Here is a 47,103-nt window from a genome sequence, read left to right as displayed (position 1 = left end):
CGTGGTGTCCCAATCGGAAATTACGTCAGACCAATCACCTTCATCATAAAGAAAGAGCAGGGACTGTAAAAGCCTCTACTCATATATTAAGAATCAATATTTGTAGGAGGAAGATATGTATTCAAAGGATGATTTCGGAAAAGATCTTATAAAAGAGGTTCGAGATCGCACCATTAGACAGTATCATAAAAAAATAAGTGGTTTGATGAAATCAGAGGATAATCAGGCTCTTTTTAGAAGATATGAATCATTGGATGAAAGCGCTAAGGAATTTATTAAGGACCTAATCCCTATGATTGTGGACACAAGCCTTCATAATACTTTGTGTATGATTGAAGATAGCGATAATTTTATACTTACAGTCGGTGAAGATGATATTCGAGATGTTTCAGATGGATTAGCTGGCGAGTTATACACTGAAGATGGCTGGATTGCAAAATATTCATCAGAGCGTTAAATTCAAGTTTGTCGGGATGAACGTTGGAACATAAAATCGCAATATAATTTGCTAAAATAACTTGGTTAAAAAACCTTCAGAGCATCTCAAGTCTAAAGGGTAACTTCTTTTGATACTGTTGTAAAACCAAAGTCGACCCTCAGTTTTGGGACAATCCCCGGAACTGAGGGTTTTGCTTGTGAATAGGAAATTATCAGCGTTTATTTTTCCGTGTTTTGAATTGTGGATGCATGCCCTGATGGTATAATGTCATAAAAGTACGAAAAATAGTTGTGTTAACGTAATGAAGGAATGGTTTCGTTCGAATTGGAATATGAATGGAGAAAATATGGAAAACTATGATTTTTGTTTAAGGCCTAGAGGAAGGTATTTGGCGTTGCTTTCTTTGGCGGTGTCAATAGCCATGTTCGCATTTTCGGGGATATATCTGCCACACGAAGCTTTTGCTATTGAGCGGGACAAGACAGAAGTAGTTATAATTATTGCAGTAGTAGTTTTCTTTGTTTCCATATCGGTATGGTTCTTTATAAAGTACCTTGGAATGTTCCTTGAAAAGATATACGTTAAGGGAGACAAGATTACTATATGCGTCTATCGCAAAAGGCAGTATTCAGTTAGTGAAATTACTGAAGCACGCATTGAATACATTGGTGGCGGCAATAGGCAGCTTGAGTGTTTAACACACTATTTTAACGGAAAAAAGTGCTGGTTATTTCTGGAGATTGGTGAGCACATGCATAATTATGATCTGTGGTATAAATACATACAGGATGCCGGAGTAAAGATAACATCAGAGGAAGACAATGGATAATAAGATAGTACTAAAAGGAAATAGAAGTGCTGGAATGAGAACCGCAATAGGCGCGGTAAGTACCTCAACAATAGCTTGCGCGGCAGTACTTGCAAAAGGTTTTATTGGTAATTCTCTTGCAGAAACAGTGATTCTTTGCATCCTCTATGTTTTAGCGGGAACAATCATTGTATTTCTGGTTTATTTTTTGACAATTAGCAAAATAGTAATATATGATGAATATTTCGTTATCTATAGAGGGTTACTTCGAAGGAAGGTATTATTTTCACAAATTTCCAGATGCTTTTTGAGAGGCAGTGTCCTTACGATTTATGGAGGACCATCTGAAGCTGTCATTAATCTTGGGGATTATGATAACGCTTATAAGTTGATTGAGCTGTTAGAAGCGAATAATTTTGTGATTGAATATATTAACCGAGGCTAACAAATACGATAGTCATTATGGAGATGGAACTAGTTTATATGGATATGATGAATATTATCATGGTAAGAATAAGGGTGGATATGAATGAATGTATTCAATCTGATAAATAAAAAGTATAAAGAGAAGATAAGTTTACAGGAACCTTTAAACTGTGATGATACTCTTCCTAAAGAGTTGATAGCAATACTTGGGCATTCAAACGGGATAATGGAAATTATGATTCATCCTAAGACCGGAGAAATGATGGAAATTGGATGGATCATCTATCCCTATGATGAAATCAAAAAGTGGAGTTCTTTTTATCAGAATGAGTACGGATTGTCAGGCGTGGTGTTCTCGGATGATGGTGCAGGCAATCCATTTTATTTGTTTGATGGTAAGGTTTATGAATTTGATCCTATAGATAACGAATCAGAACTAATTGCAGATTCACTTGAGGAATTTTTACGGAATTAAATGATATATTAAATTGGAAGATAATTGATCAAAAATCATGGCTCAAATCGTAGAATTCTTCATATGAGATCCTGAAAACGCAATACAGAGCATTTAGAACACCCAGAATCTTTGACAAAAGACCCTCTGGGTGTTATTATAAAAGAAAACGCTTTAACACGTTAATACTGCACTTCGTAAAACTAAGGTTATATATACTTCCCCAAAACCGTACAGATGGTACAGAAATGTATCTAATGTACGGCTTTTTCTTGCCTTTTTTTAGGATAATATTACTTAGTTAACATCGTTCACATCGAACAGAAAGAACAGTCAACCTATACATGAAAATTGCATTAGGATTTCTGAAAACCCTGTATCTTCTTGGTATAGAGACAGAAGATAAAACAATCGGTGTATATGCTGAGTATTATTCCAAGTGCTAGCATGAACACTGATGAAATGATGGACATGGCAGAAGAATGGTTTATGGACATTTAAGATTTTTTGCGTCCCGTTCATGTTACAATTAAATGGTAATATTATGCCTAAATATCGTTGGTGTCATGCAAAAAGTTTACTAAAGAAAGGAGGCTGCCATGAAGAATGATTATTTTTGTAGGATATTCCTATGCGTTCTGCTGACAGCTTCGATTTTCGTAGATACTTCGTGTGGATCGCAGACATCAACAAGCAAAACGCTCCAACAATTTGAGCCCAAGAAATATGAAACATCACATTTTCTGGTGGCGGTGGAAGACGAGCCTGACACAGTAGATTTCCAATGCACATCTATCCATTACACCATTGCTCAGAATGTATTCAACCGTCTCGTAGAAATGGAGAACGATGAGGCGGGAAATATGCAGATACTTCCTTCCCTGGCCAAGTCCTGGGAGATTTCCGATGACGGAAGGAAATATACTTTCCACCTACAGGAAGCTGTAGAATTCAGTAATGGAAAGCCGCTTACAGCGTCTGATGTACAATTTACATTTGAAAGGCTTTTAACGCACCCGGATTCCTGTAATAGCGATATAGTCGATATAATCGTCGGTGCTGGTGAACTGGAAAGTGGGGAGACAGACCATCTGGAAGGCTTCAGGATTCTTGATGACCTGAACTTTGTCATAACAATAGAGCAGCCATTTGAGGCTTTTTTAGCCTGTCTCTCAATGCCCGGAGCCTCAATCCTTGACCAGGAATCGACTATGGCGGCAGGAGATCTCTTTGGGAAAGATCCAAAATGGACGATAGGGACAGGCTCTTTTGTCCTAAGAACATGGACGCCCGGAGAAGGAATGCTCCTGACTGCAAATCAGCACTGCTGGATGGGCATTCCTAAATGCGAAGGACTTGATCTTCGCTTTGTAAATGATGCCCGTGAGATCCGAAGAATGTTTGAAAATGGAGAGATTGACGTGCTTGATCTCGATGAGCTTGGCAACGCTGCAGAGTTCTTTTTACATGGAAGTGAGTATCAGGACAGGCTGTTCAGCGTTCCACGTATTGGAATAACGTATATTGCGATAAATGAGAGCATAGAACCTCTGAGTGATGTGCGAGTGCGTAAGGCCATGCAGATGGCAATAAACCGTCCGGTTCTGTTGGCTGCGGTTTATGGCGGTCGTGGACAGATTGAGAATGGAATATTCCCGCATGGGCTTTATGGCTATAACCCTGATCTTCCGGAAATCCCTTATGATCCGGAGGCGGCAAAAGAGCTTTTGGCAAAGGCCGGCCTCGAAGACGGTTTTGACCTTACTGTCAGTGTGAACTCTGCTTCGACACGATGGGAATTACAGGTCCTTGAGATGGCAAAATCCATGTGGGACGAAGTAGGTATAAGGGCAAAAATAAAAGTTATAGACGAAAGTGACTTTATGAGCAAGAGAAAGAATGGAGAACTTGCATGTTATACGGCTCAGTGGATGGCAGATTTTAATGATCCTGACAATTTTATCTACACATTTTTTGGGAATAGCCATAATACTACTTATCGTAGTCTGTGCTATTCGGATGAAAAGGTCATGAAACGAATTCAGCAGGCTCGTGTAATTTCAGATTCGAAGGAGCGCATCAAAGAATATCAGGATCTTGAACGCATAATTGTTCAGGAAGATGCTGCCTGGATTCCTCTTTATTCCAGAACACGTTACTACGTTACATCGGAGAGACTTCAGGGGATACAAGCGTCCTGGAATGGTTCGGTAAAAAACAAGTATTGTGAAATGTCCATAATAAGTGATGAGGAGTAGGTTTCTTGAAAAAGGAGTTAGTCAATGTATTCAATCCGCTCTAAAATCGCAATAATCACGGTTCTGGTAATCCTTACGAGTGTTCTGTCTGTCTTTGGCGCAAGTTATTTTATTATCCAAAGAGAAACAGACCAGAATTCCGTAGATATGATGAATCTGATAAATTCAGATACTGACAAAGCTCTTGAAAAGTATTTTGAGAGTATTGAGCAGTCTGCAGAAATTACGTCCAATATCGCTATTGATGATCTTGACAGCGTTGTATTGGCTAATTATGGTGCAATAAAAACCGGAACGGATATAAGCGCACAGACACCTGATCAGATCAAAGCTTTGGATGATTACTTGGAATCTTATTGCAATAAAGTTCAGGGATTATTCTCCGGAGTGGCGGAAAATACACAAGGAATAAACTCATATTACTATTGCATCAGCCCTGAGATCAGTAAAAATGTTCATGGATTCTTCTACATGAAAGAAGGAAAGACGGGCCTTATTGAAAAAGCTCCGCTTGATGCGTCAAATCTCACACCCAGTGAGCAACTCGGTGCAACCTGGTATGATACTGCCGTTGACATGGGAAGGCCCGGATGGGTTGGCCCATACATTTTCCAGAAAGAGTGGATATATTCATACTTTGTTCCCATTTATAAAGCCGGTATGCTGATCGGTGTACTTGGAATGGATATTCCCTGTGAGATTCTTATAGATCAGGTCAAAGATATCAGTATCTACGACACCGGTTTTGTTTGTCTTCTTGATAAAGACGCAAAGGTAATCTATCATCCTGATCTTCCAATCACAAGCGATCTTGATGAATTACAGCTCAGCGTTTCGTCTGAAACCCTCACAAAAGAAAATAGCGGTAATGATCTCATACGCTATGAAGCCCATGGCACAAAAAGGCAGATGTCTTTTTCCACACTGTCAAATGGTATGCACGTGGTCTGTATTGCGCCAACAGAAGAGATCAATGCTCCCTGGATCACACTTATCAGAGATATTGCACTGATTACCGTGATAGTCATCTTTGTTTTCGTTTTACTGATTCTCCTCGTGATAGAAGCACTTACCCGTCCTTTGAAACAGCTCACAAATGCTTCAAAGAGGCTTGCTGATGCTGACTATGATGTTGATCTGACATATCAGGGCAAGGATGAGATTGGCGCACTGACTAATGCTTTCATGCGAATGAGGGATCAGCTGAAGCTTTATATTGAGAATCTGAATCATCAGATCTTCTATGACACAATGACAGATATTCCTAATATGCGTCACTTTTTTAAGCTGGCGGTAGAGGAAAAGAAACGCATCCTTTCAGAAGGACTTGATCCGGTAATGGTCTATATCGATATTATAGGTATAAGATACTATAACCGACAGTATGGATTTGAAATGGGCGATAAGCTTATTATGGATTTCTCCAAAATTCTGGCCGAAAACTTTGGAGAACACCGAATTTGCCGCTTTAGCGGAGATCATTTCACTGCAGTCGCAGAAGGAGACAAGGTAGATGAGATACTCCAAAAAGTTTTGGATGAATGCAGAACAGCCGTGGATGGAAAAGAGCTGCCGATTCGCGTGGGAATCTATAACAACGCCCTTGAAGATGTAGATGTGAACGTTGCCTGCGATCGTGCAAAATTTGCAGCCGACAGGAAGAAGGGAGAGTTGTCTTCAACAATTACATATTATGATGAAGACATGCTAAAGAGGAACGAGATCAATGTTCACATCATCCAGAATCTGGACCGTGCCATTGAAGAAGGCTGGATCAAGGTGTACTATCAGCCAATCGTGCGCGCTTCCAATGGTCAGGTATGTGATGAAGAGGCTCTGGCACGCTGGATAGATCCTGAACTTGGGTTCCTTTCACCGGGATATTTTATTCCTGCTTTGGAACAGGCCAAACTGATATATAAGCTTGATCTTTATGTGCTGGAACAGGTACTTAAAAAGATGAAGAAACAGAAAGAACTGGGATACTACCTGATATCCCAATCTATCAACCTGTCCCGTATGGATTTTGAGAGCTGTGATATCGTAGAGGAAATACGAAAGAGAGTTGATGCTGAAGGCATTGACCATTCGCTTATTTCTGTGGAGATTACGGAAAGTGTAATCGGTGAAGAATTTGACTTTATGAAGGAGCAGGTTGCCAGATTCCAGAAGCTTGGATTCCCGGTTTGGATGGACGATTTTGGAAGCGGCTACTCATCTCTGGACGTACTTCATCAGTTGCACTTTGATCTAATCAAGTTTGATATGCGCTTCATGGAGCGCTTTGATGAGGGTGAAGAAGGAAAGATCATCGTAACCGAGCTTGTAAATATGGCTATAAGTCTGGGACTTGATACTCTTTGTGAAGGCGTAGAACTGGAAGAACAGGTAGAATTCCTGCGTGAGATCGGCTGTACGAGAATACAGGGCTACTACTACGGAAAACCTACTCCTTTTGAGGAAATAGTTGCCAAGATTGAAAGGGGAGAGGCGCTTACAATAGAGAACCCGGAGGAGGCAGAATATTATGCATCGATAGGACGCCTCAATCTGTATGATTTCTCAACGCTTTCTAATGGAGAAAATGATGAGATCATGACGCAGTACTTCAACTCACTGCCTATGTGCATTATAGAAGTCAATGACACAAAGTTGTGGTATAACCGTTGTAACCGTTCATACCGTGATTTCCTGAAACGGACGTTAAATATTGACTTCAATACATTAAAAAGAGATATACTCGATACTAAAGACAGAGATGAATCGACATTTCTTAAGGCTATTATGCATTGTGGCAGGAAAGGTGGACGTTTGGTTGTTGATGAAAAAATGGGTCAGGATACGTATGTCCACACATTAATCCGTCGAATTGGAGTCAATCCTGTAACAGGTACGTCAGCAATCGCTGTGGCAATCCTGACAATAGCTAACGAGTCAACATCGGGAATGGACATATCTATATATTCCTGAGGGTTTGCCCGAAGGATAAGGGCGCTGAAACAGGGATGTTTCAGGGCTCTATTATATTGCCAGATGAATTTAACATTCAAATAGGGAATTAGGAGGGTTTATTTTCTCAAGATAATGATTGTAGGTGCAATGTGAGGTAGATATAATAGGATAAATTCTTTAAATACTACTTGGGGGACAATGTAATGAGGGTTACAAAGGAATATTCTAGAAACAAATCGTGGAAAATAGCACTTATTGTTGGCATAGTTGTTTTGGCTGTAGCAGTGATTGCGGGGTATATTATTATAGAACAAGTTGATATTCTTGATCTGGTTGTTATTATCACGATTCTGATTCCGGCTTTAATTTGGGATTATCTACCATGCCTGCTTATTATTGTGGGGCTGGGTATTGCTGTGAAGCTAATTATGACCAGGAAAAAGTGAGGGAACTCTATGACTTTGGATTACCTATTGCAGAGAATGTATCATAAGAGAGTTATATCGGAAAATATATTCCAGAATTATGTACGATGACAAAGTGCGGGGCGGAATTTTAGAAATATGCCTTAACAAGATGTGTTTGTTTTCTAAAGGCATATTTTTTATATATTATTGATCTTTGATTTGCCTTTGTATGCCTTAAAAAGCCCTTTGTATCTATTAAAGGCATACATTACGTATGGAAAAACCTTCACTGGCACCAAAATGTATGCCCTATAGCTATATTTTTTCTTATATAAGGCATACATTGAAATATTTTCAATTTTTGACTAAGCCATCAATAATTCCCTGATTTAGTCATTCTTTTTGGAGCTTCTAATGATGTTTGAGTGACTCAGGTGATAGATTTCAGCAGACTTAGTCAAGTTTTCTTCAATTTGAAAGTGAAATTGTCTGATTCAAGTCACTAAGGCATGCAAAATAATATACATTAGTCAGTTTTGCAAATTTGCCAAATTATATGAATAAGAAAATCTAATTGCGGATGATAAGTTATATCAGAAGATAATGATCGATAGCTTCCTTGTGGTTTGTGCACGGACTTGTATCTGCAAGGATGAAAGACGCCGTAACCTGTATCCGTGCAGGGCGATTGTAAAGTGGAGATCGTTCTCCACCGGCGTACTAATATATAATATTCTAGAAGATAAATTGGAATACTTGATATAAATTTAATGGTCATATTTGGAGGTATGAGATGTCGATTGCAAAAACGCAGACCTCTGAGAGCTTTCGATTAAGTGCATTGCTTTCATTTTCGGGAGGACTACAGGATGCATATACTTATAACATGAGGGATGGCGTATTCGCAAATGCCCAGACCGGTAACGTGGTACTGATGAGCCAGAACTTTATGCAAGGAGAGTGGAATAAGGGATTACACTATATGCTCCCGCTCCTATCATTTGCTGCAGGTATTTTTCTGGCTGAAAGGATCGAGAGCAGGTTTAAGACTGGCAGCAAGATCCATTGGAGACAGATCATACTTTTTATAGAGATAGCAATGCTTTTGGCGGTAGGATTTATGCCGACAGGGGTAAATATGCTTGCAAATATCATGGTTTCATTTTCATGTGCCATGCAGGTGCAGACATTCAGAAAAGTTCATGGATATGGATATGCCAGTACGATGTGTATCGGCAATCTTAGGAGCGGTACGGAAAGCCTGTCACAGTATTTCAGAACAAAAGAGAAGGGATCCTTGTATAAGGCATTGCATTTCTTTGGCATTATTCTTATCTTTGCCACAGGAGCCGGCATCGGAGGGGTACTTTCCGCAAGGTTTGGTATTGGAACAATATGGATCTCACCGGCAATCCTACTGGTTGTGGTCTTGATGATGCTAAAAGAATGAAATACGTGGATACATTAAAATGAAGCTAACAGAGTCTCAAGACACAGCCGATAAAGGTATGAAGCCATGAAGAAACCTGACTTTAAGGATCTGAAAAAACTAATAAAGGCGATAAATGACACCAACGATGCGTTTAAGAGCATCTATGCAGAGAAAGACTCGCAGGAAAGCCGCATTAAAGCCATTTGCAAAAGGATGGCATCCGAAAAAGCCAGAGAATCTCTTGGCGAATTTTCCGTTGAGGAGCTTAAGAATGCCAAGGTTGGTATACGCGTGGCAGCCCTTCAGGAGGCCGGATATACCGACCTTGGGAAGATCGCAAAAGCTACTGATTACGACATCCGGAACATAGAAGGCATCGGCGATAAGCAGATAGAGGCCATAAGGCATATTATCACTGAATTTGCAAACAGCCTCTCATCAAGGGTTTCCATAGTGCTTGATGCAAATGACCCTGAGCTGATTACTGAGATGTACCGCTATCTAAAGAGTGAAGATGTGCGCAGAGATGCTCAGGAGCCGGCCAAAAACCTTGATCTGTATGCCGTGAAAGTCGCATCCTCAGGTATAATACTTGGCGGCTTTGGATGGCTCTTTTCCGGAAACGATAAGAAAACACGCACCATTAATATGGCTGCAGAGATATATGAATTCTGCAACAGCGCTTTCTTTGAAAAGCTCCTTGGCCTTATTGACAGGTATCACAGCGCCATCAATTCGCCAAGTGTAGATGCCGTGCAGGCTTTTACCCTGAACAGTGCGGATTTCTATGCCCTGCTGGAGAAGCTTGGAAGTAGCAGTGGTAACAGGCCGTTTATCTACGACAGCATACCCGGGCAGCTGGCCGAAGAAATAAGTAGCATGCAACTTTCGCAAAAGACCTTTCGAGGGAACCTGCGTGTGTATCAGGAATTCGGCGCAAAGTATATATTGCATCAAAGCAAGGTCCTCCTCGGCGATGAGATGGGCCTTGGTAAGACCATTCAGGCGATAGCTGCCATGGCTCATATTCAAGAAACCACGGATGGATTATGCCATTTTCTGGTGGTCTGCCCGGCCAGTGTCCTTGTCAACTGGTCAAAAGAGCTTTCGAAGTTCAGCAACATTGATACGTACATTTTGCATGGCCAGACTTTAGATGATGCATTTGACAGGTGGAGAGATCATGGGGGAGCCGCCATCACCAACTACGAATCTATGGGGAAAATAGTGGATCGTATCGACAATCACATGACTCTCGAGATGCTGGTAATTGATGAGGCGCATTACATCAAGAACCCCGATGCCAAGAGGACCATGTACATCAGGCGCCTTGATAATGAATCCAAGCGCATTCTTATGATGACCGGGACACCTCTGGAGAATCGTGTCGATGAAATGTGCAATCTGATAGATTTTGTAAGGCCTGACATGACCAAGGAGGTTCGAGGAATGGCGCACCTTAGCCATGTTCCGGAATTCAGAGAGGCGCTATCTCCTGTTTATCTGCGAAGGACAAGGACTCAGGTGTTAAAAGAGCTGCCTCCTATCGACGAGAAACAGGAATGGTGCGAAATGTCTTTTGACGACCAAAAAGCGTATACTGCGGCTGTCATGAACAGGAATTTCCAGGATATGCGCCGCGTGGGCTTTCTTCAGGAAGACATAAAAACTTCCGCTAAAACCTGCAGGCTCCTTGAGCTGTGCAATGAGGCAAAGGCGGAGGGAAGAAAAGTCGTTGTATATTCCTTCTTTAGAGATACCATATCCAAAGTGGCCGCGATCCTTGGCGATAAGTGCATAGGCGTTATAAGTGGAGATACACCCGTAGCTCATAGGCAGGATATAGTCGACAGATTTGGCGAGGCAAAAGATGGAAGCATCCTGCTCTGCCAGATAATAGCAGGAGGAGTTGGTCTTAACATACAGGCTGCCAGCATGGTGATATTCTGTGAGCCGCAGATAAAGCCGTCCCTTACAAGCCAGGCACTCTCCAGGGTTTACCGAATGGGCCAGGTCAGGAACGTGACGGTGTACCATCTTCTTTGCCCGGAAACCATAGACGAAGAAATGATGCTGGTGCTTGAACAGAAACAGAACGAATTCGACAATTATGCAGGCGAATCAGTACTGGCAGGTGCTTTCGACAACCTTATGGACAAGGAATGGATCAGCGATGTGATTGAAAAAGAAAGCAAGAAATATCTACCTGCAGTGCTGTAATTTAATTCAAATCGGGAGATTGGAGGGATAAACCATGTTAGAAATATTAAAAGCGAGGTTTCAGGATAATAAGAATCTTCATATGGATCTGAGTTGGCTTGACGTGGAGAAACGTTTGCTTGAGCATCCGGGCTCCATGGATGTTTTGAGAAGGATGGAGGAGAGCGGAGGAGAACCGGATACCATCGGCTATGACGAAAAGACGGGAAAGCTAATTTTCTGCGACTGCGCAAAGGAGTCCCCTTCTGGGCGCAGAAGCCTGTGCTATGACGAAAAGGCATTACAGGGGCGTGCTAAAAACCCGCCATCAGGCAGCGCCGAATGGAAAGCAAAAGAAATCGGCGTTTTGATCATGACGGAGGAACTCTATCGCCGACTGCAAAGTCTCGGGGAATTTGATTTGAAAACGTCAAGTTGGATCACTACGCCGGATGATATTCGCGACAAGGGCGGTGCATTGTTCTGCGAACGACGTTACGGAACGGTTTTCACATTCCATAACGGGGCGGATTCGTACTATTCCGTGCGCGGGTTCAGAGGCTATACGCTTATATGAATTCAAATTTGTAGAGCGATTAACTCTCAGTATTATATGCGATGACAAAGCGCGGGTAGGATTTTGGAAATATGCCTTAACAAGGCGTTTTTGTTTTTTGAAGGCATATTTTTCAAATATTATTGATCTTTTGATTTGCATTTGTATACCTTAAATGGCCCTTTGTATCTATTAAAGGCATACATTGAAATATTTTCATTTTTTGACTAAGCCATCAATAATTCCCTAATTTAGTCACTCTTTTTGGAGCTTCTGATGATGCTTGAGTGACTCAGGTGATAGATTTCAGCTGACTTAGTCAAATTTTCTTCAATTTGAAATTGAAAATTGTCTGATTCAAGTCACTAAAGCATGCAAAATAATATACATTAGTCAATTTTGCAAATTTGACAAATTATATGAATAAGAAAATCTAATTGCGGATGAGAAGTTTCCGGCAAATCGAAATTATTGAATTAATTCAGTATTCTAAAATTGATATCCCTAGTGAATTCCTAGATATTATCAAAGAAAAAACAGAAATTGAGATTTTGGTTAATAAAGAGAAGTATGTGCGATTGTGGAGTTCAAAGGTATTCACCCATCTCTTGAAAAATATGGTACTGTAGAATTCGAAATAAAGAGTATTAGAAAACAAGAAGGTTATAAGAATGGATAAAACAGGAAGATATGCTATATATGAAGGGAAGGAATATCACGCTTCTCTTGAGGATGATAAAAGGCATGTAGAAATATGGTCGAAAGATAAAGAGGATGAGGACAAGGGATTTAAGAAGCATCAATACCTTCAAGTTTATTCGAAAATTGTTGAGTTAAATGAATTAAGTGAGTTTTATGATGTTGAGGCCGTATGTGACTATATGGGAAAAACTCACAAAATATTTATTTCAGCAGATGGCGAATCATTCCGCATCAATGTTAAAGAAAGCTGGTACAAAGAATTCGGATTTACAGAAGAGTATGACCGTGGATTATTATTGGGATATTTTAAAGACTTTAAGATGTCTGAGTTAGAAGTACATTATATTAAGACCTCGATTGATCTTGGATAATTAGCACCCCATGCTTTATGATTAAAAGAGGCAGTATAGAATGGGTGATTATGTTGCAATAGATAATAATTCAAATAAGGCTTGATTATATTGGTTGCGTAAATGTCTAAATATTGACATATGATGTTTAGACCGCTATCCCGGAGTCAGGGATTTTAAGATGTGGATGGAATATGAATATTAGTGAATTTATCGAAAAATATAATATAGCAATAGTCGCAGAAGCAGATATAGAAAATAAAAGATTTGAGATTATAAAAAGAGATAAAGAGCTTGAATCCTATGATTTGTTTGAGCAACTAATTCTCTTTGGGAATGTTAAGAGTTTAGTTGCAAATGTTGAAGGGCAGATTTTACCAAGAATCTGGACACAAGGAAAATCAAAGTGCATTCTTTGCCAAAAAGCAGAAGGACAAGTGGTTGCTTTGTTTTATGACTGTGAAATGGATGCAAAAGAACACTATTTATACGCAAAAGAGTTAGATGCAATAATAAAAGATATAGTCTAGAGGAATTTTGGTGGATAAAAAAGAATAATCCAGGCATTGCCTGGATTATTTTTTGCTTATCTTAGCGGAAAGTCACTGCGCTTCCATCGATCTTTTTACTCTCATATACACCGCTGTCCGCCAGTTTATAGAGTTCTTCGAAGGATTGTTTCCCGCCTGCTTTGTAGAACGCAGCACCGGCGCTGACACAGACTTTTCTCTCTTCGAGTTCAGGAAAATCCATTTTAGCAATCTCACTAAAAAGACGCTCCAATACGACTTTTCCGGCCTCTTCATCATTCAAGTTCATAACATATGCAGCATATTCGTCACCACCCAAGCGGAAGATGATATCCTCATCCCTAAAGGTGATTTTTAAAACATCAGCGATTCCTCGAAGCACCTTATCACCGACATTATGGCCCAGTTTATCATTGAATTCTTTAAACTTGTCAATATCCAGAATGCAGAGCATTCCTGCCTTATTGTTCGCCATAGCGTCGATCACTTTACGCTCGCCGCTGCCCCTGTTTAAAATACCGGTCATTAAATCGGTGCTGGCAAGAATCTCAAGATTCTGTCGCTCCTTTGCTGAAGCCACAATGTCATCTACATTTTTGAAACCGGCAAGCAGATCACTGTTTGGCACATTGGCATTGATGAGAATATACGTAAACTGATAGTAGTGTACCTCGCCTTTATCCATAACTCGGTAACTGGACACATACTCCGAATTATCTTTAAGCTTGCTTTTAATCGTCTCAAGAGAGATGGCATCATACATCCATTCCTGATCCTCTGAATACACACGGTCCTTTACGTACTGTTTATAGAGTACATCGTAGGAATATACCTTTTCTCCGGCACCTTCCATACCTTTGGTAACATAGCCGTCCAGCTTCAGGATCACCACATCACCGGTCTTGGGATTTATTTTGAAGATATTGTAGTAATCGCGGCTTAAGGTTTCCACGATATCAAGCTGTTCCCTCAAATAACGCTTATCAGCAATATGCTTACGAATGGTTTTATCAATGTCCCTGAAAGCCAGAATGAAATTATCCGTTTCACCCGGCTGTCCGGCCAGTGCAAATGCCATCTGATGATAGGACATATTTCCGTCATCAGCCAGACGCATATAATCAAGCGTAAACAGATCTCCGTCTTTGATCCTGGAAAGTACGAAGTCCATCTTCACATCACGCTGGATGCTCTCAATGTTGGTTACCACGAAACGGTCTACGTATTCCTCAATAAAACGGTCGTATTTGTCAAATTGAAATCCCAGTGCCATCGCAGAGCGATTTGTATTCTCTCCGGTGGAGCGGTACAGATCCATGTCCATTGTTTTGGAATTGATGACCCAGATTGTATGATACTCTTTTCCAATTCCGGTAATAATACCTGTCAAGCGCTTGATACGCGCATTAAAATCCTCAACCAGACCGCGCTGGTCTTCAGGATAGATCGCCGGATCGATAAATTCATTCTCTTTTATGATTAAATCTGATTGCATATTCCCTCCTTCGACCATAAATATGCCTGATTCTTATGTATTCTCGTCATTAACAGCCTTACCCTCATGGGCCAGCTTAAACATAGATTCAGCAAAAAACCTGTGTATCACGTCAAGGATATTTTCCTTGGATGAGGTTTTCAGAAGATATCCATCCGGTTTGTACTCAAGAACGTGGAATACGATATCCTTATTGCTATTGCCTGTAAGGAGTATTATAGGAATTCTGGGATCAGTATAATCTGTGCGGATGATCTTCATAAGGTCAAAGCCATCCATTTTGGGCATCTCCAGATCAAGCAATAACAGGTCAGGAGTAACCGTGGAGAGCCCCGATAGCATCTCGCTTCCGCTGTTAAAGCACTGAACGTTGTAAAGAGAACTTAGCCAGTGATGGATAACTGACAGATACGCCGGATCATCATCAACTACAAAGATGGTCTTTTTTCTGTGGAAATCAGTTTCCAGCTCGGTAAAAAAGACCATATCATTTACAAAAGTCCCGATATCAACCGGCCTTGGATAGGTCCTTGAGACTCTGTGTGAGCCATTTGACGCCATAGCTTTGTTGATGTCGGTAAGTTCTCCTGTAAGGCACAGTATCTTGGAATCATCCTGACATATTTCTCCCAGAAGATTCATAGTTATGCTGATATTGGATGCGTCATTGGACCCGGGATTGTAGATCACAATGTCAGCTTCATTTCTGCCGGTTATGATCCTGTCTGGCTCATCAGGTATTGTAATGACATTAAACTTAGCCTCAGTAAGATTATTTACGATACCTTTCTTGACAATTCCCTCGCCGCTCTGGATATATAGAATAGAAGGGCGGTGGAAGGGGTTGTTTTCTTTAGAAATAACAGGTGATATCTGCTCAGACTCTTTTGCTTTATTGGCAAATATCTCCTCATTTTCAATAGGAGAGAGGGAATTCTTAAATTCTCTGTAGGCCTTTAGAAAGTCGCCTGTTTCTCTTTTTATGAGGCTGTAGTTTTCTTCTCTGGCAGCTGCTTCCAGCATTGCTGCGGTTTTTCCAAGTTTCTTGGCACCAACAAGTCTTGCCATGCTCTTTAAAGAGTGGACTCTTAAGGCATACATGGTCCAGTCTTCGTACTCAAGAAAGAATCCCAGCTCATCAGCTTTTTCATCCACAGAAGAGTAAAAGATATATAGGGCGTCCAGATAATCCTCATAGTCGCCACAATTGGTAATGCCTGCGCCCAGATCAAGCTGTGGAATGATCTTGAGCCAAACAGGCAGCTTTTCTATTTCTTTTTTGACATCAATTTCATAATCTCCGGACCTTTCGCCGCTTACAATCTCAGCATCAGATAAGCCGGAGTCGTAAGGAGTATCTTCTTCCGGATCAGAGGAATGCTCTTCATCCCCAAGGTACATCATGATAGCTTCGTAGAGTTCCCTTGGATCAACGGGCTTTATCAAAACATCGGCAAACCCGGCAGCTTTGTAGAGATTTACATTGCTTCGGCCTTCCTCTGTTGTGTGACAGATTATGGGAACATCTTTTCCGCGCTCTTTAAACATCTCTTTTAGCCTGACAAGAGTATCTACTCCGTCAAGCTCGGGCATGCGATGGTCTAACAGGACCAGGTCGTAGTCATTTGCCTTGCACAGATCGATACATTCTATGCCGCTTTCGGCCTGATCAGAGGTGATTCCATGTGTCGCCAGTATAGATGCCAGCACTATTCTGTTTATACGCATATCATCGACGATAAGCACGCGGGATTTTTTGTTTTCCATAAAAAGATTATAACATGATTATCGTTATTTAGTGAAAACTCTCTGTTATGAATGATTAAGAGCTCTGAGCAGAATTATATGATTCTGTTTGGAGCTCTTTTTAATAATTGTTTTATTGTTATTTAGGAATTTCGTTGTCGAAATGATGTTACAATTATTTTGGTGGATTATATGTTTCAGAATATCAAAAGCTCAAAGAGCTGAATTCTTAAGTACCTGAACCAGCGCATTCATATACTCCGGGATATCCGGTGGCCTTCTGGCAGATACCATGTTTCCATCAATAACAACCGGTTGGTCAAGCCATGTTGCTCCTGCATGGGTCAGATCATCTCTGATCCCCGGTGTACTGGTAACTTTTCTGCCCTGTAGCACCTCCGCAGACGCCAGGACCCATCCGGCATGGCAGATCTGACCTATGAGTTTATTATCACGGTCCATGTTTTTTACTATTTCAAGCACCTTGGGAAAACGACGCAGTTTATCAGGAGCCCAACCACCGGGCACCAGCACTCCGTCATAATCTGCATCATTTATGTCGTTAAAAGACATTGTGACTTCGCAGGGTACTCCGTATTTCCCGTGGTACATACCCGGTTTTTCGGCAACAAGATCTACAATGCAGCCTTCTTCCCTGAGTCTCATGACAGGGCACCAAAGCTCAAGATCTTCGAAATCATCGCTTACAAGCTGTAAAATTTTTTTCATTTTCAAATCCTCCTGAAATGGGCGGTTTAACATTTATATTTTATCATCAAGAATAGCTAAAATGATATAATTAATAACAAAGTACAACTATCTTTGCTGTAATCCGGAGGGCAGAGGTTGAAAAGAAGCCTGATAATAACAATTAATCTTCTCATAATGGGGTTCATTCTGTTCTTTATCATCAGGTATGCGAATACAAAGGCGCAGGAGAGCAACGAAAATGGCATCATCGCCTTTGAAAAGATGACCGTGACCACCAATCAGATCATCGCCAACTACCTTGAAGATGAACAACACCTTTGTGATATATGGGCCAACTATATCAATCGTTCTGCAGAAGCCGGAACCCCGATGACAGCAGAGGAAGCCATATCCTTTGTCGGGAAAACCAGGATCTTCCCGGAGGTTGTGGCTCATCTGATCTTTCTTGACAGCCCTGAGAGGACAGGTATCTCCACAACAGCCAAAGTATCTGCCCCTGATGACTATACAGTTTCCTACAAAAACATAAATATCTTTGACAATATCGACAGCGAGAGCAGCTCAGGCGAAGTTGTTCACCTTACAAGGGCCTATACAAATCCCATGAACGGTGTACAGTCCATCGCGTTCTTAAACCATGTGACTTTGCTTGATAAAGAAAGCGGAATGCAGAAAGATGGGCTTTTGATGCGAGTTGTTCCGCTCAGCCGTCTTGAACAGAAGCTTGTCTTTTTAAAAGGCGCATATGAAAATGTCGAAATAAGTATCGTAGACAAGGAAGGTAATTACGTTGTCCACGGTAAATCCTTTAAAAACAGCAATTTCTTTGAATACTTCAAGTCATATAATACGACCTCGTCAGAGGAATATGGGAATGTAATAAATGAAATAGCCGGCGGAACAGGCACTATGACCATCAAGAACTACAAGGGAGAGGACTGTGTGCTGTCTTACACGCCCCTTGAGACTATGACAACGTGGTTCTTACTGGCTTATATTCCGGCAAAAGACCTTGTGGCAAACAGGTCCATTGACTGGCTGCTCCTGGGAATAACATCCCTTGGGTTCATAGCTCTTTTGATATTCAATTCGACTGTCATGATGACCTACAATCGCAAGCTATCAGAGGCTGCGCAGCAGGCAAATCAGGCAAATGAGGCCAAGTCCTACTTCCTGTCCACCATGTCTCATGACATCCGTACGCCTATGAATGCGATACTCGGCTTAAATGAGATGGTACTCAGGGATTCAAAAGATGACAGTATCAGAATGTATTCAGAGAGCATAAGATCTGCGGGAAGTACGCTTCTTGGCATCATCAACGATATTCTGGATTTCTCCAAGATAGAAGCGGGGAAGATGGAGATCATAAATGTCGATTACAGTGTTGCTTCCCTTCTCAACGATCTTGTGAATATGGTGCAACAGAAGGCAGAAGAAAAAGGCCTTGTTTTTGACCTGGATATAGACAGGAATATTCCGACAACTCTTTGCGGCGATGAGATCAGGATAAAGCAGGTTATCACCAACATCCTCTCTAATGCCGTGAAATATACCAAGGAAGGATCTGTTACCTTCTCAGTTCATACTCATAAGCCCGAGGATAATCCGGATCGTGTCATTCTCAGAGTGAGTGTTGCAGATACCGGTATAGGAATAAAGCCCGAAGACATCGATAAGCTTTTCGTTGCCTTTGAACGAATAGAGGAAAAGAAGAACAGGAATATTGAAGGCACAGGTCTTGGTATGGCCATCACCCAGAGATTCCTTGACATGATGGGCAGTCATCTTGAGGTTGAGAGCGAATATGGTAAGGGTTCGGTATTTTCTTTTGAACTTGAGCAGAAGGTCGTTAAGTGGGATCCCATTGGCGATTTCGAGGAAGCCTTCAGACGTTCACTCAACGAGCGGGCAAATTACCGCGAGAAATTCACAGCGCCTGATGCAAGGGTACTTGTGGTTGATGATACTGCCATTAATCTCACGGTATTTGTAAATCTGCTAAAGCGCACCGAATTGCAGATAGATACGGCAGGAAGCGGCGATGAAGGAATAGCTCTTTTCACTAAGAATCACTATGATGTTATCTTCCTGGATCATATGATGCCTGAAAAAGACGGCATTGAGACCCTTAAGGAGATGAAGGGCATAGCTGACACTTCAAATAGAGAAACGCCGATAATCTGTCTTACCGCCAATGCGATATCGGGAATGCGCGAGATGTACACCAATGCCGGATTTGATGACTATCTCACCAAGCCAATTGACGCAGAGCGACTGGAAATGACGTTACTGCAATATCTTCCGAAGAACAAGGTAACAGTTGTTTCCGATAACAATACAGCGCCCGATCAGGAACTTCCGGACTTCCTAAACAGCCTCACGGAGCTGGATTTAGACTCAGGTCTTTCATATTGTGGCGATGCCGAGGATTATATCGAAACTCTTAAGATGTACTCGGGCAGTGCCCAAAAGAAGGCCGAAGAGATTGAAAAATACTGGGCTGAGAAAGATATAAAGAACACAACCATAAAGGTTCATGCGCTTAAGAGTGCATCTCGCTCAATAGGCGCGCTGGAGCTGGGCGAACTCGCCGCAAGGCTTGAAGAAGCCGGGAAAAGCGGTGATTTAGATACGCTTGATAAAGAACTTGAAGAACTACTTTCCAGATACAGGCAACTGGCGAATGACCTGGAGCCTCTAAATAAAAAGGAGGAATGATCATGAAAAAGAACTTTAGGATGGTACTTGCTTTGAGCATCGCTGTTATGCTTCTTTTACCGGGCTGTGGCAGTGGAAAAAGTGCGGATAAGGCCTTTGTCCCAAAATATGACAAAGATACCGAATTCTCCCTGACTGTTGCCGGAAGTTACGGTAACTTCGAGTCGCTGGAAGCAGAGTTTGAGCGTTTCTACGAATATTATCCCAACGCAAGCCTGCAGTATGTGACAATGGATGACTACAATAACGTAATCTCCAGTGCTCTTGTGGGCAGCGAGCCACCGGATATCTTTACGACCAACAGTGCGATGATCGGAAATGAGAAGTATGACGCCATGTTTGATGCCTGCGAGGTTTTGTCCGATTCATCGCTTGATATCGACTATTCCTGCATCAGAGATTCTCTGATACGTACTACGGATTCCGGCGATGTTCTCATGCTCCCGATATTTACCACATCCTACGGAATGCTCGTAAATATGGATATCTTTGAAAAAGAGGGATTAAAGGTTCCGACTAACTATAAAGAGCTTGTCAGCGTCTGCGAGAAGCTAAGGAGCGCAGGATATGAGTCCCCCATGATGGGAGCAGACAAGTTCAGCGGATCCGGTCTGTTTAACTGCTTTGTATATCCAATGTTTGCCTACAATGTAATACAGAACAGTGATAAGGTAGATGCTCTCAATAATTTTGAGCCGGGATCAGGAGAGCTGATGCGTCCGGCACTTGAGAGGCTTGATGAATTTATAAAATCTGACGCCATAGATATCACAAAATGCCAGGAAGAGATCACAGACGAATATGACCAGGTTATCATGAGATTCTTTGAGGGAGATGTTCCGATGATGTTTGCTACAGGCGATGTAGTATCAGGAACAGCCAAGAGAGAAAGTAAGTCGGATGCTTTTACCGCCAATCCCTTTAAATACAGATTCTTTACCGTACCTGCAGGTGACGACGGCGGATATTTCATCAATTCGATCAGTATTTGCTTCTCAGTCAACAAAAACAGCGGGAATCTCGATATGGCCAATGAATTCATGCGCTTTTTGATCACCAAGAAAGAGCTTAATAACATGGCCGGATTAAAGCGACTGATCACACCAACCGATGACTTCTCATCTGACGAACGTTATTCGGCGCTGGCAGATGTATCGGATAAACGGAGTTTCAGCGATAAGGAAACAGGTCTTTTGGACCCTGCAGTAAGACAGTTCAGAGCTGCTATCTATGCTATTGGAAACGGCAAAATGACAGTCGATGAAGCAATTGCTTCATACGGAAATATTCCGGAAGAATAGAGCGCTAACAGCGCTCTATTTTTTTCGCCAATTTCTTGAGCTCTTGACAGCTTCTTCCTTGTCGCTGGCTCTGGCGTAGATATTGGTGGCATTGATGGATCTGTGTCCCATCCGCTGCTGAAGCACCAGAATATTCTTTTCATGCTTATAAAACTCCATGGCAAAGCTGGAGCGGAGCTTGTGAACGCTGATATCACTGCGTTTCAGAGACGCATTTACATACTTTTTGAGCATCTGCTGTATTTCGCGGATGGATAGGCGCTCTCCGGCAGTAGTAGAGAAGAGGGGAGTGTCCTCCGTGAACTTTTCGCCGTGGATCTTCCTGGATTCCAGATAATCCTGAATATATTCCTTTGATTCATCGGAGAAAAAGACTTTTGACGCAACACCGGCTTTTTTCTTGCCTTTGCGCAGTGCCAAAACATAACACTCGTTTTTTTCTTCGTCAAACGAATCCTCGTAAATGACCACATCATTGACGTCAAGGGCCTGTAATTCAGAGATTCTAAGGCCTGTATCCAGGAAAAGGAAAATTATCGCAAGATCGCGTTTTTTGTATTTTTCATGGAATGCAAGCTGCCTTTTGGTAAGTCCCGTGCCATATCTGATGCAATTAAGGAGCTGTTCCTGCTCATCGAGATTAAGGTACGTAACATATTCATTTTCAGGAATTTCAACGGATTGTGAGCCGGAAACCGGATTATAATCAAGTTTTCTCTCGGTATTTATCAGGTATTCAAAGAGCCCCGATACTGAGGATCTGCGCCTTGCTCTGGTTCTTTCCGAGAGCTTTTGGTCCTCATCCATCCAGGTGAGAAAACTGTCGATATCTGTGGCTTTTATCTGCTTAATATCCGCAAGGGAAAGGTCTTTTACCTGTTTATCAGGAAAATATGGCAGGAAATTCACTGCATATTCAAGGAAATACTTTATATCAAGTGCATAAGAAAGCCTTGTAAGTATGGCTTTACTCGATGTTCCCGAATAAAAATACTGATGGGTAAATTCAGGTAAAGAATCCGTGATTTCTCTAAGTTTCTGCGTATTTGTCTTAGCGGGTGTTCTCTCAGGCATGGCATTCTCCATATCAAATATAGCTACTCTTCTGCATTTTGGCGTTGTATTTTACTACATAACTTAAATTATACGCATAGATAAATCTCATGTCAATGTGCTGCTCTGCCATTTCCCTATGCTTTTCCTTTATGTCGGTTTAAGCTAAACTTGTAATATGTTTAAAGATAGGAGTGTAAAAAGTCAAAAATACGGCTTTTTACACTTTTTAACTTAAAAAAATAAAGCTTGAAAATGTAAAAAGCCGTACTTTTAAAGAAAAATCTGTAAAAAGCCGAATGGATTAAAGCTAAAATTGTAAAAAAACGGGCACTGTAGTGTGTGCAATTTAATCATTATCCTGGTTATCATCAGTTCCATAAACGTCTACCTGGGATGCCTGTCTTTTATGTTCTTCTTCTATAGCAGCATAGTGTTTAACAGTTGTATTTACGTCTTTATGTCCCAGAACATCAGCGACCATATAAATATCACTTGTCCTGTTATAAAGCGCTGTACCATAAGTTCTACGGAGCTTATGAGGGGTGAGTTTTTGAGTAAGTCCTGTGTTTTTTCCATATTTTGAAATCATATATTGGATGCTTCTTATCGATAAACGCTTATGCTGAAGAGATATGAAGAGAGCAGGTTCTTCAGAATCATTGAGTAGGGAAGGGCGTTCATGATTGATATAATCCCTCAGCGTATTCCGGATAATCTCGTTTATGTAGAGATGATCTTCATCGCCGCCTTTTCTGACGATAGTAATTGTATTTTCATCAAAATTTATATCTGAAAGATCAAGCCCTGCACATTCCGAGACGCGGATTCCAGTATTTAACAGAAGAGTTACAATTGCCAGATCTCTTTTTGCAGTAGGTTCAGACATGACTTTGGAATGGTAACTAGCAGAATTCACAGCTGCGACAGAATCCATTAGAAGCTGAACCTGGTCAGGATACAGCCTTCGGATATCTTTCTTTACCTTTTCTTTCTTCTTTACAGCAGCTTTCACTGTGGGATCAATCTTAAGATAGTCATATTTGATCAGATATTTATAGTAATTCCGCACAGCCGCCATTTTTCTTGCAATTGCACGTTCTTTAGCAGGCTTTACATTGCCTTTTTTATCCGGTTTGTGGCCTGATGCAACATAATTTTGGAATTCATTGATGTCCTGAGGACCAAGATTTTCGACAACTTCAAAGGGGATATCTTTGATTTCAAGATTCTTGCACAGGGGATTCTTTTCCTTGAGAAATCCGTAGAAAAATAGAATATCCTGCGCATAATTAAAAGCGGTGCTTTCCTGATATTTGAGAAGACATTCCTCAACAAATCCATGTGTATGCTGAGGAAGAATGTTTTTAATGCTTTCAGTATCTTTACGGCGTTTCTGCCTCAATGAATTGTAATATTCTGAATTTTCACCCATGACTTAACCCCTCCGCTTTTTCTAAAATAATCGTAACACAAAAGAGGAATTTTGTGCAATGATATTTGCGTTAGCAGCGCGTTCCAGCGGGAAGTGAACCCCCTGTCTGACATCGTTCTTTATTGGCTTTATTTCTTTGTTGGATATGCCGTTAATTCTTCAAACTCATCTACCGGCATAGGCTTGTAGAAATAATATCCCTGCATTTCCTCACATCCAAGACTTCCGAGGAAATCAGCCTGTTCCAGTGTCTCAACACCTTCTGCGATAATAGAAGTTCCAATAGCATGGATCATCTGGACCATGTAGCTAAGTATTGTCCGACCCATCTTTTGGTCACCTGAACCGGTAATAAATCGAAGATCAAGCTTTATGCGATCAAGGATAACTTCTTTTAACATATTCAGTGATGAGTAACCACTTCCAAAGTCGTCCATTTCAACTTCAAAGCCTGCTTCACGAAGTTTGGTTGTTGTTTTGATGATGGTATCGGAGTTTTCGACATATGCGCTTTCCGTTATCTCAATACGAAGTTGACCAGGCAATAGGTTATAGAACTCTTTTAATGTATTAAAGTGGTCGGCTACATCAGGGTTCTTTACTATATCAAGTCTTGATAGGTTTACTGATACACACAGTTGTCTGCCCTGATCATTCCATCGCTTCAAATCCTTACACACAGTGTCCCAAACGTGACAGTCAAGATCATAGATAAGCCCAGCATCTTCCAAAACCGGAATAAATTCTCCCGGAGAAATGTTTCCATCCTTCTTGCTTTTCCAGCGGCAAAGAGCCTCTGCACCAGTTATCATCCCAGTCTTATAGTTGACCTGTGGCTGATACCATACTTGTATTTCCCCAGACTCAATAGCTGCAGGAAGGCGACTTGCGATACCGGCACTTTTCCTTCCCATGTCCCACTGCTTTGGGTTATAAAACTCAAATCCTTCTTTCTTGGATTCTCTGACTTTTCTTTCTGCAATGCGGGCATAATCAAGCATCTTATCCACGTTTATGTCTTTATAGTCATCAGGCATAAGAACATAAATACCAGAACAGAGCCTTACAACAAAGTCTTTTCCACGATCGCTAAAATAATTGCGAACAGGAGTCAAAATATATTTTTCATCCTGAAGAATCTGTTCATTGCCGCCAATACATCGAAGGATAACAAAATGATCTCCATCATACCTTCCTATAGCTTCTTTATCGGTAAGTACTTCAAGGCTTCTCTCAGTCCAAAATTTTAACAGCTCATCTCCGGCCTTCCAGCCAAAGCTGTCGTTGATGAACTTAAAGTCTTTTATGTTGTTATAGGATATCGTATACGGTGTATCAGGGTTGTTAGTGAGTAGTTCCTCAACTTTTTTACGGAATCCATTGTGGCTGAGCACACCAGTGAGAGGATCGATATCCTCCATTATCCGCATCTTTTCCTTCTGCTCTTCAAAATATGCTTTCTGTCTTAGGACAAGCATTATAACAAGAGCAGCAAAAAGGATAGTCCCAATAATAAGGAAGTACTTATATTGGTAGAGATAGTCTTCAAAAGTATATACATAAAGATCTCTGGTAGTGTAATCAAGGGCTATAGCCTGTTTTTTGGTTTCAGGAATAGCTGCAATTCCTTCGTTCAGAAGTTCAATTCGTTTTTTTCCCTCTGGGGTTTCAAGAGTTCCGGCACGAAAATCCATTGAAAACATGGCAGAAGGCTGTACTTTAAAATCATTATAGGATGGCTTTTGAAGCACATAGCTCCACGCATATGAGTTATGTAAAAGTGCATCTACCTCTTCATTTCTAAGCGCTTTAATGCAATCAGCCATGGAATTGTAAAGGTTTATCGTTATTCCAGGGTATAACTGCTTTACAGTTTCTGCTACTCCGCCCTGTGATTTTAGCATGCCTACTCTGATGGTATTTATGTCAGAAATAGAGTGCTTATCTGTAGTCACAAGGGTAAATGGGGTCTGGATGAGATTGTCCGATACGATGGTCGCTTGACCAGATGCACTTGAAACAGCACTTCCAAAGGGCATAACAAGATCGTACTCAGTACTATCAAGGGCTTCCTTAAGATTTGATTCACTTATAGCTTTGAATGCGACATTGAAACCAGCTTCTTTGGCAGCGGATTCCATAAGATCAACGCCGATTCCTGCAATCTTGCCGTTGTCTTTATCAATGTAAAACATAGGACATCTGTCTACAGGCACACCGACTGTAAATTCTGTAGCAGGAGAATCAGACGAGGCATAAACAGGCGTCAAAAAGACTCCCTGATAGATTACCAGGAAAAGGAGGGCTATGCTGATAGTAGTATGGATCCTTTTTGATTTCATGATACACTCGCCTTATTGTTTGTTCTTTGCTTTAGATACTCACACTTAATTCTAACATTATTATGTTAAAATACGATAAATAATAAATAACAAATCGATAAAGGCGACTTCTAGTATTCCGGCATTGCTAACTTATGCGCATACGGGACTTGAACCAGGGATTCACGGAGCACCATTAGAACATATTATGACAACGTTTCCGCTCTATTGGCTATATTCTGCTTAAAGTTGATGACATCGTGATTGTACTCTTCATCCATGAAAGTTGAGTGAATGAGGAAATCCGCTGTGGCTTTGTTGTTGGCAAAAGGGATATCATAAACCTGCGCAATTCTCATTAGCGCCTTTACGTCAGGATCATGAGGTGCAGCAGTAAGCGGATCAGAGAAGAAAATGACAAAATCTATCTTGCCCTCTACTATCTTCGCACCAATCTGCTGATCTCCACCCAAAGGACCAGAGTTATAGCCTCTTACAGGCAGGTTCGTTGCATCGGTTATCATTCGGGCTGTCGTACCTGTTCCACATAAAAAGTGGTTCTTAAGAGTTTCCGCATTATCTTTGCACCATTGTATGAGCTCTGCCTTTTTCCCATCGTGGGCGATAAGTGCAATATTCTTCTGTTTCCCGATAGTAAGTGTAATTGTATCTGTCATAGCCGCTCTCCTTTTTTGCGTTATTTTTCAAAAAGGAACCTCTCCGGAAGTGAAACTGCAAAATCCTTAGCAAGATGCCTGAAATCGTCTGGTGTTATCGTCTGTCTCTTAGCGCCAGTCATAGATAGCGTTTTTACGAGGATTTCTGCAGACTTTTCAACTGTATGCATAAGTCCAAAGGTAAGGTCAAAATCTTCTCCGGCAGCAAACATTCCATGATGAGCCCAGATAGCCACATCATATTTTTCCATGAGCTTACTGGTTTCCACAGCAATCTCTCTGCCCCCGGGTACCATCCAAGGTACTACGCCTATTCCATCAGGGAATACCACAGGGCATTCAGTCGCCATCTCCCAAAGTTCTCTGGTAAAAGCTTCATCTGTAAGTGGCAACACAAATGTCAACGCAATGGTATTTGTGGTATGTGCATGATAGATTACTCTGTATTTTCCGTTTGTCACACGTTTTTTCACCTCATGGTTCATAAGGTGTGAAGGCAACTCAGAAGTTGGTCTCCCGCCATTGACCAGCCCCCACATAACGCGGTAGTTCTCACCTTCTTCGTCAAGCTCAATAATTCCGAAGCTGTCCTCAGGCTTTATTATAACATTTCTGAAGAACTTGCCAGAGCCTGTTACCATAAGAAACTCTCCGGCAAGGTCAGGCACTGATGTTCCAATTTCCTTCCACTCTCCGGCCTTAAACTCCTCTTTTACCAGCTCCACCTCTTCCGGCTTCATTCTGTAAGACAGATTTCCGCCGTTTCTCTCATGCCAGCCCTGTTCCCAGCCGTCATTTGCCATTCTGATAAATCCCTTTGTAAACTCAGCATCTAAAACTCTCATTGTCCTTTTATCTCCTATCATCAGACCCTCTTCGAAAGAACGTCGATTTCATATCTCTCAATTTCCTGGTACCAACTTCCATCCTGAGGAACTTTACATCTATCACAGTATTCATTCCACACCTCTCCGAAAGGCATGGTCTTAAGCTCCTCCTGCATGATCATGAGCTTCGTAAAGTTCGATTCATCCTGCAGCTTTTTTAGCTCCTCATGAGGTGTAAGAAGAGCATTCAAAAGAGCTTTCTGTGTATTTCTAAACCCAGTTACCCAGGCACCTATCCTGTTGATGGATGCATCAAAATAGTCTAATGCCATAAATACTGAGCCATCAAGTCCGCCGCAGCGCACAATCTCTTTTGCAATTTCCTTTGTCTCATCATCAAAAAGAACTACGTGGTCTGAATCCCAACGAACCGGCCTTGTGATGTGAAGAGCAATGTTTGGATAGAAAGACAAGAGCGCAGGAATCTTGTCACTTACAACCTCTGTAGGGTGATAGTGGCCGTTGTCCATAAGAGGAATGCACTTGTCAGAATGAGTTGCTGCAAAAGACAGTGTGAACTCAGCACTACCTACTGTATAGGACTCTACTCCAATTCCGAAAACCTTTGACTCAACGCAGGGCTTAACCTTATTAAAATCAAAGGGTTCGGAAAGAATCTGCTCGATAGAATCCTTATATCTGTCCCTTGGTCCCTTACGGTCTGCAGGAATGTCCTTGAAGCCATCTCCTGTCCAGATGTTCATGACACAGGTCTCGCCAAGTTCTTCTGCGATGTACTGAGAAATTCTTATACATGCCTTTCCATGCTCGATCCAGAACTTTCTTGTATCCTCGTTTGGAGAAGAAAGGGTAAGCGGGTCACATTTAGGATGAGAGAAAAAGGTAGGATTGAAATCACAACCCAGATTCCTCTCCTTGCAGAAATCCACCCACTTCTTAAAGTGTTTGGGCTCAAGTTTATCTCTGTCTACCCAGCCTCCGTTTTCATCATCAAAAATTGCATAGCAGGCATGAAGGTTCATCTTGGCTCTTCCCGGAATCAGCTTTATTACCTCATCGATATCTGCCATAAGCTCCTCTGGAGTTCTTGCTCTTCCGGGATAATTTCCGGTGGTCTGGATTCCTCCTGTCAGAGGCTTATCCGGATCTGTATCAAAGCCTCTGACATCATCTCCCTGCCAGCAATGAAGGGCAATCTCTGCCTCTTTAAGCTTTTCGATTGCTTTTTCTGTATCAATTCCAATTGCTGCATATTTTTCTTTTGCTTCTGTGTAGCTCATTTCTCATTTCCTCCTGATCTTGTATGGATTAACTCGTCCTTATCGTTTAATTATCTTATTTCGCTTTTATTCCCAGACTTTCATGCCCCATATTTCTGAATTTCAAAGCTCTCGTAAATGCAGTTTCTTGCATCCTGCAAATCCTTAAATAACCCCGCATTTATCATCTGTACCACAAGATTTCCGATGGCTGTACCTTCAATTGGCCCTGCATATACGGGAAGTCCGGTAGCTTTTGCAGTAAGTTCATTGAGATATGTGTCCTGACAGCCTCCACCTATGATATTCACATATGTGATTTCTTTTCCTGTGATCTTACCAATCTCCTTTACAGTATCTGCATAACATGCAGAAAGACCTCTGTAGACAGTCTGCATTATCTCCCCAACCGACTCCGGTACCGGCTGGTTCTTAGCCTTGCAGTACACTTTAATTGCATTTATCATGCTTACCGGCGAAAGAAAGAGCTCATCATTTACATCAATATCAGCCACAAATTTCTCACTTCCCCTGGCCAGCCTTATCAGATCCGGAAAGCTGTATTTTTTGCCATCAGCATATTCGCTCTTTCTTCCTTCAACGTACTCTGTACCATTCAGCTCACGTCTTATGGACTGTATGATCCAGAGCCCCATGATGTTCTTTAAGAATCTGTATCTATACCAGGCGCCGCCTTCATTGGTAAGGTTTTCCTGCCTTGCAGCCTCGGTGGTTATGGGCTCTTCGTTCTCAATCCCCAAAAGGCTCCAGGTTCCACTGGATAGAATTATCGAATTCTCATCCCTTGAAGGAACCGCAAGAAAAGCAGAGCCTGTATCATGGGTTGCAGGAAGAATGACTGTTGCGCAATACCCGACCTCGTCCTGTATCTCTTTTGTAAAAGAGCCAACGACAGTGCCAGGCATTGACAGCTCCCCGAAAAGATTCTGAGGTAGTCCCAGCATAGAAATAAGCTCTTTATCCCAGGTCTTTGTCCCTGCATTTACTAGGCCTGTGGTTGTGGCATTGGTGTATTCCTGTTTTCTTACACCTGTAAGCCTGTAGTTAAAATAATCCGGTATCATAAGAAGTGCGTCCGCTTTTTCAAGCACTTCCGGATCATCCTCCTTTTGAGACATCAGTTGATAAATGGTATTGAAGGACTGTTTCTGTATTCCGCACTTTTCATAGAGCTCTTTTTCGCTTATGATTGCAGAAATCAAATCGTCCATGCCCTCAGTCCTTAAGTCCCTGTAGGCCACAGCATCGCCGATCAGCTCTCCCTTCTCATCAAGAAGTACATAATCCACGCCCCAGGTATCAATCCCCACGGTCTCGGGTATCATATTCTGTCTTTTGCATTCCTTAAGACCTTCGATGATCCCCTTCCATAGATGATCCAAATCCCACACAAGATGTCCATTTTTCTTAAGCTGATGGTTATCAAACCGGTGGATCTCCCTGAGAATCATCTTCCCATCTTCTAACCAGCCAATCATGTGCCTCCCGCTGGAGGCGCCTATATCAATTGCAAGAAAATATTTATTCATATCGATACAGTACTCCTAAGCGTCAAGAAATAAGCATTTCATCTACCATTCTGATAACACGTGATGCGTTGATTTCCATCTGTCTCCTGGAGAGCTTACCTTCCTTGATAGCAGAAAGCACGTTTTCATAATCCTTCTTTCCTCCAGGCATAAACAGATCTCCACCTGCGCCCGCCACTTCATTTGAAAGCGCATTCCTGTAAATGGATCTTTTGCTGTCCATAACAGTCATAACCCAGTCAGTCATGACGATTCCTTTAAACCCAAATTCTGATCTGAGAATATCCTGTATCAGCCCTCTATGCTCAGAAGTATGCGTTCCGTTAAGCAGGTTGTAGCTTGTCATCACAGCTTTGGGCTGTGATTTTCTTACGCAGATTTCAAATCCGCGGAGATATATCTCACGCATGGCACGTTCACTTACATGGCTGTTATTGCAATAACGGTTTGTCTCTGCATTGTTTGCAGCATAGTGTTTAATGGTAGTCCCACAGCCTTTATGCTTCTGAACACCTTGGGTCACCGCCGCCGCAATGAGGCCGGAAACCAATGGATCTTCAGAGTAATATTCAAAATTTCTTCCGCATAGTATGCTTCTGTGAATATTCAGGGCAGGAGCAAGCCAGAGATTTATTCCCATCTCTTCCATTTCACTTCCTACCATATCCCCAAAGCTATAAGCAAGGTCTGTGTTAAAGCTCTGGGCAATGGCTGTTCCTATCGGGATTCTGGTAGCATAGTGTTCTCTGATCACTGCACCTTTAGGTGCCTTTTTTCCTCCTGTTACCTTTAAAGCTATGAACTTAACCAAAGGATTCATGACTTCTAGCATACTATCCGGGATCATTCCTGCACCGCTGGCATCATGAGCTCCATTTTCATCCTCGTAGTACTTTTTGGCAAGTCTGAGTCCTGCAGGACCATCAGCCATAATAAGAGGTTTAATTCCTTTTCCGGTAAGCTTGGATGTGGTTTCACCCGCAGCACCTGCGACATGGGTTGCAGCATTACCGATGATACTTAGTCCTTTCTGCTTTTCGTTGAAACTACCTATCGCAAGATAAGCAAGCTCCTCATCCGTTAATGACTTAGCTCTTTCATCCACGTCTTCTTCGACATCATATATTAGTTCCGTACAATTTATGTCATTAGAATTTATAGTCAGTTTCTGCACTTCTTCCGGAATACTCTCATTCGAATGTCTTTCCATAAAAAGATCTTTAAAGCCTGGATCTCCAAGGCAATTCCTTGCTTTTGTGACACATATGGTTTCATCAAGATTTATCACAGCAACAACATTTGTGTTGTCCGAGCTGTTTCCGCACCTTATGATATAGTCTCCCTTTTCAAGAATATATGCGCTGGTCTCTTCATCATAGGATGATAGATCAGAGAGCCTGAAAGAAATGTCTGTCTGTTCTTCGCATCCCGGTTCCAGCAGAGATGTCTTGGAAAAGCCTGCCAGTTCCTGATATGCCTTATCAAGCTTTCCATCAGGCAAAGAGACATATACCTGAACAACCTCTTTTCCTGAATAGTCTCCATCATTTTTCACATTAACGCTGACGGTTATAAAATCACCAGATGCACTTACGGATAACACCTTCTGCTCAAAACTGGTGTAAGACAATCCATACCCAAATGAGAATAAAGGCTTTTTGCACGCAGTGTCAAAATACCTGTACCCTACATATATTCCCTCTCTGTACTCTGTGTCATTCCAGTCGCCAAAAGTGCCTTCGTGACAGTAGTCTTCATAAGAAGCCCAGGTTGTGGTAAGTTTTCCAGAAGGATTCTGCTTCCCAATGAGGATATCTGCAAGAGCTCTTCCGCAGTCTGTTCCAAGCTGAGATAAAAGAAGGATATTTCCAACTTCCATTACAGGAGAAAGATCGACAGCTCCGCCTACATTAAGCACCAGCATGAAACGCTCATACATTTTGTTAAGTGCTAAAATGTCTCTGACTTCAGATGCAGCAAGCTTTACATCTCCTTCTACCACCCCTCTGTCGCTTCCCTCCCCGGAATTGCGGGAAAGAACATAAATAGCTGTATCACCCGTCTTATCAATGTGGATGCTATGCCATGGTTCTGTCATTTCCTTTCCCATGGCATACATGATCACATTCTCATGCTTTTCTTTTGCTTCTTTTTTCAGGTTTTTGTAAAAGGTATTCTTTGCAACTTTTCTGACCTGGTCATACTCATCCAGCCATTTTTTAGTTGTTATCTCAAAGCCCGCTTTTTCCAGCCCCTGCTCGATGGTATATGCAAATCTTGTATTAACCTCACCGGATCCTGTTCCGCCCATGACTGTGTATCTCATGCCGGCACCATAAGCTGCAAGCTTACATGGTTTATCAATGGGAAACTTTCCATCATTTTTTAACAGAACGGTACACTCAGCTGCATTTTTAAGCACTAAAGCGCGGTGTTCTTTTTCATACTTTTGCATATCTCTTCTCCTGTTATTGTTAGTGTTTCATTAAAAATCTGCTTTACCTGGTCCTACTTCCAATCCCTCTTTCCCCGGAAGTATTACCATTGCATCCGTGTTTGCCGGGACTTCAATGTGATAACTGTACTCACCATCATCTTTTTTATCCCATCTACAGAAAACTGTTCCATATACGCTGTCATATGAAAACTCTGCAAAATCAAAGTGTCCGCCGGGGTGAGGTGCAATGATAAAATGATTTTCTCCAACCACCCTGATTCCACACAACGCCTCAAATATCCACTGACATACAGCACCCTTGGAGTAGTGGTTCAAAGATGCGATTCCGCCGCCTTTTCCATTATTCGAATCCGGTCCATCCCAGTCTTCCCATATTGTTGTCGCTCCGGATTTCGGCATTGAAAGCCATCCGGGCTTTTCCTCATTCTCCAGAAGCTTATAAGCATATTCGATATCAATATCTTGAAGAACATATGGTAAAAGAGGTGTTGATAAAAAGCCTGTTCCTACTCTCCATTTATAGTTTTCCAGAGCCTTTATCAGTCTCTTTTTCGCATATTCAGTCTGTTTTTCATTAAGCATACCAAAGTACAAAGGTCTTACGAGTTTTGCCTGTCTGTCCGTGTCGAGAGAGTACTTTGGATCCTCAACGAGCTTTTGATAGGCACGTTTTGCACCTTCCGCATACTCTTTGTAAAGATTTATGTCTTCTGTTTTTCCAAGGGCACCGGCAATCTCAACCATAAGAGTCATGACATAGCTCATGTAAGCTGTTGAAACCTCCGGCTGTGACTTTATGAAATCCTTAAAACTCATGGCATGGACATCTGAAGGTTCTGCCCACTCGCCATAGTGCTGGCCGTTGTTGTAAATATACTTTTTTTCTTTTCCTTTTACTGAATGCTTCTCTGAATTTAACAGACTCTCTTTTCCCGCGCGTTCCATAACATATCCGGCGTACTTTTTCATTGAATCATAATATTTTTCAATGATCCTGATATCCCCGTTCTGTTTCCAAAGGCGATAAGGAATGATTACTCCCGCATCTGACCATCCCGATGATCCGTTCATTCCACGCATATATGAGTCAGTGCCACCCTCCGGTGCAATCTGAGGAAAGCACCCGTCTTTAGTCTGCCAATCGCAGAGATCTGTTTCATATTTCATGGCAAAAGGAGCGTAGTTTACCATATAACCTGCAGTGCCAATAAATATCTGGGCATCTCCGCTCCAGCCATGACGTTCTCTTGTCGGGCAGTCCGTCGGAAGATCTGCGGAATTGTTCTTAAGCGACCAGAGTGTATTCTGCACAAACTGGTTCAGAAGCCTGTTTGAACTGTCAAACTTAAAGGTCGTTTCAAAATCAGAATAAACCGCAATAGCAGTCATGTTCTCCAAATCAATATGAACATCAGATTCCACCAGTACATACTGAAAGCCAAATATGGCGAATCTTGTCTTATAGTGGTTCTGTCCATCCTTACATATGTATTTTATCTGCTGAAGTGGTGTGATGAGGTTCTTTCTAACACACTGAATATTGTGCTGAGTAAATTCTCCAGCCTCGTCCAGCTTTTCTCCAAAGCGAAGGAAAACACGCTGCCCTTCATCAGCTACAACGTCAAATTCCACGTAACCTGCAATATTCTGGCCAAAGTCAAAGATTGTTTTCCCCTGAGGCGTCCTGATCACATTCTTAACAGATAACCTCTCCTGCTCTTTGAGTGCAAAATTGTTGGATGCTGTTGGTATCACATTGTGGTATGTTTCCTTAGCAGTCCACCACTTTGCCTTCTCAAAATCTTCTCTTCTGGCATCGTAGTTTTCTCCATCCTTGTTATCTGCAAAGCGGATTGGCCCTTCATTTGTCCACTCAAAAGATTCATCAGTGCAGATTACCTGAACCTCTCCATCCTCATATGTGATCTCAATCTGGGCAAGGAGCTTCGTTTCGCTGCCATAATAATTCTTCATTCCCCAGGCACCGACCGAGCCCCTGTACCATCCGTCAGCCAGCATGAAAAAGACTTCATTCTTTCCCTGGATAATCTTATCTGTAATATCAGCGGTCTGATACTGGACTCTTTTGCGGTAATCAGTAATTCCGGGTGCCAGACAGAACTCACCTATTCTGTCTCCGTTGATACTTCCTTCATATATCCCACAGGCAGTCATATATGCTCTTGCTGATTTAACTTTCTTTTCCCCGGTCCAGAATCTTTTTCTGAAGCAGTCAACAGGGTATCTGTTCTTCTTGTTTACCTTATAATTTCCGGTGATCCATCTTGCCTTCCAGTCATCGTTATTTAAAAGACCTAGCTCAAAAGAGGCAGTATCACTCTCTTCACCCTCAATATCATTTTCGTCCCAGAGTTTTACTGTCCATTCAATCCTGTCACGACTTCCAAGTGTTTCTCCGCCCCAGATCACAAGGTGCATCTGGTCTGAGTTCACTTTCCCGGAATCCCAGACGGTTTCGTCTTCCATTTTCGCAATGATCTGATATGCGCTCTGCTTATTGCCGCCTTCACAGTTCCATGAAAGTCTGGGTCTTACTATATCTATTCCTATTGGATCAGTTAAATATTCGCACCTTAGTCTGACAGCTTTCATTATCATTTTCCTTCCTTATTTCTCTCATTAAGCTCACTCATGATCTTGCCATAAATCTTCTCCAGGTCGTAACGGCTAAAGATCACTGCCATAACAACAAGCAAAAACAGTGGAACATAGATTGAAAATGCAAAGATTCCGCCATTTACTGCAGCTGGCTGCTCAGCAACAGCTGCGCCGGAAATAAATCCACATGCGCCAAGGATCCATCCAATAAGTGATCCTCCGATTCCGGAACCAATCTTTGATCCGAAAGAGCTTGCTGAGTTACTCATTCCGATCATTCTCTTTCCAAACTTCCAGTCATTGTACTCAACACAGTTATTTACCATTGCACCCATAAGACACATGATCGGAATATTGGCAAAGGTTGCCATGCTTCCTCCGACAAGACATGAAACAAGGCTGTAAGGAGTAAATACACGGGCGATGCAGCCAACTATTCCAATAACACAGCCGATAAGACATGTTTTTGCCATTCCGAATTTCTTTGTCATCGGACCAACTAATATGAATCCAAGGAAAGTCGGGATAAGTCCAACGGCACCAAGAAGTGCCACAATGTTGTCATTTCCGAGGATATATTTTGCATAATATGCTCCGCCTGAGCTGGACAGTCCATAAGAAATGTTCATAAAAAGATTTGCAACGAGCATCAGAACCCAGTACTTGTTTTTAAACAAAAGACCTATCTCCTGGGCAAAAGACATCTTCTCTTCCTCCAGCTCATCCACTGACTTCTTTTCTTCTGAACCATTTTCCTTTGAGCTTCTGTAAAGAACGATCATGCTAAACGCTGAGATAGCTGCCATAATGACTGCCACCTTTATCCACGCTGCCTGATTTCCCCCCAAGGCATTTGTAATAGGTATAAGACCGATCGCTATGATCATACCGATGGCATAACCGAATACTGCACGGAAGATACCCATTTTGCCTCGTTCTTCAACACTGTTTGTCCTCATGGCCATCATAGCACCATAAGGTATGGCAACAGCAGTATAAACCACAGCAGTGCAAAGGATGTTGGTTAAAAGAACATATCCCGCCTGAAGCCCCGAAGCAGCTCCTGCAGGAACTGTGAAAAGCAGTACCATGATCGCTGCAACCGGTATTGCCATTATCTTAAACCACGGTCTTGCCTTACCATCCTTAAAATGAACTGAATCCATGATCTTACCCATGATAAGATCTGTAAAAGCGTCAAGTATCTTGGCTATGATCAGCATTGTAGCAACAGATGCTGCAGCCAGTCCGACCTTTTCTGTATAGAAGTAGGTCAATTGTCCTACCAGACAGCTTAGTGCATTAAGCGGTATCTGCCCAATTCCATCTCCCAAAAAATCTCCAAACCTCATGGTCTTCTGGATTCCCATTGAATCCACGCCAAGTTCTTTTTTTCTTCCCATAATAACCTCCTGATTATTGTCACGGCTTTTGCTATTTGCCATATTTCTCTTTCTATTGACAGTCTATCAGGAGCCCGCTTATCATTATTGTAATAGTATGACGCAATATTGTAATTTTGTGACTATTTGAGGTTTCCTATGGAAAATGCATTTTTTCAGGCTTTAAGCTACATCTATAATGCCACCTATGTTCCAATCCACTACTACAAAGATAGTGTATGCCTTCTTTCTTTCCCGGTAATAGATATGCCAACTGAACTGGCTTCTGCTATCAGCGGAATACTTGGCAAGTCCACAACCAGCCTATACCATTACCAGACTGAAGAAGGGCTTCATATTGGCTATGTAGGAAGCGATCTTAGCAATGAAGCTGTTGTTGTAGGTCCCGTTAGCAGTATGGCTGTGACTGATGAATTCATAGACGCTATCATCCTAAAATATGGTGTTTCTATTGAAAACAAAGACAAGATCAGAGAGTTTTTTGTTCAGACGCCGGAGTTTTCAATCATACAGTTCTTGAATATTCTTGCCATGATCAATAAAGAACTCACCGGTAACTACGTAGACATTTATGAGACTTTTAACCTCTTTGACAGAGAAAAGGAGGCGGAGGTAGGAGAAAGCCATTCTAACACCCTGTATGAGCGAAAAGAAACTGAGAACTTTCATGATACATATTTCTTTGAACAAGAATACTATGGCTACGTGGAACGCGGTGATATTGCCGGTCTTGAAGCCATGATCAGAAATATCCCCAGAATAAATGAAGGAAAAGTTGCTCCAGATTCACTTCGTCAGGCAAAAAACATATTCATCGCTTCAATGGCCCTGGTAACCAGGCACTCCATCTCAGGTGGACTTGACATCGAAACAGCCTACCAATTGTCAGATATGTATATTCAGGAGGCTGAACGTATGTCAGACGCTTCTTCAGTTACTCTTCTTAATGCCACGGCAGTTATGGACTTTACCAAGCGTGTAGCCGAATCCAAAATTCCTCAGGGAATGGAGACGGACATATATATGGCTATCCAGTACATAGCAAACCACGTCAATCAGAATATTTCAGTAGAAGATGTTGCCGCATACCTTGGGATAGACCGAAGCACTCTTTCACGAAAATTTAAAAGAGAACTGGGATTTAACATAAGCAGTTATATAATGCGCAGAAAACTGGAAGAAGCAAAGAGCCTCCTTAAATTCACTGACAAAAGCATCAGCGAGATAAGTGAGTATCTTTGCTTCTCAACACAGAGTTATTTTCAAAATGTATTTAAAAAGAAATATGGAATGACTCCAAAGGAGTTCAGAAATAGTTAAATATCCAGTTCCGAGACCATCTTGGGATACTCACGAAGCTCGCTTTCTTCATGAAGCGGATTCCATACCTGCGCGAAAAACTTATCCTTTTTGGCTCTCATTCCGTAGTTCCAGGATTTTCTTTCGCACTCATCACACCAGTGCCCACCTTCAAGAATAAGGCGTGGACTGCCTTTAAAATGATGTCCGAACTGACATGTAAACTCAAGGGGAGTTTTCCAGTCACCGGTCTTCATTTCTTTGGAATCACAACTGCCGCCTCTGAATTCCGCCGCTTTCTTCATATCCTCCAGAGTAAGCTCTGATTCGTGCTTGGATTCATCATAGCCATGGTCTATGTGTACAACTTTATCCCAATCAGTAAATTCTTCCATCTGGCTCAGCTTTTTGGGAAGCTTTTCCCAGGCCTTTTTGCTGCCCCAGTATGCATCGATATGGTCTTCCATGTTTTCATCCAGCCAGTGCTTTGTCCCATGCTCTGAATTTAAGTCTTTTTTGAAGGTTGACTTTATAATACTTCCCATGAGTTTCTGACCACCGGGAAGCTTTGTTATCACTTTACCTGCGGTAACTGCGCGGCCAAGGTCCTTTAGATATGCGTCATAAAAGTACTGCATGGAATCACTTCTGAAATGAAGGTATTTCTCCAGTTTGTCGGAATCGAGATAATACTGACCATGGAAATTCCTTGTGGCATACATCTTTGGATCGATCACCGGATCAAGGCTCTTAAAGCCCAGAACACCGTACATATCCTTGTACATTTCATAAGTGCTCACGCGGCAGCTCTCACCGCCGCCAATATTGTAGATGTGTCCCCAGAAACTCTCATCCAGGGTTCCATCGGCATCGAATGCTGCAAGATTTCTCATAGCTCTTCCGCTGTCCCTGTCAGAAGCATACTCAAGCACGTTGAAAATGCAGTTGTGGAACTGGATAGCATCACGGATCTTGGCCATAGCCGGTCCGATGATTCCTGTCTGCCTTAGAGATACCCAGTAATTTAGGCCACTATCGATAACGTAGCGCTCTGCCGCAACTTTGGAAACCGCGTAGTAATCAAACATACTTGGCTTTATCGGATCCCCGACCCTTCCCCAGTGTATAGGTGGCATTCTGTCACCGGTTTCTGCCACGGTTCCGATATATACAAACTTATAGCTATCCTCTTTACCGCTCTTCTTTATGGCTTCTATCATATTCACAACAGAACCGTAATTATTCTGCATTGCTTTTTTTGGATAATAGTCTGCTGCAGGGGACACAAATGCTGCAATGTGAAGTACCATGTCGCTGTCAGCAATACATCCGTAAACATCATCCCTATTAAGAAGATCTCCATAACGAATGGACAGACCTTCCCTGCCTTCATAACTGTCAAACAGGTTATGATTCTTTTCACTGTCCCTCACCAAAATAATGAGGTCATAGATTTTACCTATGTCAGGGAGCATCTGCTTAAAGCTCTCAAATCCCATTCCTCCACCTGCACCTGTCATAAAAACAACCGGTAACTTATTCGCACTCATATCATTCGCCTTTCATTCCTACTACTTTTGCCTTGCCATCAAGTACATCGACACAGAGCTTAATTGAGTCTCCGATTGCCCTGTCAATGTCGTCCTCTTCAACATGAAGCGGCTCGCATCCAAGTTTCTTATCAATAAAGAGATTGCTGCACTGAAGATCCGTAAACTTCACCATATGAAGTCCGCCCTGGATATTCTTTGCTGCCTGCTCCTTCATCAGCTTTTTTCCGCCCATAGCGTACATCCAGTTAGGTATTGTGATAACCTTTCTTCCCTCGCATCCAAGGTACTTATGAACGATAGCAAGCATCTCTTTCCATGTCATATTGTAATAACCGATTGGGTAACAGTGTCCTCCCTTGTTGTATTCAAGAGCTCCTGCCAGAGCCTGTCCAACCTGATGAACTGTTACCATTGTGGTTCCGCCCTTGGGATATAGCGTAGCTTTCTTCATGCTCCTGATCTGTTCTACAAGGAATACCCATACAGGCTTTCTTCCGGGCTGAGTTCCGAAAATATATGGAAGCTCCAGAACTGCTACATCAAAGCCGTCACCGGCAAAAGACATCGCTATCTCTTCCTGGTCAATTCTGCTTCTTATGTACGGATGCCACTTTGTTAATTCAAGTTCAGGCCTTGTCTTGGCAAAATAGGAAAAGTATGATCCACAGATTGCAATATGCTTAACACCGCACTCCTTGGCAATAGCAAGAAGTCTCTTAAGTGGATCTATATTGTACTTTTTGAAAAGATCATAGATTGGAGCAGGGCCTTCAACTCTCTCATCCACTCCGGCTGCAAAAACAAATCCATCACACCCGGCCATGTAACCCTTTATTTCTTCATCTGACATCTCCAGATAGTTGCCATATTCAATTTTCATTTCAGGTGGCAAGACAGCTCCCTGAGGAAGCGGAGGTAACGCAACAGATGTCACTTCATGTCCCCTCTCAATAAGCACTTTGGCTGCTTCACTTCCGAGCAGTCCTGTTCCACCAATCATAAATACTTTCATCGACTTATCTCCTTTAATCAATATTCATAAGCAGGCTTTTCTTAGGTACGCCATGCTTATTCTCAAAATTAAACAATCCCATTGTTCCCCAGTCTTCATAGTCGGCAGCCCAGTAACGGATGCCTGCAACGCCATGGGTTTTACCCCAATCGATGACATCTTTATAAATGGCTGCCTGTCCATCTTCAGTATTTGCATATCCCTTTGTAGCCTTGTTCCATCCGGCAAAAGCCCCGGACATCTCTCCTGAAGGATATGCAAACTCTCCGATAAACACGGGTACATGGCACTTTTTGTTTATGGCCATAACAGTCTTTTTAAACAGAATCGTGGAATCTGCATACATGGATGGAGCACTAGGATAATAGCTGATCCCCGCAACATCCACGGAATATCCATTCTTTGCAAGGCAGTTAAAATATTTTGCACAGGAATTAGGAGTCATAACCACAGTTGCAATATGAGTTGAAAACTTAACATTGGAGGAGTCAATTCCGAGTTCTTCGTATGCTTCCAGGATTCCCTCTTTTACAGCCGCAAACTCGCTTGCATTGTATCTCCAGATATTCTTCTCTAACCATCCGGGATTAAACAGTGGGAGTAGATATCTCATAAAATCCGGAACTCCGGCAAGCTTTTCATTTACAGCTGTCTTAAGCCCAAGGCTGACTCCTGCAAATCCAAAGTTAGCTTCATTTCCAAGATTCCAGTTCTCCACTGTGCATCCGGTATTCAATATCTCTTTTGCCAGGAACCTGCCATATGCTTTAAGCAGAATATTTATCTCATCTAGCGAAAGCTCAGACCAGTCCTTCCCATTTTGAAGAGCAAAAAGCTCGGGATACTCATCAAACTTTGGGGCCTGCTGCTTTTCCATATCCATGTAGGTGTATGCACACATTACCTCAGGATTAATAGGGATATTTAATTTGGCTGCCAGCTTGCAAAGCTCTATGGCCTGATCAAAAGTATGAACGTTGGCATTGGTATCAACCTCTCCATCAGTCACATCCTCATCTGTTATGTGCCTCTTTGTGGCTATGCGCACATACATTTCTGTAGCGCCTTTATCTATATATAACTGCTCCAGTTCTTCTATGGAGCTTATCTGCCTGCCTTCATACTCATAGGTGTATCCTTCGTCAAAAGCCCTTGCTGTAAACGGGCTGACCGATAGCGCCATTCTGAAATTCTCATTATTATCAGCCGCTGCGTATCCGATTTCTGTGTATAAGAATTGAGCAGTAAGAACTTTAAGCACAACACATATAACTATCAGAAGTATTGCAAGGCCTACCTTATGGCCTGTCTTCATTTTCTTTAACCTTTCAAGAAAACCTGTCATTTTTTCCTTCATTTACAACCTCCAAAAAATCTCCATTTGCAATAACAAGTCACTGTATGTATAATATGGACACCGTGTATTATTTACAACTTGCAATATTCTTTAAAACGTCGTAAACAATACATATTTTTTAAAAGTGTACGAAGTTAACAGTTTTTTTAGATTTGGGAGATGGATAATGGCGACCAAGAACAACCGAAGAACCGTAATCACAAAGAAGATCTTAAAAGAATCATTACTGGAGCTTATGCAGAATAAGCCCGTCTCAAAGATCACCATAAAGGAAATATGCGACCTTTCAGATATGAGCAGATCAACGTTCTACCTCCATTATCAGGACCAGTTTGAACTTTTGGAGGACATAGAAAAAGAGGTCCTCGAAAAGACCTTCGAAAACCTCAGAAAAATTGACAGTCCCATGAACACCATGGAATCCATCGAAGCATTTTTAAATTATGTAAAAGAGCATCGGACCACTTTTGGAGTACTCCTCTGCCAGCCGGAAAACGAACTCTTTCAGCAGAGCATTATTTCCAATGTGCAGAAATATGTTCAGGAATCAGCTCCCGAAATAGATGAGATTCCCACTGCGCGATACGTATACACCTTTATTATGTATGGAAGTCTTAACGTAATAAAGATTTGGATACACAATAATTTTGACGCAGATACACATGATCTGGCTGAAGTCATATATCATTCCTGTAATAATATTGCACAAAGCCATAAATGAATTCTTACGAAGCTGTAAACCGTTATTTCCCACATATATTATTGGCGCGCTTACAGAAATTTGCTCCAGGGATTCACGGAGCACCATTAGAACATAAAAAAAGTGTTCCGACGCTATATGAGTCATCGGAACACCATAGACCGACGCAGCATGGCATTTCCATCCTTGCAATAGTAACATCCCTTATGTCCTTGTTACTGATAACTTCTGTCAGTTTCTCAGTGTAATCTCCCTCATCCGGTTTGGGACATCCGATCATTGTAAACCTGCCTTGCATCAGAAAAAGAAAAGTATAAAACTTTATTCGACAGGGTAAATGAAACAACAATACTATAAAATTCGAGGCATTTAAGCTCTCTTATGTTTAAAGTGATGCTGTCTGGGTTTGTGCTTAAATGCAACTATGTTTAGAGGCTTTTCATCCTTTTTTGCATAATTCTCATATGCCTTCTTATAGTGTTTCTGTCCGGCCCAGATATCGTCAGCTACAGGCGCCCACTCTTTTGCGTAATCATCACACTTTGCACACAGATGCTCAACACTTTCTTCGGATTCTTCATTTGTACCATGAGCTTCTGATCTTTCGACCATATCCCTTAAAAGAGCCGGATTTTCAAGCATAGGGCACGGTCTTAAATGGTTCTTATTGAAAGGCTGGCCCTTATGGTATTCCATGAAAAGAGGACTTTGAAGCATCTCAAGTATTGAATGTGTATGTATATTGGTGTTGGAGAAGTGGACAAATACGCATGGTTCAGCATCTCCACTTGAATTGATGTGGAAATAGTTTCTTCCGCCTGCGATGCAGCCACCGACAGCTTCACCATCATTCTGGAAGTCCATAGGGAAGAATCCCAGGTCACATTTGACGCTTCTAAGGAACCTTATCTGATCCACCATCTTCTTTCGCTGCTCTACTGTAGGCATAAGCTCAGGAACAGCATTGTTTCCAACCGGCATGTAGTGGAAGAAAAATCCGAATCTAGCACCTTTTTCAGCAATGAACTCGATGAACTTGGGATCAGTCACTGCCTCGATGTTGTTTCTTGTATAGCAGATGGAAGTTCCATAAACTATTCCGTACTTTTTGAGTAGATCCATGGCATTCATTACTGCATCATAATGACCAAGGCCACGTCTTGCGTCATTAGTCTCAGGAGTTCCCTCGATAGAAAGCTGGAATGTGAGATTTCCAAGCCTTACAACTTCTTTACAGAAATCCTCATCAATAAGTGTTGAATTGGTATAGATAGAGAACTCAACATCATTGTGCTTTTCTGCCAGTTTCAAGATATCTTTCTTCCTTACAAGAGGTTCTCCTCCTGTCATCATGTAAAGATATACTCCCAGCTCTTTTCCCTGGGTAACGATTTTGTCCATATCTTCAAAAGACAGATTGTGCTTAGGTCCATAAGTACCTGACCAGCATCCCGCACAGTGCATATTGCAGGCGCTTGTAGGGTCAAAAAGAATAAGCCATGGGATATTGCATCCGTATTTTTCCCTGTTTGCCCTGATCATTTTTGTGCCTCTGAAAAATGCCTCATAGCCAAGATTGAGCATCATCATCTTTGCAACATGCGGATCTGTCTCATCTATTACTTTATTCAAAAACTTAACCCATCTGTTATCCGGATCTTTAAATGCCGCTCTTACTTTATCAAGGCTTTCTTTTCTGGCTCCATCTTTACCCCAGAATTTCTCTGCCTGGTCAACAAGCTTAAGATAAGTAGCAGTCCTGTTCTCCGTTTTATCGAGATTTGCAAGGAACCTGTCAATCAGTATGCTAAAAGCCTGTCTTTGTACTTTGTGAGAAATGTTTTTTGCTAATTCCATACTTGTTATGCCTCCCCAAACGATGCTACAATTATTCTGATGTAACAAGTGTAACGCCACAGCATATTAATAACAATGGCTCTACCATCGGACATGACAATATTTCGTTTAAGTGAACCGATGTTACATTCTTGCATTTTTTGTAACGTCGAGAGGGAGAAAAAATGAAAAGCTCAAAAGAATCTTTAACAGAAATGCAAAAAAAAGAAGTTCTGAGGATGAATAATAAGGAGTCCAATCAGCTGACAAGAGAGTGTCTGCAGCTTTCGCTTATGCATCTAATGAGCGAACACCCTTATGAGAAGATCACCATCAGCGAGATAGTACGCCGTGCAGGAGTATCAAGGACGGCGTTCTATCGAAACTATACAGATAAAGAAGATATCCTGCATGAGCTTGGGGATGAAATAATAAAGCGTATAGCGGAGATCAGCGAAAAGCCCGAACTGCACGAAAACCCACATCTGTGGTTCGAAGATATTTTTCGGGCTGTCAAAAACGATAAAGATATAATATCTCTGTTTGACCAAGCCGGAATTCTTCAGAATGAACTCTTTCTTGAAAAAGCGGTCTCAGAGCGGCTCTATCCTACAGCTGACCCAGAAAAGAAGTATCTCAGACTTGCTGCCGAAGCTGCCATTTTACAAATACTCATAAGCTGGTTCAGGGATGGGATGCAGGAAGACGAAAAACAAATGGCTGATATCTGCGTAAATATCTTTGATAACGCTTTGAGCAGACTGCCATAATTAACAAGGACCTCTTCTAACATGAGAAATGATCCTTCCTGGCGTAAACGAAGTAATTCTTGCGCATATGAAGCTTGACCCCGGAATTCCCTTAGCACCAATAGAACATAAAATTCCGATATAATGCTCATTCCAGCAAACTGGAATTGTTAGCACTCTGTCTTATTGCACCGGAGGCATAAAACATAAAATGCAATCGCCAGAAACTGTGATACCACAGACACAGTGACAAGATACACAGGATTCAAATCATACAGGGCACCGAGAAGCCAACTGCCCAGAAACCACGCAATACCAAATCCTGTCTCAAATATTCCGAAACCGGTGCTTCGCATGGAACGCGGGACGATTCCGCTGACAGCTGCTTTCATAATACTTTCCTGCGCACCCATTCCAATCCCCCACAGAATTATCCCAGCTCCGATCAACCAGGCATTTCCAGTCATAAAAACAAAATATGAGAAGAATGTGCTGCATAGTGTGGAAATGATCAGAGCCTTCAGCCCGACCTTATCATAAAGCCAGCCAAAGAATAGTGCAGCAAAGGCATCCACAGCCATTGCCCCAGCATATAGCAGGCTGAGCATGGATTCATTAAATGCTCCGGTATTAGCCGAATGAAGTGTGATCAGGGTGAAGTCTGCAAAGCCAAAAGCAAAAAAGCAGATGGCCGCCATGAACAGAACAAATGACTTCCTGAATTCAAAGCTTGCCGGTTTATCTTCCTGCTTTTCAAAGATCTCCGGATCAGGGTATCTTATCTTTGCTGTCAAAACAAGAGCTATGGTGATCATTGCAGGAACAAGCAGTATCGCAAAAGAGATTCTATATGTTGTAAAAAGGTCGTCTGTACCTTTTACAAGAGCTGTTACAAAAAGCAGTACCGGTCCGAGAAACGCGCCAAGCTGATCCAGAAACTCCTGATAGGCAAAGCCTTTTCCGGTTCCGATCTCGCTTGCCGCAAAGCTTACCAATGTGTTTTTGGCAGGCTTTTTTATCGCTTTTCCGATACGCTCCAGGATCACAAGACCGCAGGCCCAAATCCAGCCATGTTCAGGTACGAGTGCCAGTGCAGGAATCGCCAGAGCCTGTATTACATAGCCTGTGATAACAAATGTCCAGTATTTCTTCGTTTTATCTGCTATAAATCCGGATATGAGCCTTAGTGAATACCCGCACAATTCTCCTATACCGGACACAAATCCGATGGTTGTAGCGGATGCCCCTGCGAGGTTCAGATATTCGCCCAATATGCTTCTGGCGCCTTCATGAGTCATGTCCGAAAACAGACTTACGATTCCCATCAGGGTTATAAATATTATGGCGCCAGACAAAGCCCTTTTTTTATCCATGTTCTACTCCACTAATCCCGATTCTTAATATATGAGTAGAGGCTTTTACAGTCCCTGCTCTTTCTTTATGATGAAGGTGATTGGTCTGACGTAATTTCCGATTGGGACACCACG

The 47,103-nt window shown here is 41.9% G+C and carries 35 protein-coding genes and 1 pseudogene; 17 read left to right on the top strand and 19 right to left on the bottom strand.

The features are described 5' to 3' along the window. Positions 1 to 115: 115 nt before the first annotated feature. The 12 genes from G633_RS0107160 to G633_RS0107100 all read left to right on the top strand — a co-directional run bounded on the left by G633_RS0107160 (position 116) and on the right by G633_RS0107100 (position 13,513). The gene (locus G633_RS0107160) at positions 116 to 457 is read left to right on the top strand and encodes a hypothetical protein (protein WP_026519507.1); all 342 of its coding nucleotides are present in this window, start codon (positions 116 to 118) and stop codon (positions 455 to 457) included. 328 nt (positions 458 to 785) lie between these two features. Beyond that, on the top strand, positions 786 to 1,268 hold the full coding sequence (locus G633_RS0107155) for a hypothetical protein (protein ID WP_155834929.1): 483 nt from the start codon (positions 786 to 788) through the stop codon (positions 1,266 to 1,268). Beyond that, complete coding sequence (locus tag G633_RS0107150) at positions 1,261 to 1,692, top strand: hypothetical protein (RefSeq protein ID WP_026519505.1); 432 nt, start codon at positions 1,261 to 1,263, stop codon at positions 1,690 to 1,692. The genes G633_RS0107155 and G633_RS0107150 overlap by 8 nt, the downstream gene beginning before the upstream one ends. An 84-nt stretch (positions 1,693 to 1,776) precedes the next feature. Beyond that, positions 1,777 to 2,148, top strand: a complete 372-nt coding sequence (locus G633_RS0107145; RefSeq protein WP_026519504.1) for an SMI1/KNR4 family protein — start codon at positions 1,777 to 1,779, stop codon at positions 2,146 to 2,148. A 578-nt stretch (positions 2,149 to 2,726) separates the two neighbouring features. Then, positions 2,727 to 4,385, top strand: a complete 1,659-nt coding sequence (locus G633_RS17700) for an ABC transporter substrate-binding protein (RefSeq protein WP_051200028.1) — start codon at positions 2,727 to 2,729, stop codon at positions 4,383 to 4,385. A 24-nt stretch (positions 4,386 to 4,409) separates the two neighbouring features. After that, positions 4,410 to 7,355: a bifunctional diguanylate cyclase/phosphodiesterase gene (locus G633_RS0107135; RefSeq protein ID WP_026519503.1), complete on the top strand. Its 2,946-nt coding sequence runs from the start codon at positions 4,410 to 4,412 to the stop codon at positions 7,353 to 7,355. A 185-nt stretch (positions 7,356 to 7,540) separates the two neighbouring features. Continuing rightward, positions 7,541 to 7,783 carry a hypothetical protein gene (locus tag G633_RS0107130; protein WP_022767529.1) on the top strand — a complete coding sequence of 81 codons (243 nt, stop codon included), beginning with the start codon at positions 7,541 to 7,543 and terminating at the stop codon, positions 7,781 to 7,783. A 754-nt stretch (positions 7,784 to 8,537) separates the two neighbouring features. Then, positions 8,538 to 9,194 carry a YoaK family protein gene (locus tag G633_RS0107125; RefSeq protein ID WP_026519502.1) on the top strand — a complete coding sequence of 219 codons (657 nt, stop codon included), beginning with the start codon at positions 8,538 to 8,540 and terminating at the stop codon, positions 9,192 to 9,194. A gap of 66 nt (positions 9,195 to 9,260) precedes the next feature. Next, positions 9,261 to 11,396: a DEAD/DEAH box helicase gene (locus tag G633_RS17695; protein WP_051200027.1), complete on the top strand. Its 2,136-nt coding sequence runs from the start codon at positions 9,261 to 9,263 to the stop codon at positions 11,394 to 11,396. A gap of 34 nt (positions 11,397 to 11,430) precedes the next feature. Beyond that, complete coding sequence (locus tag G633_RS0107115) at positions 11,431 to 11,952, top strand: DUF4256 domain-containing protein (RefSeq protein ID WP_022767526.1); 522 nt, start codon at positions 11,431 to 11,433, stop codon at positions 11,950 to 11,952. A gap of 650 nt (positions 11,953 to 12,602) precedes the next feature. Beyond that, positions 12,603 to 13,004: a hypothetical protein gene (locus G633_RS0107105; RefSeq protein WP_026519501.1), complete on the top strand. Its 402-nt coding sequence runs from the start codon at positions 12,603 to 12,605 to the stop codon at positions 13,002 to 13,004. 173 nt (positions 13,005 to 13,177) lie between these two features. Beyond that, complete coding sequence (locus G633_RS0107100) at positions 13,178 to 13,513, top strand: hypothetical protein (RefSeq protein ID WP_026519500.1); 336 nt, start codon at positions 13,178 to 13,180, stop codon at positions 13,511 to 13,513. A gap of 61 nt (positions 13,514 to 13,574) precedes the next feature. Here G633_RS0107100 and G633_RS19200 read toward each other — a convergent pair whose 3' ends face one another. From G633_RS19200 to G633_RS0107085, 3 genes are all read right to left on the bottom strand, one after another. Then, positions 13,575 to 15,008 (bottom strand): GGDEF domain-containing protein, encoded by a 1,434-nt coding sequence (locus G633_RS19200; protein ID WP_026519499.1) that lies wholly within the window; start codon positions 15,006 to 15,008, stop codon positions 13,575 to 13,577. 33 nt (positions 15,009 to 15,041) lie between these two features. After that, a complete protein-coding gene (locus tag G633_RS0107090) occupies positions 15,042 to 16,775 on the bottom strand; it encodes a response regulator (protein ID WP_081664711.1) in 1,734 nt (577 codons plus the stop codon). Between the two features lie 192 nt (positions 16,776 to 16,967). Further along, positions 16,968 to 17,483, bottom strand: a complete 516-nt coding sequence (locus G633_RS0107085; RefSeq protein ID WP_196804241.1) for a type 1 glutamine amidotransferase domain-containing protein — start codon at positions 17,481 to 17,483, stop codon at positions 16,968 to 16,970. Between the two features lie 117 nt (positions 17,484 to 17,600). On the opposite strand from G633_RS0107085, the gene G633_RS19195 reads away from it, so the two are divergent. Continuing rightward, complete coding sequence (locus tag G633_RS19195; protein WP_051200026.1) at positions 17,601 to 20,186, top strand: ATP-binding protein; 2,586 nt, start codon at positions 17,601 to 17,603, stop codon at positions 20,184 to 20,186. Between the two features lie 2 nt (positions 20,187 to 20,188). Then, positions 20,189 to 21,487 carry an ABC transporter substrate-binding protein gene (locus G633_RS0107075; protein ID WP_026519496.1) on the top strand — a complete coding sequence of 433 codons (1,299 nt, stop codon included), beginning with the start codon at positions 20,189 to 20,191 and terminating at the stop codon, positions 21,485 to 21,487. Between the two features lie 15 nt (positions 21,488 to 21,502). Here G633_RS0107075 and G633_RS0107070 read toward each other — a convergent pair whose 3' ends face one another. The 10 genes from G633_RS0107070 to G633_RS0107025 all read right to left on the bottom strand — a co-directional run bounded on the left by G633_RS0107070 (position 21,503) and on the right by G633_RS0107025 (position 37,110). Continuing rightward, positions 21,503 to 22,561: a tyrosine-type recombinase/integrase gene (locus G633_RS0107070; RefSeq protein WP_026519495.1), complete on the bottom strand. Its 1,059-nt coding sequence runs from the start codon at positions 22,559 to 22,561 to the stop codon at positions 21,503 to 21,505. Between the two features lie 328 nt (positions 22,562 to 22,889). Beyond that, complete coding sequence (locus G633_RS0107065) at positions 22,890 to 23,975, bottom strand: tyrosine-type recombinase/integrase (RefSeq protein WP_022766958.1); 1,086 nt, start codon at positions 23,973 to 23,975, stop codon at positions 22,890 to 22,892. 128 nt (positions 23,976 to 24,103) lie between these two features. Then, positions 24,104 to 26,317 (bottom strand): EAL domain-containing protein, encoded by a 2,214-nt coding sequence (locus G633_RS0107060; protein ID WP_024864896.1) that lies wholly within the window; start codon positions 26,315 to 26,317, stop codon positions 24,104 to 24,106. 185 nt (positions 26,318 to 26,502) lie between these two features. Next, positions 26,503 to 26,973, bottom strand: a complete 471-nt coding sequence (locus G633_RS0107055) for a methylglyoxal synthase (RefSeq protein WP_024864895.1) — start codon at positions 26,971 to 26,973, stop codon at positions 26,503 to 26,505. Between the two features lie 20 nt (positions 26,974 to 26,993). Continuing rightward, complete coding sequence (rhaD, locus tag G633_RS0107050) at positions 26,994 to 27,818, bottom strand: rhamnulose-1-phosphate aldolase (RefSeq protein WP_026519493.1); 825 nt, start codon at positions 27,816 to 27,818, stop codon at positions 26,994 to 26,996. Positions 27,819 to 27,838: 20 nt separating this feature from the next. Then, positions 27,839 to 29,101: an L-rhamnose isomerase gene (locus tag G633_RS0107045; protein WP_024864893.1), complete on the bottom strand. Its 1,263-nt coding sequence runs from the start codon at positions 29,099 to 29,101 to the stop codon at positions 27,839 to 27,841. Positions 29,102 to 29,181: 80 nt separating this feature from the next. Continuing rightward, a complete protein-coding gene (rhaB, locus tag G633_RS0107040; protein ID WP_026519492.1) occupies positions 29,182 to 30,630 on the bottom strand; it encodes a rhamnulokinase in 1,449 nt (482 codons plus the stop codon). 22 nt (positions 30,631 to 30,652) lie between these two features. Next, positions 30,653 to 33,085, bottom strand: a complete 2,433-nt coding sequence (locus G633_RS0107035) for a beta-glucosidase (RefSeq protein WP_024864891.1) — start codon at positions 33,083 to 33,085, stop codon at positions 30,653 to 30,655. A 30-nt stretch (positions 33,086 to 33,115) separates the two neighbouring features. Further along, positions 33,116 to 35,707 carry a family 78 glycoside hydrolase catalytic domain gene (locus G633_RS0107030; RefSeq protein WP_051200025.1) on the bottom strand — a complete coding sequence of 864 codons (2,592 nt, stop codon included), beginning with the start codon at positions 35,705 to 35,707 and terminating at the stop codon, positions 33,116 to 33,118. Further along, positions 35,704 to 37,110 carry an MFS transporter gene (locus G633_RS0107025; protein WP_024864889.1) on the bottom strand — a complete coding sequence of 469 codons (1,407 nt, stop codon included), beginning with the start codon at positions 37,108 to 37,110 and terminating at the stop codon, positions 35,704 to 35,706. The genes G633_RS0107030 and G633_RS0107025 overlap by 4 nt, the downstream gene beginning before the upstream one ends. A gap of 138 nt (positions 37,111 to 37,248) precedes the next feature. On the opposite strand from G633_RS0107025, the gene G633_RS17680 reads away from it, so the two are divergent. Next, complete coding sequence (locus G633_RS17680; protein ID WP_024864888.1) at positions 37,249 to 38,430, top strand: helix-turn-helix domain-containing protein; 1,182 nt, start codon at positions 37,249 to 37,251, stop codon at positions 38,428 to 38,430. Here G633_RS17680 and G633_RS0107015 read toward each other — a convergent pair. The 3 genes from G633_RS0107015 to G633_RS0107005 are packed head-to-tail and all read right to left on the bottom strand — an operon-like array spanning position 38,427 to position 42,331. After that, on the bottom strand, positions 38,427 to 39,959 hold the full coding sequence (locus G633_RS0107015) for an NAD-dependent epimerase/dehydratase family protein (protein WP_024864887.1): 1,533 nt from the start codon (positions 39,957 to 39,959) through the stop codon (positions 38,427 to 38,429). The genes G633_RS17680 and G633_RS0107015 overlap by 4 nt on opposite strands. Position 39,960: 1 nt before the next feature. Beyond that, entirely contained in the window at positions 39,961 to 40,974 is a 1,014-nt protein-coding gene (locus G633_RS0107010; RefSeq protein WP_024864886.1) for an NAD-dependent epimerase/dehydratase family protein, read from the bottom strand. 13 nt (positions 40,975 to 40,987) lie between these two features. Next, positions 40,988 to 42,331, bottom strand: coding sequence for a glycosyl hydrolase 53 family protein (locus G633_RS0107005; protein WP_196804240.1), 1,344 nt, complete (start codon positions 42,329 to 42,331; stop codon positions 40,988 to 40,990). A 166-nt stretch (positions 42,332 to 42,497) separates the two neighbouring features. Here G633_RS0107005 and G633_RS0107000 point away from each other — a divergent pair, with 166 nt between their 5' ends. After that, a complete protein-coding gene (locus G633_RS0107000) occupies positions 42,498 to 43,052 on the top strand; it encodes a TetR/AcrR family transcriptional regulator (RefSeq protein WP_024864884.1) in 555 nt (184 codons plus the stop codon). A gap of 136 nt (positions 43,053 to 43,188) precedes the next feature. On the opposite strand, the pseudogene G633_RS20490 reads toward G633_RS0107000, so the two are convergent. Both G633_RS20490 and G633_RS17675 read right to left on the bottom strand, forming a co-directional pair. Continuing rightward, positions 43,189 to 43,317 (bottom strand): annotated as a pseudogene (locus G633_RS20490) (4Fe-4S ferredoxin); the annotation flags it as partial. An 83-nt stretch (positions 43,318 to 43,400) separates the two neighbouring features. Next, positions 43,401 to 44,888, bottom strand: coding sequence for a radical SAM protein (locus G633_RS17675; RefSeq protein ID WP_013282476.1), 1,488 nt, complete (start codon positions 44,886 to 44,888; stop codon positions 43,401 to 43,403). Between the two features lie 164 nt (positions 44,889 to 45,052). Between G633_RS17675 and G633_RS0106985 the strand changes: the two genes are divergently transcribed. Next, positions 45,053 to 45,637, top strand: a complete 585-nt coding sequence (locus tag G633_RS0106985) for a TetR/AcrR family transcriptional regulator (protein WP_013282475.1) — start codon at positions 45,053 to 45,055, stop codon at positions 45,635 to 45,637. A gap of 149 nt (positions 45,638 to 45,786) precedes the next feature. On the opposite strand, the gene G633_RS0106980 is transcribed toward G633_RS0106985, so the two are convergent. Next, complete coding sequence (locus tag G633_RS0106980; protein WP_013282474.1) at positions 45,787 to 46,989, bottom strand: MFS transporter; 1,203 nt, start codon at positions 46,987 to 46,989, stop codon at positions 45,787 to 45,789. Positions 46,990 to 47,103 lie beyond the last annotated feature (114 nt).

Source organism: Butyrivibrio sp. FCS006, assembly GCF_000424525.1.
Lineage (GTDB): Bacteria > Bacillota > Clostridia > Lachnospirales > Lachnospiraceae > Butyrivibrio.
Note: the sequence above shows the minus strand (reverse complement) of the source record. Positions and strands in the feature narration are given on the sequence as shown.

Bases quoted from the DNA above. Each gene is read 5' to 3' on its own strand.
- G633_RS0107085 (WP_196804241.1), bottom strand. From the start codon at position 17,483: ATGAAAAAAATTTTACAGCTTGTAAGCGATGATTTCGAAGATCTTGAG.
- G633_RS0107025 (WP_024864889.1), bottom strand. From the start codon at position 37,110: ATGGGAAGAAAAAAAGAACTTGGCGTGGATTCAATGGGAATCCAGAAG.
- G633_RS0107145 (WP_026519504.1), top strand. From the start codon at position 1,777: ATGAATGTATTCAATCTGATAAATAAAAAGTATAAAGAGAAGATAAGT.
- G633_RS0107055 (WP_024864895.1), bottom strand. From the start codon at position 26,973: ATGACAGATACAATTACACTTACTATCGGGAAACAGAAGAATATTGCA.
- G633_RS0107090 (WP_081664711.1), bottom strand. From the start codon at position 16,775: ATGGAAAACAAAAAATCCCGCGTGCTTATCGTCGATGATATGCGTATA.
- G633_RS19200 (WP_026519499.1), bottom strand. From the start codon at position 15,008: ATGCAATCAGATTTAATCATAAAAGAGAATGAATTTATCGATCCGGCG.
- G633_RS0107135 (WP_026519503.1), top strand. From the start codon at position 4,410: ATGTATTCAATCCGCTCTAAAATCGCAATAATCACGGTTCTGGTAATC.
- G633_RS0107035 (WP_024864891.1), bottom strand. From the start codon at position 33,085: ATGCAAAAGTATGAAAAAGAACACCGCGCTTTAGTGCTTAAAAATGCA.
- G633_RS0107015 (WP_024864887.1), bottom strand. From the start codon at position 39,959: ATGAGTGCGAATAAGTTACCGGTTGTTTTTATGACAGGTGCAGGTGGA.
- G633_RS0107160 (WP_026519507.1), top strand. From the start codon at position 116: ATGTATTCAAAGGATGATTTCGGAAAAGATCTTATAAAAGAGGTTCGA.
- G633_RS0106985 (WP_013282475.1), top strand. From the start codon at position 45,053: ATGAAAAGCTCAAAAGAATCTTTAACAGAAATGCAAAAAAAAGAAGTT.
- rhaB (WP_026519492.1), bottom strand. From the start codon at position 30,630: ATGAATAAATATTTTCTTGCAATTGATATAGGCGCCTCCAGCGGGAGG.
- G633_RS0107155 (WP_155834929.1), top strand. From the start codon at position 786: ATGGAAAACTATGATTTTTGTTTAAGGCCTAGAGGAAGGTATTTGGCG.
- G633_RS17675 (WP_013282476.1), bottom strand. From the start codon at position 44,888: ATGGAATTAGCAAAAAACATTTCTCACAAAGTACAAAGACAGGCTTTT.
- rhaD (WP_026519493.1), bottom strand. From the start codon at position 27,818: ATGAGAGTTTTAGATGCTGAGTTTACAAAGGGATTTATCAGAATGGCA.
- G633_RS0107045 (WP_024864893.1), bottom strand. From the start codon at position 29,101: ATGAGCTACACAGAAGCAAAAGAAAAATATGCAGCAATTGGAATTGAT.
- G633_RS0107060 (WP_024864896.1), bottom strand. From the start codon at position 26,317: ATGAAATCAAAAAGGATCCATACTACTATCAGCATAGCCCTCCTTTTC.
- G633_RS0107000 (WP_024864884.1), top strand. From the start codon at position 42,498: ATGGCGACCAAGAACAACCGAAGAACCGTAATCACAAAGAAGATCTTA.
- G633_RS0107075 (WP_026519496.1), top strand. From the start codon at position 20,189: ATGAAAAAGAACTTTAGGATGGTACTTGCTTTGAGCATCGCTGTTATG.
- G633_RS0107105 (WP_026519501.1), top strand. From the start codon at position 12,603: ATGGATAAAACAGGAAGATATGCTATATATGAAGGGAAGGAATATCAC.
- G633_RS17695 (WP_051200027.1), top strand. From the start codon at position 9,261: ATGAAGAAACCTGACTTTAAGGATCTGAAAAAACTAATAAAGGCGATA.
- G633_RS0107115 (WP_022767526.1), top strand. From the start codon at position 11,431: ATGTTAGAAATATTAAAAGCGAGGTTTCAGGATAATAAGAATCTTCAT.
- G633_RS0107030 (WP_051200025.1), bottom strand. From the start codon at position 35,707: ATGATAATGAAAGCTGTCAGACTAAGGTGCGAATATTTAACTGATCCA.
- G633_RS0107065 (WP_022766958.1), bottom strand. From the start codon at position 23,975: ATGGGTGAAAATTCAGAATATTACAATTCATTGAGGCAGAAACGCCGT.
- G633_RS17680 (WP_024864888.1), top strand. From the start codon at position 37,249: ATGGAAAATGCATTTTTTCAGGCTTTAAGCTACATCTATAATGCCACC.
- G633_RS0107100 (WP_026519500.1), top strand. From the start codon at position 13,178: ATGAATATTAGTGAATTTATCGAAAAATATAATATAGCAATAGTCGCA.
- G633_RS0107010 (WP_024864886.1), bottom strand. From the start codon at position 40,974: ATGAAAGTATTTATGATTGGTGGAACAGGACTGCTCGGAAGTGAAGCA.
- G633_RS0107005 (WP_196804240.1), bottom strand. From the start codon at position 42,331: ATGAAGGAAAAAATGACAGGTTTTCTTGAAAGGTTAAAGAAAATGAAG.
- G633_RS0107130 (WP_022767529.1), top strand. From the start codon at position 7,541: ATGAGGGTTACAAAGGAATATTCTAGAAACAAATCGTGGAAAATAGCA.
- G633_RS0107150 (WP_026519505.1), top strand. From the start codon at position 1,261: ATGGATAATAAGATAGTACTAAAAGGAAATAGAAGTGCTGGAATGAGA.
- G633_RS0107125 (WP_026519502.1), top strand. From the start codon at position 8,538: ATGTCGATTGCAAAAACGCAGACCTCTGAGAGCTTTCGATTAAGTGCA.
- G633_RS0107070 (WP_026519495.1), bottom strand. From the start codon at position 22,561: ATGCCTGAGAGAACACCCGCTAAGACAAATACGCAGAAACTTAGAGAA.
- G633_RS0106980 (WP_013282474.1), bottom strand. From the start codon at position 46,989: ATGGATAAAAAAAGGGCTTTGTCTGGCGCCATAATATTTATAACCCTG.
- G633_RS17700 (WP_051200028.1), top strand. From the start codon at position 2,727: ATGAAGAATGATTATTTTTGTAGGATATTCCTATGCGTTCTGCTGACA.